General features: G+C 72.1%; 53 protein-coding genes (1 of these 53 only partly in view). 36 read left to right on the forward strand and 17 right to left on the reverse strand.

Going from position 1 to position 56,156, the window contains the following annotated elements; translation table 11 throughout:
* The first annotated feature begins 280 nt into the window (after nt 1–280).
* The 4 genes from ACWCPY_RS12220 to ACWCPY_RS12235 all read left to right on the forward strand — a co-directional run bounded on the left by ACWCPY_RS12220 (nt 281) and on the right by ACWCPY_RS12235 (nt 5,409).
* Nucleotides 281–1,354, forward strand: coding sequence for a quaternary amine ABC transporter ATP-binding protein (locus ACWCPY_RS12220; protein WP_451264224.1), 1,074 nt, complete (start codon nt 281–283; stop codon nt 1,352–1,354).
* The gene (locus tag ACWCPY_RS12225; protein ID WP_451264225.1) at nt 1,347–3,983 is read left to right on the forward strand and encodes an ABC transporter permease/substrate binding protein; all 2,637 of its coding nucleotides are present in this window, start codon (nt 1,347–1,349) and stop codon (nt 3,981–3,983) included. The genes ACWCPY_RS12220 and ACWCPY_RS12225 overlap by 8 nt, the downstream gene beginning before the upstream one ends.
* Before the next feature lie 160 nt (nt 3,984–4,143).
* Nucleotides 4,144–4,689: a helix-turn-helix domain-containing protein gene (locus tag ACWCPY_RS12230; RefSeq protein ID WP_451264226.1), complete on the forward strand. Its 546-nt coding sequence runs from the start codon at nt 4,144–4,146 to the stop codon at nt 4,687–4,689.
* A 12-nt stretch (nt 4,690–4,701) separates the two neighbouring features.
* Complete coding sequence (locus ACWCPY_RS12235) at nt 4,702–5,409, forward strand: helical backbone metal receptor (protein WP_451264227.1); 708 nt, start codon at nt 4,702–4,704, stop codon at nt 5,407–5,409.
* Here the strand turns inward: ACWCPY_RS12235 and ACWCPY_RS12240 are convergent.
* On the reverse strand, nt 5,348–6,499 hold the full coding sequence (locus ACWCPY_RS12240; RefSeq protein ID WP_451264228.1) for a TDT family transporter: 1,152 nt from the start codon (nt 6,497–6,499) through the stop codon (nt 5,348–5,350). The two genes, ACWCPY_RS12235 and ACWCPY_RS12240, sit on opposite strands and share 62 nt — an antisense overlap.
* Nucleotides 6,500–6,569: 70 nt before the next feature.
* Here ACWCPY_RS12240 and ACWCPY_RS12245 point away from each other — a divergent pair, with 70 nt between their 5' ends.
* Nucleotides 6,570–7,505, forward strand: coding sequence for a LysR family transcriptional regulator (locus tag ACWCPY_RS12245; RefSeq protein ID WP_451264229.1), 936 nt, complete (start codon nt 6,570–6,572; stop codon nt 7,503–7,505).
* 62 nt (nt 7,506–7,567) lie between these two features.
* Nucleotides 7,568–8,524, forward strand: coding sequence for an aminoglycoside phosphotransferase family protein (locus ACWCPY_RS12250; RefSeq protein WP_451264230.1), 957 nt, complete (start codon nt 7,568–7,570; stop codon nt 8,522–8,524).
* A 69-nt stretch (nt 8,525–8,593) separates the two neighbouring features.
* On the opposite strand, the gene ACWCPY_RS12255 is transcribed toward ACWCPY_RS12250, so the two are convergent.
* Nucleotides 8,594–9,289, reverse strand: coding sequence for a FadR/GntR family transcriptional regulator (locus ACWCPY_RS12255; protein ID WP_451264359.1), 696 nt, complete (start codon nt 9,287–9,289; stop codon nt 8,594–8,596).
* Between the two features lie 210 nt (nt 9,290–9,499).
* Here ACWCPY_RS12255 and ACWCPY_RS12260 point away from each other — a divergent pair, with 210 nt between their 5' ends.
* Entirely contained in the window at nt 9,500–10,435 is a 936-nt protein-coding gene (locus ACWCPY_RS12260) for a DUF2510 domain-containing protein (RefSeq protein WP_451264231.1), read from the forward strand.
* Nucleotides 10,436–10,470: 35 nt separating this feature from the next.
* On the opposite strand, the gene ACWCPY_RS12265 is transcribed toward ACWCPY_RS12260, so the two are convergent.
* Nucleotides 10,471–11,673 carry an amino acid deaminase/aldolase gene (locus ACWCPY_RS12265; protein ID WP_451264232.1) on the reverse strand — a complete coding sequence of 401 codons (1,203 nt, stop codon included), beginning with the start codon at nt 11,671–11,673 and terminating at the stop codon, nt 10,471–10,473.
* A 457-nt stretch (nt 11,674–12,130) separates the two neighbouring features.
* Here ACWCPY_RS12265 and ACWCPY_RS12270 point away from each other — a divergent pair, with 457 nt between their 5' ends.
* Entirely contained in the window at nt 12,131–13,027 is an 897-nt protein-coding gene (locus tag ACWCPY_RS12270) for a hypothetical protein (protein WP_451264360.1), read from the forward strand.
* Nucleotides 13,024–14,217, forward strand: a complete 1,194-nt coding sequence (mycP, locus tag ACWCPY_RS12275) for a type VII secretion-associated serine protease mycosin (protein ID WP_451264233.1) — start codon at nt 13,024–13,026, stop codon at nt 14,215–14,217. Before ACWCPY_RS12270 ends, mycP begins: the two co-directional genes overlap by 4 nt.
* 12 nt (nt 14,218–14,229) lie before the next feature.
* Here the strand turns inward: mycP and ACWCPY_RS12280 are convergent, their stop codons facing one another.
* Entirely contained in the window at nt 14,230–14,943 is a 714-nt protein-coding gene (locus ACWCPY_RS12280) for a serine hydrolase (RefSeq protein ID WP_451264234.1), read from the reverse strand.
* Nucleotides 14,944–15,055: 112 nt separating this feature from the next.
* Between ACWCPY_RS12280 and ACWCPY_RS12285 the strand changes: the two genes are divergently transcribed.
* Complete coding sequence (locus ACWCPY_RS12285; RefSeq protein ID WP_451264235.1) at nt 15,056–15,820, forward strand: SseB family protein; 765 nt, start codon at nt 15,056–15,058, stop codon at nt 15,818–15,820.
* Between the two features lie 79 nt (nt 15,821–15,899).
* On the opposite strand, the gene ACWCPY_RS12290 is transcribed toward ACWCPY_RS12285, so the two are convergent.
* Entirely contained in the window at nt 15,900–16,262 is a 363-nt protein-coding gene (locus ACWCPY_RS12290) for a DUF1844 domain-containing protein (RefSeq protein WP_072484438.1), read from the reverse strand.
* A gap of 345 nt (nt 16,263–16,607) precedes the next feature.
* Between ACWCPY_RS12290 and infC the strand changes: the two genes are divergently transcribed.
* From infC to ACWCPY_RS12335, 9 genes are all read left to right on the forward strand, one after another.
* Nucleotides 16,608–17,306, forward strand: coding sequence for a translation initiation factor IF-3 (infC, locus tag ACWCPY_RS12295; protein WP_266736011.1), 699 nt, complete (start codon nt 16,608–16,610; stop codon nt 17,304–17,306).
* 121 nt (nt 17,307–17,427) lie between these two features.
* Nucleotides 17,428–17,622 (forward strand): 50S ribosomal protein L35, encoded by a 195-nt coding sequence (rpmI, locus tag ACWCPY_RS12300; protein WP_072484441.1) that lies wholly within the window; start codon nt 17,428–17,430, stop codon nt 17,620–17,622.
* A gap of 105 nt (nt 17,623–17,727) precedes the next feature.
* Nucleotides 17,728–18,111, forward strand: coding sequence for a 50S ribosomal protein L20 (gene rplT / locus ACWCPY_RS12305; RefSeq protein WP_072484442.1), 384 nt, complete (start codon nt 17,728–17,730; stop codon nt 18,109–18,111).
* A gap of 125 nt (nt 18,112–18,236) precedes the next feature.
* Nucleotides 18,237–19,067 carry a TrmH family RNA methyltransferase gene (locus ACWCPY_RS12310; protein ID WP_451264236.1) on the forward strand — a complete coding sequence of 277 codons (831 nt, stop codon included), beginning with the start codon at nt 18,237–18,239 and terminating at the stop codon, nt 19,065–19,067.
* A 103-nt stretch (nt 19,068–19,170) separates the two neighbouring features.
* A complete protein-coding gene (locus ACWCPY_RS12315; RefSeq protein ID WP_451264237.1) occupies nt 19,171–20,334 on the forward strand; it encodes an ATP-binding protein in 1,164 nt (387 codons plus the stop codon).
* 146 nt (nt 20,335–20,480) lie between these two features.
* Nucleotides 20,481–21,608: a phenylalanine--tRNA ligase subunit alpha gene (gene pheS / locus ACWCPY_RS12320; RefSeq protein WP_329817834.1), complete on the forward strand. Its 1,128-nt coding sequence runs from the start codon at nt 20,481–20,483 to the stop codon at nt 21,606–21,608.
* The gene (gene pheT, locus ACWCPY_RS12325) at nt 21,608–24,121 is read left to right on the forward strand and encodes a phenylalanine--tRNA ligase subunit beta (protein WP_451264238.1); all 2,514 of its coding nucleotides are present in this window, start codon (nt 21,608–21,610) and stop codon (nt 24,119–24,121) included. The genes pheS and pheT overlap by 1 nt, the downstream gene beginning before the upstream one ends.
* 421 nt (nt 24,122–24,542) lie before the next feature.
* Nucleotides 24,543–25,892 (forward strand): transcriptional regulator, encoded by a 1,350-nt coding sequence (locus ACWCPY_RS12330; protein ID WP_451264239.1) that lies wholly within the window; start codon nt 24,543–24,545, stop codon nt 25,890–25,892.
* Between the two features lie 120 nt (nt 25,893–26,012).
* Nucleotides 26,013–26,543, forward strand: coding sequence for an NUDIX hydrolase (locus ACWCPY_RS12335; RefSeq protein WP_451264240.1), 531 nt, complete (start codon nt 26,013–26,015; stop codon nt 26,541–26,543).
* A 72-nt stretch (nt 26,544–26,615) separates the two neighbouring features.
* On the opposite strand, the gene ACWCPY_RS12340 is transcribed toward ACWCPY_RS12335, so the two are convergent.
* The gene (locus ACWCPY_RS12340; protein WP_072484448.1) at nt 26,616–27,476 is read right to left on the reverse strand and encodes a 3-hydroxybutyryl-CoA dehydrogenase; all 861 of its coding nucleotides are present in this window, start codon (nt 27,474–27,476) and stop codon (nt 26,616–26,618) included.
* A gap of 189 nt (nt 27,477–27,665) precedes the next feature.
* On the opposite strand from ACWCPY_RS12340, the gene ACWCPY_RS12345 reads away from it, so the two are divergent.
* Nucleotides 27,666–28,958: a glycoside hydrolase family 10 protein gene (locus tag ACWCPY_RS12345; protein ID WP_451264241.1), complete on the forward strand. Its 1,293-nt coding sequence runs from the start codon at nt 27,666–27,668 to the stop codon at nt 28,956–28,958.
* Between the two features lie 99 nt (nt 28,959–29,057).
* Here ACWCPY_RS12345 and ACWCPY_RS12350 read toward each other — a convergent pair whose 3' ends face one another.
* Both ACWCPY_RS12350 and ACWCPY_RS12355 read right to left on the reverse strand, forming a co-directional pair.
* Complete coding sequence (locus tag ACWCPY_RS12350; protein WP_329817829.1) at nt 29,058–29,270, reverse strand: DUF1918 domain-containing protein; 213 nt, start codon at nt 29,268–29,270, stop codon at nt 29,058–29,060.
* An 85-nt stretch (nt 29,271–29,355) separates the two neighbouring features.
* Complete coding sequence (locus tag ACWCPY_RS12355; protein ID WP_451264242.1) at nt 29,356–30,345, reverse strand: DMT family transporter; 990 nt, start codon at nt 30,343–30,345, stop codon at nt 29,356–29,358.
* On the opposite strand from ACWCPY_RS12355, the gene ACWCPY_RS12360 reads away from it, so the two are divergent.
* Together ACWCPY_RS12360 and ACWCPY_RS12365 are read left to right on the forward strand one after the other, a co-directional pair.
* On the forward strand, nt 30,344–31,813 hold the full coding sequence (locus ACWCPY_RS12360; protein WP_451264243.1) for an aminotransferase-like domain-containing protein: 1,470 nt from the start codon (nt 30,344–30,346) through the stop codon (nt 31,811–31,813). The two genes, ACWCPY_RS12355 and ACWCPY_RS12360, sit on opposite strands and share 2 nt — an antisense overlap.
* Before the next feature lie 147 nt (nt 31,814–31,960).
* Complete coding sequence (locus ACWCPY_RS12365) at nt 31,961–32,536, forward strand: histidine phosphatase family protein (protein ID WP_451264244.1); 576 nt, start codon at nt 31,961–31,963, stop codon at nt 32,534–32,536.
* Nucleotides 32,537–32,869: 333 nt separating this feature from the next.
* Here the strand turns inward: ACWCPY_RS12365 and ACWCPY_RS12370 are convergent, their stop codons facing one another.
* From ACWCPY_RS12370 to ACWCPY_RS12385, 4 genes are all read right to left on the reverse strand, one after another.
* On the reverse strand, nt 32,870–33,613 hold the full coding sequence (locus tag ACWCPY_RS12370; RefSeq protein ID WP_451264245.1) for a Clp protease N-terminal domain-containing protein: 744 nt from the start codon (nt 33,611–33,613) through the stop codon (nt 32,870–32,872).
* 78 nt (nt 33,614–33,691) lie between these two features.
* Nucleotides 33,692–34,201 (reverse strand): hypothetical protein, encoded by a 510-nt coding sequence (locus ACWCPY_RS12375; RefSeq protein WP_451264246.1) that lies wholly within the window; start codon nt 34,199–34,201, stop codon nt 33,692–33,694.
* A gap of 108 nt (nt 34,202–34,309) precedes the next feature.
* A complete protein-coding gene (locus tag ACWCPY_RS12380; RefSeq protein ID WP_451264247.1) occupies nt 34,310–34,807 on the reverse strand; it encodes a peptidylprolyl isomerase in 498 nt (165 codons plus the stop codon).
* Nucleotides 34,808–34,952: 145 nt separating this feature from the next.
* On the reverse strand, nt 34,953–36,137 hold the full coding sequence (locus ACWCPY_RS12385; RefSeq protein ID WP_451264248.1) for a serine hydrolase domain-containing protein: 1,185 nt from the start codon (nt 36,135–36,137) through the stop codon (nt 34,953–34,955).
* 329 nt (nt 36,138–36,466) lie between these two features.
* Here ACWCPY_RS12385 and ACWCPY_RS12390 point away from each other — a divergent pair, with 329 nt between their 5' ends.
* The gene (locus ACWCPY_RS12390; protein ID WP_451264249.1) at nt 36,467–37,819 is read left to right on the forward strand and encodes an MFS transporter; all 1,353 of its coding nucleotides are present in this window, start codon (nt 36,467–36,469) and stop codon (nt 37,817–37,819) included.
* Here the strand turns inward: ACWCPY_RS12390 and ACWCPY_RS12395 are convergent.
* Nucleotides 37,797–38,399 (reverse strand): TetR/AcrR family transcriptional regulator, encoded by a 603-nt coding sequence (locus ACWCPY_RS12395; protein ID WP_451264250.1) that lies wholly within the window; start codon nt 38,397–38,399, stop codon nt 37,797–37,799. The genes ACWCPY_RS12390 and ACWCPY_RS12395 overlap by 23 nt on opposite strands.
* Nucleotides 38,400–38,532: 133 nt before the next feature.
* Here ACWCPY_RS12395 and ACWCPY_RS12400 point away from each other — a divergent pair, with 133 nt between their 5' ends.
* The 3 genes from ACWCPY_RS12400 to ACWCPY_RS12410 are packed head-to-tail and all read left to right on the forward strand — an operon-like array spanning nt 38,533 to nt 42,578.
* Nucleotides 38,533–40,146, forward strand: coding sequence for an AMP-binding protein (locus tag ACWCPY_RS12400; protein WP_451264251.1), 1,614 nt, complete (start codon nt 38,533–38,535; stop codon nt 40,144–40,146).
* 35 nt (nt 40,147–40,181) lie between these two features.
* Complete coding sequence (locus tag ACWCPY_RS12405) at nt 40,182–41,378, forward strand: acyl-CoA dehydrogenase family protein (RefSeq protein WP_451264252.1); 1,197 nt, start codon at nt 40,182–40,184, stop codon at nt 41,376–41,378.
* A gap of 51 nt (nt 41,379–41,429) precedes the next feature.
* A complete protein-coding gene (locus ACWCPY_RS12410) occupies nt 41,430–42,578 on the forward strand; it encodes a CaiB/BaiF CoA transferase family protein (RefSeq protein WP_451264253.1) in 1,149 nt (382 codons plus the stop codon).
* Nucleotides 42,579–42,601: 23 nt separating this feature from the next.
* On the opposite strand, the gene ACWCPY_RS12415 is transcribed toward ACWCPY_RS12410, so the two are convergent.
* Nucleotides 42,602–43,399, reverse strand: coding sequence for a hypothetical protein (locus tag ACWCPY_RS12415; RefSeq protein WP_451264254.1), 798 nt, complete (start codon nt 43,397–43,399; stop codon nt 42,602–42,604).
* Nucleotides 43,400–43,620: 221 nt separating this feature from the next.
* Between ACWCPY_RS12415 and argC the strand changes: the two genes are divergently transcribed.
* Genes argC through ACWCPY_RS12440 form a run of 5 tightly spaced genes read left to right on the forward strand, consistent with a single transcriptional unit; the run spans nt 43,621 to nt 48,439 of the window.
* Complete coding sequence (gene argC, locus ACWCPY_RS12420) at nt 43,621–44,649, forward strand: N-acetyl-gamma-glutamyl-phosphate reductase (RefSeq protein ID WP_451264255.1); 1,029 nt, start codon at nt 43,621–43,623, stop codon at nt 44,647–44,649.
* Nucleotides 44,646–45,800 (forward strand): bifunctional glutamate N-acetyltransferase/amino-acid acetyltransferase ArgJ, encoded by a 1,155-nt coding sequence (gene argJ / locus ACWCPY_RS12425; protein ID WP_451264256.1) that lies wholly within the window; start codon nt 44,646–44,648, stop codon nt 45,798–45,800. The genes argC and argJ overlap by 4 nt, the downstream gene beginning before the upstream one ends.
* Nucleotides 45,797–46,699, forward strand: a complete 903-nt coding sequence (gene argB / locus ACWCPY_RS12430) for an acetylglutamate kinase (protein ID WP_451264257.1) — start codon at nt 45,797–45,799, stop codon at nt 46,697–46,699. The genes argJ and argB overlap by 4 nt, the downstream gene beginning before the upstream one ends.
* Complete coding sequence (locus ACWCPY_RS12435; RefSeq protein WP_451264258.1) at nt 46,696–47,892, forward strand: acetylornithine transaminase; 1,197 nt, start codon at nt 46,696–46,698, stop codon at nt 47,890–47,892. The genes argB and ACWCPY_RS12435 overlap by 4 nt, the downstream gene beginning before the upstream one ends.
* Before the next feature lie 10 nt (nt 47,893–47,902).
* Nucleotides 47,903–48,439, forward strand: coding sequence for an arginine repressor (locus tag ACWCPY_RS12440; RefSeq protein WP_072484461.1), 537 nt, complete (start codon nt 47,903–47,905; stop codon nt 48,437–48,439).
* Between the two features lie 24 nt (nt 48,440–48,463).
* Here the strand turns inward: ACWCPY_RS12440 and ACWCPY_RS12445 are convergent, their stop codons facing one another.
* Together ACWCPY_RS12445 and ACWCPY_RS12450 are read right to left on the reverse strand one after the other, a co-directional pair.
* Nucleotides 48,464–49,165, reverse strand: coding sequence for a L,D-transpeptidase family protein (locus ACWCPY_RS12445; RefSeq protein ID WP_451264259.1), 702 nt, complete (start codon nt 49,163–49,165; stop codon nt 48,464–48,466).
* 55 nt (nt 49,166–49,220) lie between these two features.
* Nucleotides 49,221–49,820 carry a pyridoxamine 5'-phosphate oxidase family protein gene (locus tag ACWCPY_RS12450; protein ID WP_451264260.1) on the reverse strand — a complete coding sequence of 200 codons (600 nt, stop codon included), beginning with the start codon at nt 49,818–49,820 and terminating at the stop codon, nt 49,221–49,223.
* 283 nt (nt 49,821–50,103) lie between these two features.
* On the opposite strand from ACWCPY_RS12450, the gene argH reads away from it, so the two are divergent.
* The 3 genes from argH (at nt 50,104) to ACWCPY_RS12465 (ending at nt 53,608) form a co-directional block, all read left to right on the forward strand.
* Nucleotides 50,104–51,537: an argininosuccinate lyase gene (gene argH / locus ACWCPY_RS12455; RefSeq protein WP_451264261.1), complete on the forward strand. Its 1,434-nt coding sequence runs from the start codon at nt 50,104–50,106 to the stop codon at nt 51,535–51,537.
* A 115-nt stretch (nt 51,538–51,652) separates the two neighbouring features.
* Nucleotides 51,653–52,624, forward strand: a complete 972-nt coding sequence (locus ACWCPY_RS12460) for an aldo/keto reductase (RefSeq protein ID WP_451264262.1) — start codon at nt 51,653–51,655, stop codon at nt 52,622–52,624.
* Between the two features lie 84 nt (nt 52,625–52,708).
* A complete protein-coding gene (locus ACWCPY_RS12465; RefSeq protein WP_451264263.1) occupies nt 52,709–53,608 on the forward strand; it encodes a sigma-70 family RNA polymerase sigma factor in 900 nt (299 codons plus the stop codon).
* On the opposite strand, the gene ACWCPY_RS12470 is transcribed toward ACWCPY_RS12465, so the two are convergent.
* Complete coding sequence (locus tag ACWCPY_RS12470; protein WP_451264264.1) at nt 53,598–54,131, reverse strand: hypothetical protein; 534 nt, start codon at nt 54,129–54,131, stop codon at nt 53,598–53,600. The two genes, ACWCPY_RS12465 and ACWCPY_RS12470, sit on opposite strands and share 11 nt — an antisense overlap.
* A gap of 83 nt (nt 54,132–54,214) precedes the next feature.
* Between ACWCPY_RS12470 and ACWCPY_RS12475 the strand changes: the two genes are divergently transcribed.
* Entirely contained in the window at nt 54,215–54,766 is a 552-nt protein-coding gene (locus ACWCPY_RS12475) for a TetR/AcrR family transcriptional regulator (protein WP_451264265.1), read from the forward strand.
* A protein-coding gene (locus tag ACWCPY_RS12480) for an MFS transporter (protein WP_451264266.1) crosses the window boundary here: on the forward strand, nt 54,763–56,156 show its 5' portion. The gene runs 151 nt beyond the window's last position; the window shows 1,394 of its 1,545 coding nt (coding positions 1–1,394); its start codon is at nt 54,763–54,765; its stop codon lies off the right edge, out of view. The genes ACWCPY_RS12475 and ACWCPY_RS12480 overlap by 4 nt, the downstream gene beginning before the upstream one ends.

Here is a 56,156-nt window from a genome sequence, read left to right on the forward strand (position 1 = left end):
GGTGCGTGGGCGAGGCGGGCGGGTGGCTGCAATCATCCGTTCATGTGTGACCTGGATCACTCTTGTGTTTGGGTCGTGTAAGTGGGGGCAGGCGCGCAGCCGGAGCGGATCACGTACCGGTTTCAACCGGTGTGCGTGTCATGCGGACCGAATCCGCGCCGCTCCACGGTCTGCCGGAGGGGGTGGCAGACCGTTTTTCGGTTCAACCCGCGAGGTGTATGTGTCAAGGCTGCAAGCTGAACGCTTGTACAAGGTGTTCGGCAGACGACCCGATCAAGCCGTGCAGAAACTCGAAGGCGGCGCCGACCGCGACGAGCTGCGCGCCGACGGAACGACCGCAGCGGTGATCGACGCCTCGTTCACCGTCGAACCGGGACAGATCTTCGTCGTGATGGGTCTGTCCGGGTCCGGGAAGTCCACGTTGTTGCGCATGCTCAACGGACTTCTGGAGCCCACCGCCGGACGCGTGCTCTTCGACGGCCAGGACCTGACCGCCCTGAGCCCCGCCGAACTGCGCCATGTCCGGTCCTCCAAGATCAGCATGGTCTTCCAGCACTTCGCGCTCTTTCCCCACCGCAGTGTGCTGGAGAACGCCGCGTACGGCCTGGAGGTCCAGGGCGTACCGCGTGCCGAGCGCGAGAAGCGCGCCGCCGAGGCGCTGGAGCTGACCGGCCTCGCCGGCTGGGAGAAGTCCTGGCCCGACGAGCTGTCCGGCGGCATGCAGCAGCGTGTCGGCCTGGCCCGCGCCCTGGCCACCGACGCCGACCTGCTGCTGATGGACGAGTCCTTCAGCGCGCTCGACCCGCTGATCCGCCGGGACATGCAGGACCAGCTGCTCGAACTGCAGAAGCGGCTGAAGAAGACCATCGTCTTCATCACCCACGACCTCAACGAGGCCATGCGCCTCGGCGACCGGATCGCCGTGATGCGCGACGGGAGGATAGTCCAGCTCGGCACCGCCGAGGACATCCTCGTCACCCCGGCCAACGACTACGTCGCCTCCTTCACCCAGGACGTCGACCGGACCCGGGTGCTGACCGCGGGCGCCATCATGGCCGAGCCGCACACCGTGATGGGCAGCAGCACGGACGACGGCGAGGAACTGCGCACCGCGGCCGATGTGCTCGCGGCCGCCCCGGCCACCGTCACCGAGTCCACGCCGATCATCGAGCTCTTCACGCCCTGCTCGCGCAGCGGTGTCGCGGTCGCCGTGACCGACGCCGAGGGCGAGCTCGTCGGTGTCGTACCGCGCGCCCGGCTGCTCGCCGTCCTCGGCGAGCCGATGACCCCCGCCGAGCCCCCGCAGGACGTCAGGCCCGGCACGGCCGGCACGAAGAAGGTGGCCAGTGTTTAGGCTCCCTCTCGGCGACTGGGTCGACTCCGCCGTCGACTGGCTCCAGACCCACCTGGCCTGGCTGTTCGACGCGATCAGCTCGATCGTCAGCACGATGTTCGACGGCATCGCCGCCGTGCTCTCCGCCCCCGCCCCGCTGCTCTTCGCCGGCATCGTCGCGGTCATCGCCTGGTGGCTGCGCGGCCTGCTCGCCGGTGTGCTCGCCTTCGTAGGCTTCGCGGTCATCGACTCCGTCGAGCTGTGGGACGAGGCGATGGACACCCTCACCCTGGTGCTCGTCGCGACCATCATCGCGCTGGTGCTGGCCGTACCGCTGGGCATCTGGGCGTCCCGCTCCAAGACCGTCAGCGCCGTGACCCGGCCGGTCCTGGACTTCATGCAGACCATGCCCGCCATGGTCTATCTGATCCCCGGCGTCATCTTCTTCGGCGTCGGCGTGGTCCCCGGGATCATCGCCACCATCATCTTCTCGCTGCCTCCGGGTGTCCGGATGACCGAACTCGGCATCCGCCAGGTCGACGGCGAGCTGGTCGAGGCCGCCGAGGCCTTCGGCACCACCAAGCGCAACACCCTGCTGCGGGTCCAGCTGCCGCTGGCCCTGCCCACGATCATGGCGGGCATCAACCAGGTCATCATGCTGGGCCTCTCCATGGTGGTCATCGCCGGCATGGTCGGCGGCGGCGGCCTCGGCGGCGCCGTCTACCGCGCCATCGGCAACGTGGACGTCGGTCTCGGCTTCGAGGCGGGCATCTCCATCGTCATCGTGGCGATGTACCTGGACCGGATGACCGGCGCGCTCGGCCGCGAGGTCTCCCCGCTGGCCCGCCGCGCGCTCGCCAGGGCGCAGGCGATGGCCGGCGGACTCAAGATCTGGAACCACCGCCCGCAGCCCGTCGTCGCGGTCTCCGGCGTCGTGATCCTCGCGCTCGTCGCGGGCGCCCTGGGCGTCTTCGGCTCCTCCGGCCCGGACAAGGGCGAGAACGCCGCCGACGGCTCGGCCATCGGCGCGGGCAAGAAGATCAGCATGGGTTACATCCCGTGGGACGAGGGCATCGCCTCCACCTTCCTCTGGAAGGAGATGCTGGAGCGGCGAGGCTTCGAGGTCGACGTCAAGCAGTACGAGGCCGGCGCGCTCTACACCGGCATGGCCAACGGCCAGATCGACTTCGAGACCGACTCCTGGCTCCCGGTCACCCACGCCAGCTACTGGAAGAAGTACCAGGACCGCCTGGAGGACATGGGCTCCTGGTACGGCCCCACCTCGCTGGAGCTGGCCGTCCCCTCGTACATGAAGGACGTGCAGTCGCTGGACGACCTCAAGGGCAAGGGCTCGCAGTTCAAGGGCCGGATCGTCGGCATCGAGCCGAGCGCCGGCGAGAGCGGCCTGCTCAAGGACAAGATCCTGCCGGGCTACGGCCTGGACAAGGAGTACAAGGTCGTCGACGGCTCCACGCCGTCGATGCTGGCCGAACTGAAGCGCGCGTACGCCAAGAAGGAACCGATCGTCGTTCCGCTCTGGTCGCCGCACTGGGCCTACAACCAGTTCGAGCTCACCAAGCTCAAGGACCCCAAGAACCTCTGGGGCAAGGGCGACGGCATCCACACCCTGGCCCGCAAGGGCTTCTCCGCCGACAACCCCGAGGTCGGCAGCTGGCTCAAGAACTTCAAGATGAGCGAGGACCAGCTCACCAGTCTTGAGGCGCAGATCCAGAAGTCCGGCTCCGGCAAGGAGCAGGAGGCGGTCCGCACCTGGCTGAAGGCCAACCCGGGCGTCGCCGACAAGTGGACCCCGGTCGCCAAGGGCGGCACGGCCAAGGGCGCCGGCGGCAAGGACGAGCGCGACCGCGCCGTCGAGATGGCCTGGTTCCCCTGGGAGGAGGACATCGCCGCCACGTACCTGTGGAAGGCGGTCCTGGAGGAGCGCGGTTACAGGATCAACCTCAAGCAGTTCGAGGTCGGCCCGATGTACACCGCGATGTCGCGCGGCCAGATCGACGTGCAGTTCGACGGCTGGCTGCCGTACACCCAGAAGAACTACTGGGAGAAGTACGGCTCGCAGCTGAGCGACCTCGGTTCGTGGTACGGCCCGACCTCCATCGAGATCGCGGTGCCCTCCTACGTGAAGGACGTCAAGTCCCTCGCCGACCTCAAGGGCAAGGCCTCGCAGTTCAAGGGCCGGATCGTCGGTATCGAGCCGGGCACGGCCACGATGGAGAACCTGAAGAAGAACGTCCTGCCGGCCTACGGCCTGGACAAGGAGTACAAGGTCGTCGACTCCTCGACGCCCGGCATGCTGGCCGAGCTGAAGCGCGCGTACGCCAAGAAGGAGCCCATCGCGGTGCTGCTCTGGACCCCGCACTGGGCGTACAGCGAGTACGGCATGACCAAGCTGAAGGACCCCGAGAAGGCCTTCGGCGACGGCGACCGGCTGCACACCATCGCGTCCAAGGACTTCCCGAAGAACTACCCGCAGCTGACGAAGTGGTTCAAGGACTTCAAGCTGAGCGAGGACCAGCTCGCCGGCCTGGAGAACCAGATCCAGAAGCGCGGCGCGGGCCACGAGGAAGAGGCCGTGAAAGCCTGGATGGAGAAGAACCCGGGCATCGTGGACAAGATGGCCCCGCAGTAGGGCCTCCCGCAGGACCCGTGGCACCGGAAAGGGTGGGCACCGCCGACGGCGGGCCCGCCCTTTCCGGGTTTCCGGACGTTCACCATCCGGCCGACCTTGCGCAACCGTATGCGTAATGTGCTGGCAGCCGGAAGGATGACGAGTCGGGAGGGAGCCGGACATGGACGAGAAGGAAGCACTCCGCGTGGGCGCCGCGGTCCGCCGAAGGCGCAGAACCCTGGGACTCACGCTGGCCGCGGTCGCCGGCCGCAGTGGTCTGTCCGTACCGTTCCTCAGCCAGATCGAGAACGAGCGGGCCAGGCCCAGCGCCCGGTCCCTGGACCGGGTCGCCGAAGCCCTGGAGACCACCACGGCACGGCTGCGCGCCGCCGCGGACTCGGCGCGCGCCGTCGACGTGGTGCGCGCGGGCGAGGGCGACGGGGTACGCAGGGTGGTGCGCGGACGACATCAGCTCAGCGCCCTGGAGTTCACCGGGGAGCTCGACCTCCGGCAAGAGTTCCAGCACCGCAACGACGAGGTGATGTACGTGGCGCAGGGCGCCGCCGAAGTGGAGGCCGAGGGGCAGGCGTACCGGCTGGAACAGGGCGACACCCTCTTCCTGTCCGGCGGGGTGCGACACCGCTGGCGGGCCACGGTGCCCGGCACGCGGCTGCTGGTCGTCGCGGTCGCCGAGCACATCGACGCCACCTACGACCCGCGCCGCTGAGCGGGGGCCGCCGTGCGAGTCGTCTCCCTGGTCCCCTCGCTCACCGAGGCCGTCGCGGTGACCGCGCCCGGACTGCTGGTCGGGGTCACCGACTGGTGCACCCACCCGGCCGGCCTGACCGCCGCCCGGATCGGCGGGACCAAGAATCCCGACGTGGCCGCAGTGCTCGCGCTCCGGCCGGATCTCGTCGTCGCCAACGAGGAGGAGAACCGCGAGAGCGACCTCGCGGCGCTCCGGGCCGCCGGGACCGAGGTGCTCGTCACGGAGATCCGCACCCTGGACCAGGCCTTCGAGGAGCTGGACAGGGTCCTGGTCACCGTCTGCGGGCGGGCCAGGCCGCGCTGGCTGGACGAGGCCGAGGCGGCCTGGGCCGCGCTGCCGCCGCCCCGTGCGCCCCGCCGTGCGATCGTGCCGGTCTGGCGCAGGCCCTGGATGGTGCTGGGCCGTGACACCTTCGCCGGGGACCTGCTGGCCAGGCTCGGCGTCGAGAACGTCTACGCGGACCACGACGAGCGCTACCCCCGTATCCCGCTCGACGCGCTCAACGCGGCGGGCGCCGACCTGGTGGTGCTGCCCGACGAGCCCTACCGCTTCACCGCGGACGACGGGCCCGAGGCCTTCCCCGCACTGCCCGCCGCGCTCGTCGACGGGCGGTACCTCACGTGGTACGGGCCGTCACTGGTGCGGGCGCCTTCGGTGCTGCGAGCAGCGCTCCGCTGAACAGCCCGCGCAGCGTCCGTACCCCGACCACCGCCCAGGCCGCCACCAGCAGCACGTACAGCGCGACGGCCAGCCAGGTGTACGCGGTGAGCCCGGTGTGCCGGGCCAGACCGGCGGCGCCCGTGACACAGGTACCGACGGGGAAGGTGAAGCCCCACCACGTCATGGCGAAGGTCATCCCGTTGCGCGCGGCCCGCACCACCAGCGCGGCGGCCAGCGCCAGCCACAGCAGCGCGAACCCCATCACCGGCACCCCGTACAGCACGGCGAACACCCCGAGCCCCGAGGCGTACGGTGCCCCGATCGCACCCTCCGCCACATCGGCGAGCTGATTGACCGCGGTCGTCGACTGGCCCAGCGGGCCGAGGACCAGGAACAGCGTGGGCGTCAGCGCGAGCGGCAGTGGCCCCTGGTGGACGAGCCGGGCGAAGATCAGCGGCAGCATCACCAGCGTGGCCAGCAGACTCAGACCGAACATCGCGTAGCAGACCAGCAGCATCGCCTCCCGCCACTGACCGGCCGGCAGCTCCGGCACCAGCAGCGGACCGAGAGCCGCGGAGACCATCGGCGCCACCACCGGCAGCAGCCACACCGGCGACGCGGTGCCGGGCTCGATCCGGTGGCGTACGACCATCAGATACGGGATCGCGACCGCGGCGGCCAGCCCGATCAGCGTGCCCGCCGTGTACAGCACCACGTCCAGGGCGAGAGCGGCCCGGTGTCCGACGACATCCTGGCCGACCACCATCGTCGAGCCGCCGACGGCCAGCAGGGCCATCGACAGACAGCCGTAGAACGGGGCCACGGCCGGGTCGAGCAGATGGCTGCGGGCCTGGTCGCGGTGGGCGACCCAGTGCCCGGTGCGGGCCGCCAGCACCACGACGAGCGCCACCGCGGCCAGCGCCCACACCACCGTGCAGGCCGCCCGCAGCCCAGGGACGTGCACGGGCAGCGCGACACCCGCGCTCGCGACGATCGAGGTGCCCATGACGGCGGCGTACCAGTTGGGGCCGAGGTACCGCAGGGAAGGCAGCCGCTCGGCGGCGGGTGGAGGGACGGGGGACTGCTGGGTCTGCGGAAAGATGGCCATGCCACGATTTTCTCGGCGGGGGCCTGGCCCCACCAGGGAGTCCGCATCTATGAGGTCATAAGGTGGCTTTATGACCGGCGAAGCGCATGTCCCCCTCTCCCATCGGGTCCCCGACCTCGGAGCGCTGGAACTCCTGCTCGCCGTCGCCCGGCACGGCAGCCTGGGACGCGCGGCCCGGGAGACCGGCGTCACCCAGCCCGCCGCCAGCAGCCGCATCCGATCCATCGAACGGCAGCTCGGCGTGGCCCTGCTGGACCGCTCACCGCGCGGCTCCCGGCTCACCGACGCGGGCGCGCTGGTCACCGACTGGGCGCGCAGGATCGTCGAGGCCGCCGAGGCGTTCGACGCGGGCGCTCAGGCGCTGCGGGACCGGCGCGACTCCAGGCTGCGGGTCGCCGCCTCCATGACCATCGCCGAGTACCTGCTGCCCGGCTGGCTGATAGCGCTGCGCTCCGAACGGCCGGACACGGCGGTCTCGCTGCTCGCCGGGAACTCGGCGGCGGTCGCCGGCCGGCTGCTGGCCGGCGAGGCCGACCTCGGGTTCGTGGAGGGCCTGTCCGTGCCGGAGGGGCTCGACGGCACGGTCATCGCCCATGACCGCCTCGTCGTCGTGGTCGCTCCGTCCCACGCCTGGGCCCACCGCCTCACCCCCCTCTCCCCGCAGGAACTGGCCGCGGCCCCGTTGATCCTGCGCGAGTACGGCTCCGGCACCCGCCAGGTCCTGGACGCCGCCCTCGCCGTGCACGGCGGCCTCGCCCAGCCGCTGCTCGAACTCTCCTCCACGACCGCGGTGAAGGGAGCGGCGGAGAGCGGCGCCGGGCCGTGTGTCCTGAGCGAACTGGCGCTCGGCGAGGAGCTGTCCTCGCGGCGCCTGATCAAGGTCCCGGTCGCCGGAGTGCGCCTGCGACGCCAGCTGCGCGCGGTCTGGCCCGCCGGCCACCGCCCGACCGGACCGGCCCGCGACCTGCTGTCACTGACCGCGCGGGACGGCCGGGCGCGCCCTTGAAGTCCCTTGCACCCGCGTAAAATCCCTGGTGGGAGCCCGGGCTCGTGGTGAAGGATGCGCGGATGGATGTGATCGCTCCACCCGCCACCGGCGTCCGCCACCACTGGGCCGATCTCCCCGCCGCGGCCCGGAGCGCCGTCGAGGACATCCTCGGCGCCCGTGTCGTCGAGGCGCGCAGCCAGAGCGGCGGGTTCTCGCCGGGCGTGGCCGCCCGCGTCCGGCTCGCGGACGGGCGGCGCGCCTTCGTCAAGGCGGTGAGCGCGGGGACGAACGCCGACAGCCCGGACCTGCACCGCGCCGAGGCCCGGAACACCGCGGCGCTCCCGCCCGGCGCCCCCGTGCCCCGGCTGCTCGGTTCGTACGACGACGGCACCCTGGTCGCCCTCGTGCTCCAGGACATCGACGGCCGCCAGCCCCGCGTCCCCTGGGAACCCGCCGAGCTGGACCGGGTCCTGGCGGCGGTCGGTGAGCTGGGCGCCGCCCTGACCCCGGCACCGTTCGACGCACCCGCCGTGGCCGTCCGCAAGGCCAGGATGTTCACCGGCTGGCGGACCCTGTCGGCCGAGGGGGACCCGGGCCGGCTCGACCCGTGGGCGGCCCGCAATCTCGGCCTGCTCGCGGAGCTGGAGTCGGGCTGGGAGGAACCGGCCGCCGGGGAATGCCTCGCCCACAGCGACCTGCGGGCCGACAACATCCTGCTCACGGACGACCGGGTGGTCTTCGTCGACTGGCCCCACGCCCTGAGGGCCGCGCCCTGGTTCGACCTGCTGATGATGCTGCCGTGCGTCGCGGCACAGGGCGGCCCCGATCCGGAGACCGTCTTCTCCACCCACCCGCTGGGCCGGGACGCCGACCCGGCGGGAGTCACGGCCGTACTCGCCGCGCTGACCGGCTACTTCGTAGCGGGTTCGCTGAAGCCGGCCCCGCCCGGCCTGCCGACGCTCCGTGCCTTCCAGCACGCCCAGGGCGCGGCGGCGCTCCGCTGGCTGCGGGGAAGAGTCGGTCACGGCGCTCCTTGAGGCCGCCCCGCGGACACAAGGCGCCAATGGTGACGGAGCAGACCTTTGAGCCTCGCGTGTGTCCCGGGCTCAGGTCAGGAAACCGCGCAGCAGCGCGGCCGTACCGGCGCAGTGCTCGCGCATCACCGCGCGCGCGGCCTCCCCGTCCCCGTCGAGGACCGCCTCGACGAGGCTGGTGTGCTGGTGCTGCGAATGCTCCAGGTTCCGTACGAGCAGGGGTATGCAGTCGAGCAGGTCGTTCAGGGTGGCCCGGACGGCCGCGTACTGCGTGGTGAGCGAGGCGGACCCGGAGAGTTCGGCCAGGGTCAGATGGAACAGGGTGTCGCGCCTGCGGTAGTCCTGGAGCGGCGCCTCGTGCGTCGCCGTCAGGGCGGCGCGCAGCCGCTCCGCGCCCTCGCCGCCGAGCCCCCGCGCGGCGCACAGCTCGGCCGCCCCGGCCTCCAGTACCTCGCGGAAGCGCAGCACGTCCTCGATGTCGACGGACGCCACCCTCCGGCGCAGCTCGTCCTCGCCGGGGCTGTCGGTGCGCAGAGTCACGAACGTGCCGCCGTACCGGCCGCGCCTGCTTTCCACCAGCCCCTGGTCCTGCAGGACCTTCAGCACCTCGCGCAGGGTGACCCGGCTGATCCCCAGCAGCTCGGAGAGGTCGCGCTCGGCAGGCAGCCGCCCGCCGCCCGGCACCAGCCCGAGCCTGATCACCTGGAGGATCTGCTCCAGCGCCTCCTCGAAGCCGTTCCCCGCCCGGACCGGTCGGAGCACGGGCATCAGGCGGTCGATGAACTCGCTCTCCCCGGCCACGCCCGTTCCCCTTCCCCGGTCACCGGTCGGCCGGCAATGGTCGACACCCACACCTTAGGGCCTCTGGCCGGCCCGGTACGGAGCGTCCCCCGGCGGACCGGGCACCGCTGTGCGGACGATCCGGACAGACCGCCGATCGCCGGGTCCGGGCCGCTGACCGAACCCTAGAGTGGGGGAATGAGCGACGCGACACCGCCCGGCTGGTACCCGGACGCCGCGGCACCGGGCACCGAACGCTGGTGGGACGGCACGGCGTGGACCGCGCACATCCGCCCGGCCGCCCCGGCACCCCAGGGCTTGGGCCCGCCCGCGCCGGTCGCCACCGCATCCCGCAACGGCGCCACCGCCGACGGGAGCGGCACCAGGGTCGTCGCGCTCGCCCTGGCCGGACTGATCGTCGTCGGCGCCGCCGTCACCGGAGCCGTCCTGCTGGGCAGGGACGACAGCGGTACGCGGCCCGAGGCCGGCCCGAGCGGCTCCGCACCCCCGGCCACCACCACCGCGACGGTCACCCCCTCGCCCGGCGACTCGACGGCCGAGGACGACCCGAAGGTCCTCGTGGACCAGCTCAACGGCATCACACTGCCGATCCCCGACGGCTGGGAGAAGCCCGGCAGGACCGTCGAACAGGTCCTCACCATGCGCACCGTCGACTCCTACGACTGCCCCGGCAGCTCCTCCGACTTCTGCTACCACGCCACGGTCACCAGCCGCACCGCGAGCGCCACCGACGCCACCTCCCCCGAGGAGCTCGCCGAGCAGGACATCGCCACCGCCGCCGACAACGCCTACGAGAAGAACATCGTCGGTGACCGGATCCACGGCGGCATCACGTCCCACGAGCAGCTCGACTCCGGGTCCGTGAGCGTCGCCGGACGCGCCGGTTACCAGGTGCGCTGGCGCGTCGGCACGGCCAAGGGGCCCGGCGGTTACGTGCAGTCGCTCGTCTTCCCGTCCACGATCGGCAGCGAAGCGCTGATCATCGTGCGCTACGCCTTCGACGCGGGCCCCGACGGACCGCCGCTCTCGCTCATGGACACCATCACCAAGGGGATCCGGCCGATCGGCGACAGCGCGACGAACGGTGGCGCGGGCAGCTCGATCGCGCCCTGACCCGGGCCGCCCCGCCCGGAGCCCGTCGGGTGACCTCAGAGGAACGTACGGCCCTCGCCCCGGTACGTCGACACGGTCGCCGTCACCCGGTCGCCCTCGATCAGCTGCAACTCGTCGAAGCGCTCGCACAGTTCACCGGCCTTCGCGTGCCGGAACCACACCTTGTCACCGATCAGCAGATCATCGGCCGGGGCACCGAGCAGCGGGGTCTGCACCTCGCCCGGCCCCTCCTGCGGGTCGTAGCGCAGTCCCTCCGGCAGATACGGGACGGGCAGCCGGTCGGCGCCCGCGGGGCCGGACGCCGGATAGCCGCCGCCGAGGACCGTCACCACCCCCACACCCGGCCGGCGCACCACGGGATGGGCGAACAGCGCCGCCGGACGGGCCGAGAACGACGTGTAGTTGTCGAACAGCCTCGGTACGTAGAGCCCCGACCCGGCCGCGATCTCGGTCACCGCGCGCTCGGCGGCGGTGTGCTGCACGCTGCCCGTGCCACCGCCGTTCACGAACTCCAGGTCCGGTGCCACCGCCCGTACCGCGCGCACCACCTCGGCGCGTCGCACCGCCAGTTCCCGCCGCGCCGCGGACTGCATCAGCCGGACCGCCCGGGAGCGCAGCGGCCGGCCCGCGATCGCGTCCCCGACCCCGGCGACATGACCCTCGTACGCCATCAGGCCCACCAGCCGGAAACCCGGCCGCCGCGCCACCGAGCGTGCCAGCTCCGCCAGTTGGGCGGGGGAGCGCAGCGGGGAGCGCAGGGCGCCGACCCGGACCCGGCCGCCGAGCAGCTGGAACGAGGTGTCCAGCTCCAGGCAGACCCGGATCTCCTCGCTGCCACCCGCCCGCGCCGCGTCGATCAGCTCCAGCTGGGCGTGGTCGTCGACCATCACGGTCACCGCGGCGGCCAGTTTCGGATCGGCGGCCAGCTCCGCGAGGGCGGCCCGGTCGGCCGTCGGATAGGCCAGCAGTACGTCCTCGAACCCGGCCCGCGCCAGCCACAGCGACTCCGCCAGTGTGAACGACATGATCCCGGCGAAGCCGGGCCGCGCGAGCACCCGTTCCAGCAGCGCCCGGCACCGCACCGACTTGCTCGCCACCCGTATCGGCTTTCCGGCCGCACGGCGGACGAGATCGTCGGCATTGGCGTCGAACGCGTCGAGATCGACGATGGCGATCGGGGCGTCCAGATGGGCGGTGGCCCGGTTGTAACGGGTCCGGTCAGCGGCACGGGCAGTCATGGCCGCAGCTTGCCAGACGTCCGTACCGCTGGGTAGGGGGACGATCCGCGCAGATCGTCCAGGGCGGGGGTGGCTGGCTCCCGCCGGGGGCGTCCCACCCCGTAGAGTGACGGGACGCGGCAACCAACGGGCCTGCCTGTGACGTCGATCCGCGCACGGTACGGAATGGGACCAGGGGGGGCGGATGAGTACCGAGGCGCAGCGCTCTCCCGTCCCGCCCCGCCCCACGACCCCGCCAACCCCGCCCCCGGCACGGGACTTGGCGCCGGACTCCGCGAGTGAACCCGTTCCCGGGCGCCCGGACACACCGCCGCCCGCGGCCCCCGACCCGCCCGTGGAGACCACGGCCCGGCTCCGCCCCGTGCCCCCGGCCCCCGCGCCCGCCGTCACCCCGCCTCCCGCCCCGGCGCGCCCCGAGCAGCCACCCGCGGCGACCCGTCGGCGGCCCGTCGGCGCCGTGGACCTCACCCCGCGCCCGGGAGCCGCCCCGCCACCGGCCGGGCAGGCCCACGTCCCCTACCGGCACCCGCAGCAGTACCGCGCGCCCCATCCCGAAACACCCGCCGAGACCACCACCCGGCTGCGCCCGATCCGTACCCGTCACCCCGCAAGGACCGCGACCGCGGCGGTCTGTGTGGTGCTCGGGCTCGGGCTGATCGGCGGCGCGGCCACCGGCGCCTGGCTCACCAGCGACTCCTCGGCCGACGCCGCCGCCCACAGCGCCTACACGGTGGGCCGCTCCGCCTGGCACAGCGTCCCCGTGGACACCCTCTTCCCCCGCACGCTGAACGGCGACGGAGCGGGCCCCGGCGGCGCCGACCGGATCTGGACCCGGATCGCCGTCGCCCCGGACGGCGGCTGCCGGACGGCCCTGGACCCGCTGCTGCTCAGGACACTCGGCCCGGTCGGCTGCAAGCGCCTGCTCCGCGCCACCTACACCGACGCCACCACGAGCAGCGTCACCACGGTCGGGGTGATCTTCACCGAGGGCGACGCCGCGGCGATGAAGGCGCTCAGCACCCGCTTCACCGGCCAGCACCTCGGCCGGCGCACCGACCTGATGCCCCGTACCTACCCCGTCAAGGGCACGGCCGCCGCCGGATTCGGCGACCGGCAGCGCGCCAGCTGGACGGTCCACGTGCTGACCGAGGTGCCCGTCGTCGTGTTCGCCGTGTCCGGCTTCGCCGACGGGCGCACCGTCGCCGACCCGCAGCCCGCCGACCGGGCCATGGCCGCGAACGCCACGACGGCCGCCGCCCAGGCCGGGCTCGGCCACGAGGCCAAGGGCATCGCCGACCGGATCGAGCGCGGCCTGCGCCGGTCCGTCACCGACCTCACGGAGAAGCCGGAATGAGCCGCCGCAGCCACCACCGCGCCCTGGGCGCGGTCTGCGCCGCCACCGCGTTCGCGCTCCTGCCCGCGGCACCGGCCGGGGCCGACGCCATCCGGGACCAGCAGTGGGGCCTCCAGGCGCTCCACACCGCCAAGGCGTGGCAGACCACCAAGGGCCGCGGGATCACCGTCGCCGTCGTCGACACCGGGGTCGACGGCAGCCTCCCCGACCTGGCCGGCCAGGTGCTGCCCGGCAAGGACATGATCGGCTTCGGCGCCGGCCGCGGCGACCGTTCCTGGGCCCGGCACGGCACCGCCATGGCGGGCATCATCGCCGGTCACGGCCATGGAGCGGGGCGCGACGACGGAGTGCTCGGCATCGCGCCCGAAGCGAAGATCCTCCCGGTCCGGGTCATCCTCGAAGCCTCCGACCCCGCCCGCGCCAAGGCCCGGGAGTCACGTGGCACGGCCCTCGCCGACGGCATCCGCTGGGCCGCCGACCACGGCGCCGACGTCATCAACCTCTCCCTCGGCGACGACAGCAAGTCCGCCCACCCCGAACCGGGCGAGGACGCCGCCATCCAGTACGCGCTGAAGAAGGGCGCCGTCGTCGTCGCCTCCGCCGGCAACGGCGGCGAGAAGGGCGACCACATCTCGTACCCCGCCGCCTACCCCGGTGTGATCGCGGTCGCCGCCGTCGACCGGTACGGCACCCACGCCGCGTTCTCCACCCGCCGCTGGTACGCCACCGTCAGCGCCCCCGGGGTCGACATCGTCGTCGCCGCGCCCGACCACCAGTACTACGTGGAGTGGGGCACCTCCGCCGCCTCCGCGTTCGTCTCGGGCGCGGTCGCGCTGGTCCGCGCCGCGCACCCGGGACTGACCCCCGCCCAGATCAAGAAGCTCCTCATGGACACCGCCCGCAGCGCCCCGGCGTCCGGCCGCGACGACGCCCGGGGGTACGGGATCGTCGACCCCGCGGCGGCGATCGAGGCCGGAGCAGCCGTCCGCCCCGCCGGTCTGCGCGCCGAATCCGCCGAGACCGGTTACCGGAAGCGCTACTTCGGTACCGGCCCCACCCCCGAGCGCCACGAAAGCAGTCCCGCGGGCTGGCTCGCCGCCGGCGCGGGCGGCCTCGGAGCGGTGCTGCTGGCCCTGGCCGTGGTGCTCTGGCGCGGCAGGGGCCGCGGCCCGGCCACCGCACGGGGCTGACCGCCGCACCCGCTACCGCGCGGCGCCGAGCACTCCCACCGCGGCCCTCGCCACCGCTTCGACCAGTGCGATCCCCGACTCCTTCGTCCGGTGCCCGTCCGAGAGCACCGCCAGCAGACAGGTGCGCGCGCCGGCCCGGACCCGCCCGATGCTGTTGATGTCCCAGAGCCCGGTCGTCGTCCGCGGCATCCAGCCGTTCTTCAGGGCGCAGTCGCGGCCCGCCGCCGACACACCCCACCGCTGTCCGGCCCCGACCCGCTCCATCAACCCGCCCAGATACGCGCGGGAGTCCTCGCTCAGCTCAGAGTCCATGCCGAACACGGAGCGCAGCAGGGCCAGTTGGTCCTCCGCCGTGGTCCGGGTCAGCCCCCACGCGTGCGCCGTCCTCGTCCCGGTCAGGCCCAGGCGCGCATGGGCCGCGTCGAGCGCCTCCGGGCCGCCGACGGCGCGCAGCAGCGCGGTGGCGGAGGCGTTGTCGCTCCGCTCGATCACGGCGGTGGCACGGTCGTGCTCGACGGCGGTGAGCGCGCGCCGCTCGTCCTGGGCGATCAGCAGCAGCGCCGCGACCATGTCCACCTTGACGATGCTGGCGGTGTCGAACCAGCCGCCCCCGCAGGCCGCCCGCGCCCCGTTCCCGGTGTCCAGCGCGGCGGCCGACACCCTCGCCCCACTCCTGTCGGCCAGCAGCGGCTCCACCGCCGAGGCCAGCGCCGCGTCGAGATCCACCGGCCGCTCCTCACTCCTCGTCGCGGGGACCGACGATACGGACCCGGCCCGCGGGGGCCGGCGATGCCGACCTGTCGGCGGGGCGGGAAAGCCCAGGCACTACGCTCGCCCTGTGGCGCAGAAGAACATTCCGGACCCCGGATACTCCGACGACGACGGCACGGCCGACCCGGCACTGACCGAGGCGCTGGCCGCCTGGGCCGAGGACCGCGCGGCCGTCGGCCCGGTACTCGAAGCCCTCAGGGGCACCCGGCTGCTGGTCCCGGTCGTCGCGGTACTGGGGGAGGTGGAGGAGGGCGACGAGGGGAGCCGCGGACCGTCCGGCAAGGGTGGGGCGGGCGGGCTGCGTCGCGAGAAGGCCAGCGACATGGCCGTCCCCACCCTCCAGGCGGGGGACCGCCGGGCCCTGCCCGCCTTCACCTCGACGGCCTCGCTGGCTCTCTGGGACCCGCAGGCACGCCCCGTCGCCGTACCTCTGCACCAGGCGCTGCAGGCCGCCGCGCACGAGAAGGCGGACACGGTCGTCCTCGATCTCGCCGGCCCGGTCGCCTTCGAGCTGACCGGTCCCGCGCTGCTCGCCCTCGCCGAGGGCCGCACCAGCGCCGACCCGCTGGACGACCCGGCCGTCACCTCGGCGGTGCGCAACGCGGTCGCCGCCGAGCCCGCGGTGCTCCGGGCCCACCTCGGCCCCGGCCGCGCCGACGGCACCCTCGCCCTCGTCCTCGCCCCCGGCGCGGACCCCGCCGGAGCGGCCCGCCGGGTCGCGGAGCTGCTCGCGGCCGACGAGGTCCTGCGGGCCCGCCTGGTGCGCGGACTGGACCTGGCACTGCTGCCGGCCGACGCCGCCGCGCCGGGCGAGCCCCTGTTCACCCGCTGAGCACGAGAGAGAGCCCCCCGCCCGGATGGGCGGGAGGCTCTCGGTGTTCGCGGAGACAGGAGGGAGCGGCGGGGCGGGCTCAGCCGAAGACCGGGCCGGTGTACTTCTCGCCGGGGCCCTGGCCGGGCTCGTCCGGCACCAGCGACGCCTCGCGGAACGCGAGCTGCAGCGACTTCAGGCCGTCCCGCAGCGGGGCCGCGTGGAAGGAGCTGATCTCGGTGGTGCTGGCGTCCAGCAGACCGGCCAGCGCGTGCACCAGCTTGCGGGCCTCGTCGAGGTCCTTGTGGTCCTCGCCGTCCTCGGTCAGCCCGAGCTTCACGGCGGCGGCGCTCATCAGGTTGACCGCGACCGTCACGATCACCTCGACCGCGGGCACCTCCGCGATGTCGCGGGCCATGTCGTCGAAGCCGGGGGAATCACTGGTGGGGGTCGCGTCACTCATGCGCCATACGATAGGCCCACGCCCATGCGGCCCCGCTCGCGGGAGCGGATTGGGTGGGCAGCCGGTTAGCGTACGCCCGGGGGAGCTGCTAACCTTGTGTAACGACCGGCTGGGCAGCTATGTGCCCGGCCCACAAGTGGAGGCTCCGATCTCCCACCTGGCCGTCCTTCAGGGCGGCGGGTCATCCGGTCAGGCGGTGGCCATCGTTCCGTACGGACGATGGGACCGCCCGATGCGCCCCGCGGTTGACCGCGGTGGTTCCGGTTGTTCCAGGAGCCCCGCCTGTGTCCCGTCCGGGGCATTTTTATTGCACTGGTGCGGTTGGTCTCACGAAACAGACGTTACGTGGCTGTCCGCCAGGCGGCCGCGTGGTGCTACCGAGGAGGATCCATCAGCGCCGAGCCCCGCATCAACGACCGGATTCGCGTTCCCGAGGTGCGACTTGTCGGTCCCAGCGGCGAGCAGGTCGGGATTGTTCCGCTTGCCAAGGCCCTGGAACTCGCACAGGAGTACGACCTCGACCTGGTCGAGGTGGCGGCGACCGCCCGTCCGCCCGTGTGCAAGCTCATGGACTACGGGAAGTTCAAGTACGAGTCGGCCATGAAGGCCCGTGAGGCGCGCAAGAACCAGGCGCACACGGTCATCAAGGAGATGAAGCTCCGGCCGAAGATCGACCCGCACGACTATGACACCAAGAAGGGTCATGTCGTCCGGTTCCTCAAGCAGGGCGACAAGGTCAAGATCACGATCATGTTCCGTGGTCGTGAGCAGTCCCGCCCTGAGCTGGGCTTCCGACTGCTCCAGCGTCTGGCTTCGGACGTGGAGGAACTCGGCTTCATCGAGTCCAACCCGAAGCAGGACGGCCGGAACATGATCATGGTTCTGGGCCCGCACAAGAAGAAGACCGAAGCCATGGCCGAGGCCCGCGAGGCCCAGGCCGCCCGCAAGGCGGGGCGTCAGGGTTCCACCCCCGACGCCGAGGCCGCGGGCGAGGCTGCCGAAGCGCAGCCCGAGGCTCCGGCCGAGACACCTTCCGAGGCCTGACCTCAGGGGGCCGCCATCCAGGCGGCCCCGGGTCTCCCCGGAATTCCCACCAAGATCTGACGCCCCTGCTGCCCGGTGCCCGCACCGCGAGGGGCGCCACTGACGAGGAGAGAACGGCGCGATGCCGAAGAACAAGACGCACAGCGGTGCCAGCAAGCGCTTCAAGATCACCGGCTCCGGCAAGGTGCTCCGTGAGCGCGCAGGCAAGCGCCACCTTCTTGAGCACAAGTCGTCCAAGAAGACCCGCTCGCTGACCGGCACGGTCGTAGTGGCTCCGTCCGACGCCAAGAAGATCAAGAAGCTTCTCGGCAAGTGAGTCCGCGGCCCGCGGTGAATCCGCGGGCGGCGAATTCGAGACCGGGACCAATTCGTTTCCGGGCCGTGTGAGTCCAACCACGGCCCCGCTACAAGGAGTTAAAAAGTGGCACGCGTCAAGCGGGCAGTAAACGCTCACAAGAAGCGCCGGGCAATCCTCGAGCAGGCCAGCGGTTACCGGGGCCAGCGCTCCCGCCTGTACCGCAAGGCGAAGGAGCAGGTCACCCACTCCCTCGTCTACAACTACAACGACCGCAAGAAGCGCAAGGGCGACTTCCGTCAGCTGTGGATCCAGCGCATCAACGCCGCTGCCCGCCAGAACGGCATGACGTACAACCGCCTCATCCAGGGTCTGAAGGCCGCCAACATCGAGGTGGACCGCAAGATCCTGGCCGAGCTCGCGGTCAACGACAGCAACGCGTTCGCCGCCCTCGTCGAGGTTGCCCAGAAGGCCCTCCCGAGCGACGTCAACGCCCCGAAGGCCGCCTGATCCAGGTCGCACTTCCTGTCTTCTGAGCCGGACCCGCAGGCGCTCGCCGTCTGCGGGTCCGGTGCGTTGCACGACACATTCCGCACCTCCGTCACCTCCGTACGCAGAGAGGCTCGCCGCCGACCATGGGCACCCCCGAACTGATCTCCCCGCGATCGCCGCGTGTCACCGCCGCCCGGCGGCTGGCCAAGCGCAACTTCCGCGGCAAGGAGCGCAGGTTCATCGCCGAGGGGCCGCAGGCCGTGCGCGAGGCCGCCGAACACCGCGGCAGCGACGGCGAGCCGACACTGATCGAGCTGTTCGCCACCGTCGAGGCGGCCGAGCGGTACGCCGACATCGTCGCCGCCGCCCACACGGCCGGCGCCCGGGTCCACCTCGCCGACAGCGATGTGCTCGCCGATGTGTCGCAGACCGTCACCCCCCAGGGGCTGATCGGCGTCTGCCGCTTCCTCGACTCACCGTTCGACGCGATCCTCGCCGCGAGGCCGAAACTCGTCGCCGTCCTCGCCCACGTGCGCGACCCGGGGAACGCCGGTACGGTGCTGCGCTGCGCCGACGCCGCGGGCGCCGACGCCGTCGTGCTCACCGATGCCTCGGTGGACCTCTACAACCCCAAGTCCGTGCGGGCCTCGGTCGGTTCGCTCTTCCACCTGCCGGTCGCCGTCGGCGTCCCGGTCGAGCAGGCCGTGCAGGGGCTGCGGGCGGCGGGCGTGCGGATCCTCGCCGCCGACGGCGCGGGCGACGACGACCTCGACGACGAGCTCGACGCGGGCACCATGGGCGGTCCGACCGCCTGGGTCTTCGGCAACGAGGCCTGGGGCCTGCCGGAGGAGACCCGGGCCCTGGCCGACGCCGTGGTACGGGTGCCCATCCACGGCAAGGCGGAGAGCCTCAACCTCGCGACGGCGGCCGCGGTCTGCCTGTACGCCTCCGCGAGGGCCCAGCGCCCGAGGTGATCGCGCCTCCGCGCCACCGCAGGGTGTCGCTCCGTCACCGACGACTAGTAGGGTGGCGAACTCGGGGGCCCACTGCACCGGTTCGAGAGGTGGGGTACGGGATATGGCTGTCGGCATGAGCAGGCCGCGCGAGACACATGCGGCCGTCGTGCGCGCCTGTGAACCCCCTGGCACGGCCGGTGAACCGGACGGGAGCCGGGAGCTCGGAGCCGTGGACGTGGGTGTCGATCCCGACGACCTGCCCGACGGCCTGGTCGTCGCCGACGAGACCGGCCGGGTCATCTGCTTCAACTCCGCCGCCGTCCGGATCACCGCGGTGCCCCGGGCCGCCGCCCTCGGCCGCTCCCTGGAGCACGCACTGCCGCTGGAGGACCTCAAGGGCCGTCGCTGGTGGACCCTGACCGATCCCTACGGCGGCCTCACCACCCGCGTCGGCCAGCCCGAACGCAATCTGCTGCTGCCCGGCGGCCGGGAGGTCCTGGTCTCCGCCCGCTACGTGCGCGAGCACCCCACCGGCCCGGTGCGCCGGGTGGTGATCTCACTGCGCGGCACCGAGGCCCGCCGCCGCAACGAGCGCAGCCATGCCGAGCTGATCGCGACGGTCGCCCATGAGCTGCGCTCCCCACTCACCTCCGTCAAGGGCTTCACCGCGACCCTCCTCGCCAAATGGGAGCGGTTCACCGACGACCAGAAGCGCCTGATGCTGGAGACGGTCGACGCCGACGCGGGCCGCGTCACCCGGCTCATCGCCGAGCTGCTCGACATCTCCCGGATCGACTCCGGGCGCCTGGAGCTGCGGCGCCAGCCGGTGGACCTCTCCCTCGCCGTCGAACGCCACGTCCAGGCCCTCACCGCGACCGGCCAGAACCCCGACCGCTTCCTCGTCCGCACCTGCCAGCCGCTGCCCGCGGTCTGGGCCGACCCGGACAAGGTCGACCAGGTGCTCGGCAACCTGCTGGAAAACGCGGTGCGCCACGGCGAGGGAACCGTCACCATTGACGTCGCACCCGCACCCGCGAAGAGCGACGAGAAGGGAACGGCCGTCACCGTGAGCGACGAAGGCCCCGGCATCCCCGAGGAGTCGATGGGCCGTGTCTTCACCCGCTTCTGGCGGGGGAGCAAGCGCGGTGGCACCGGCCTGGGCCTCTACATCGTCAAGGGCATCGTCGAGGCGCACGGCGGCACGATCACGGTCGGCCGCGGCCCCGGCGGCGGCGCGGAATTCCGATTTATTCTGCCCGTGAGCACGCCGGCCTACCTGGTCTGAGCGGCCCACGGGCCTCCCACACATCCTGTGGCCCTTAGACTCGACCTTTGGCACCTTTGCGTCCTCCAGTCGTCGATCGGGGCCATGGGGGTCCGGGGCATCCCCCCGGTAAGCGCAGTATCAGCCAATCGGAAGCACGGGAAGAGATGTCGGCACCGAACAAGTCGTACGACCCAGTCGAGGTCGAGGCACTGAAACCGGAAGAGATCGAGCGCATGCGGGACGAGGCGTTCGCCGCCTTCGCCGCCGCCGGTGACCTCGACGCGCTCGCCCAGGCGAAGACCGCGCACACCGGGGGCACCTCGCCGCTGTCGCTCGCCAACCGCGAGATCGGCGCACTGCCGCCGCAGGCCAAGGCCGAGGCCGGCAAGCGCGTGGGCCAGGCCCGCGGCGCCGTCTCCAAGGCCCTCGCCGCCCGCCAGGCGGAGCTGGAGGCCGAGCGGGACGCCCGCGTGCTGGTCGAGGAGGCAGTGGACGTCACGCTGCCCTACGACCGCACTCCGGCCGGTGCCCGCCACCCGCTGACGACCATCATGGAGCGTGTCGCGGACGTCTTCGTGGCCATGGGCTACGAGGTCGCCGAGGGCCCCGAGGTCGAGGCGGAGTGGTTCAACTTCGACGCCCTGAACTTCGTGCCCGACCACCCGGCCCGGCAGATGCAGGACACCTTCTTCGTCCAGGGCGCCGACGGCGCAAGGAACGACGAGTCCGGTGTCGTGCTGCGTACCCACACCTCGCCGGTCCAGGCCCGCTCCCTGCTCGACCGGGAGCCGCCCGTCTACGTCGTCTGCCCCGGCCGCGTCTACCGCACCGACGAGCTCGACGCGACGCACACCCCGGTCTTCCACCAGATCGAGCTGCTGGCCGTCGACGAGGGCCTCACCATGGCCGACCTCAAGGGCACCCTCGACCACATGGTCCAGGCACTCTTCGGGCCGGACATGAAGACCCGGCTGCGGCCGAACTTCTTCCCGTTCACCGAGCCGTCCGCCGAGATGGACATGGTCTGCTACGTCTGCCGCGGCGCGTCCGTCGGCAACCCGGACCGCCCCTGCCGCACCTGCGGCAGCGAGGGCTGGATCGAGCTCGGCGGCTGCGGCATGGTCAACCCCAAGGTGCTCATCGCCTGCGGTGTCGACCCCCAGAAATACAGCGGATTCGCCTTCGGGTTCGGCATCGAACGGATGCTGATGTTCCGCCACAACGTCGAAGACATGCGAGACATGGTCGAGGGTGACGTCCGGTTCACCCGGCCGTTCGGGATGGAGATCTGATGCGCGTCCCGCTTTCCTGGCTGCGGGAGTACGTCGACCTGCCGGCGACGGAGACCGGCCGTGACGTACAGGCCAAGCTCGTCGCCGTGGGTCTGGAGGTCGAGACCGTCGAGCAGATCGGCGCCGGCCTCAAGGGCCCGCTGGTCGTCGGACAGGTACTGACCATCGAGGAACTGGAGGGCTTCAAGAAGCCCATCCGCTTCTGCACGGTCGACGTCGGCGACGCCAACGGCACCGGCGAGCCGCAGGAGATCGTCTGCGGCGCCCGCAACTTCGCCGTCGGCGACAAGGTCGTCGTGGTCCTCCCGGGCGCCGTGCTGCCCGGCGACTTCGCGATCGCCGCACGCAAGACGTACGGCAAGACCTCGCACGGCATGATCTGCTCCACCGACGAGCTCGGCATGGGCGACGACGGCACGCACGGCATCATCGTGCTGCCGCCGGAGCACGAGGCCGGCACCGACGCGATCGAGCTGCTCCAGCTCGTCGACGAGGTCCTCGACATCGCCGTCACGCCCGACCGCGGCTACTGCCTCTCCCTGCGCGGCGTCGCCCGCGAGACCGCCATCGCGTACGGGCTGCCGCTGCGCGACCCGGCGCTCCTGGACGTGCCCGCGCCGAACGCGTACGGCTACCCGGTCAAGATCGCCGACCCGACCGGCTGCGACCGCTTCACCGCGCGCACCGTCGTCGGCCTGGACCCCGAGGCCCGCTCCCCGATCTGGATGCAGCGACGGCTGCAGAAGGCCGGGATGCGCCCGATCTCGCTCACCGTCGACATCACCAACTACGTGATGCTGGAGCTCGGCCAGCCGCTGCACGCCTACGACCGCACCCGGATCGACGGGCCGATCGGCGTGCGCCGCGCCCAGCAGGGCGAGAAGCTCACCACCCTCGACGGCACGGTCCGTGTCCTGGACGCCGAGGACCTGGTCATCACGGACAACCGAGGGCCGATCGGTCTCGCGGGCGTTATGGGTGGTGCCGACACCGAGATCGCGGACGTCCAGGACGGCGAGCACCGCACCACCGAGGTCGTCGTCGAGGCCGCGCACTTCGACGCGATCTCGATTGCCCGGACCGCGCGCCGCCACAAGCTGTCCTCCGAGGCGTCCAAGCGCTTCGAGCGCGGCGCCGACCCGCAGGCCGCGGCAGCCGCCGCGCAGCGCACCGTGGACCTCCTGGTGCTGCTCGCCGGCGGCACCGCCGAGGCCGGCGTCACCGAGGTCAGCGTCCCGGCCGTGCCGCGCACCATCGCGATGCCCGCCGATCACCCCGACCGGGTGGCCGGTGTCGCATACGGCCGCGAGACCGTCGTACGCCGCCTCCAGGAGGTCGGCTGCGACGTCTACGGGCAGGACGAGCTGATCGTCACCGTGCCGTCCTGGCGCCCCGACCTCGGCGAGCCGAACGACCTCGCAGAAGAGGTCATCCGCCTGGAGGGTTACGAGAACCTTCCGTCCACCCTCCCGACCCCGCCGTCCGGTCGCGGCCTCACCGAGCGCCAGCGGCTGTACCGCAGGGTCGGCCGGGCGCTCGCCGGGGCCGGCTACGTCGAGGCGCTGAACTACCCGTTCATCGGCGACGCCGTCCTCGACCAGCTCGGGCTCGACTCCGACGACGCCCGCCGCCGCACCGTCAAGCTCGTCAACCCGCTCTCCGACGAGGAGCCGGCGCTGCGCACCACGCTGCTGCCGGGCCTGCTCGGCGCACTGCGGCGCAACGACGGCCGCGGCAGCCACGACCTCGCGCTCTTCGAGACCGGTCTGGTCTTCAGGCCGACCGGCACCGAGACCAAGGCCGTCCGGCTGCCCGTTGACCGCCGTCCCACCGACGAGGAGATCGCCGGGCTCGACGCCTCGCTGCCGCGTCAGCCGCGCCACGCCGCGGTCGTCCTCGCGGGCGCCCGCGAGCAGGCCGGCTGGTGGGGCAAGGGCACTCCGGCGACCTGGGCGGACGCCGTCGAGGCCGCGCGGAGCATCGCCCGGGAGGCCGGCGTCGAGGTGACCGTCCGCGCCGACCAGCACGCCCCGTGGCACCCGGGCCGCTGCGCCGCGCTGTACATCACCGTGAACGGCGAGGAGACGCTCTTCGGGCACGCGGGCGAACTCCACCCGCGGGTCGTCAAGGCGCTCCACCTGCCCGAGCGGACCTGCGCCGCAGAGGTCGAGCTCGACGTCCTGGAGCAGGCCGTCGACGGCGCGCTCCAGGCACCCCGGATCTCCGCCTTCCCGGTGGCGACCCAGGATGTCGCGCTGATCGTCGCGGAGAACGTCCCGGCCGCCGACGTGGAGCAGGCGCTGCGCGAGGGCGCGGGCGAACTGCTCGAATCGGTGCGGCTGTTCGACGTCTTCACCGGTGAGCAGATCGGTGCGGGCCGCAAGTCGCTGGCGTACGCGCTGCGCTTCCGCGCGGCGGACCGCACACTGACCGTCGACGAGGCGACGGCCGCGCGCGACGCGGCAGTGGCCCTGGCCGCCGAGCGGACGGGCGCGGTGCTGCGGGGCGCGTAGCGTCCGGCGCCGACATGGCGAGGAGGGGCGCATCCGGTGACCGGGTGCGCCCCTCCCGCATGCTCGCCGAGTGGCGAGGACCGCACCCGGGCCCCGGCGCGGCCCGGGGGAACCCGGCTCCGGGCCGACCCCGCAGCCACCCTCCGATCCGTGGGCAGTGGGTCGTGCGGTCCGGCACCGTCCGCGCTGCCGCGGCGTGTCGGGCAGGTCGGCAGAGCGGACGGTGCGGGTGCGGGTCGTCGGCTGTACGAGGGGGAGCAGACGACCCGTCCGCCTCTCGCGAGACGACTGATTCAACCGATCCGCGCACCGGCGCAACAGGGTGCGCAGCGGGACGGTTCGGGCATTGCGTTCACACCCCGTGTGAATCGTGCTCCACTGGTGCGACACGCCTCGGCGTGCCGAACCACCGGAGGGGCACATGGGGGCTACGGAGCCCAACATTCTGCTGGCTGCCCTGATCGAGGAGGCGGGCGTCTCCCGGGCGGGTCTCGCCGCGCACATCAACCGGGCCGGCCGCTCCCGGGGGTTGCGCCTGCGGTACGAACACACGGCGGTGGCCCGCTGGCTGAAGGGGCAGCGCCCGCGCGGCCAGGTGCCCGACCTGATCTGCGAGGTGCTCGGCAACCGGCTGACCAGGCCCGTTTCGCTGGACGACATCGGTATGGCGACCCCGGGAACCGGCGCGGCCACACCCGCCTCCTCGCTCACCGGCTTCGTCGACCGGGCCACCGCGCTGTGGCGCTCCGACGAGGCGCAGCGCCCGCACGGCCTCGCCCCGGCCGCCGTCACCGGTACCTCGGCGGTGATGCCGGTCTGGGAGTGGGAGAACCCGCCGGAGGACGCCGATGTCTCGCGCGGCGGGCCGAACCGGGTCTCCATGGCCGACATAGTGACGCTGCGCGCGGCCCGTGCCCACTACGAACTGATGTACCGCCGGGCAGGCGGAATCGCGACCCGGTCCCGCGTCGTCGGCTTCCTCAACGCCGAGACCGCCCCGCTGCTGCGCGGCGGCTGCACCGACGCGATGGGCCGCAGGCTGCACCGGGCGGCGGGGGGTCTGGTGGCGGTCGCGGGGATCTGCGCCTACGACTCCGACGCGCACGGGCTCGCCCAGCGCTACTTCCACCAGGCGCTGCGGCTGGCCAAGTCCAGCGGGGACAAGGGGTTCGGCGGCTATGTGGTCGCCCTGCTGGTCAACCAGTCGCTCCACCTCGCCGACTACCGGCAGTCCGTGGCCTTCGCCCAGGCGGCGCTGCGGGGCGCCGGGGACCACATCAGTCCCGCGCTCGCCGCCGACCTGTACGCGATGCAGGCCAAGGCCTATGCCTGTCTCGGCGACGCGAGCGGCGCCCGGGAGTGCATCCGGCGCGCCGAGTCGGAGGCCGAGCGGATCAGACCGGGCCGTGAACCGGACGAGACGGGGTACGTCCAGCCGGGCCTGGTCGACGTGCAGGTGGCCGAGGCGCTGCTCGGCATCGGTGATCTGCCGGGGGCCAGGGAACACGCGGCGAAGGCCGTGCGGATCCCGGCGCACGACCGGGGCCGGGTGCACCGGCTGGCGATGCTGACCCATGTCGAGCTGCGCCAGGGCGAGGCGGACCGGGCGGCGTCCACGGCCGCGGAGATGGCGGAGCGTGCCAGGGGCATGGAGTCGCGGCGGCTGCGCGACCGGCTGCGTGCCGTGCGCGAGGATCTGGTCGCGAGCGGCTGCGCCGACGCGGGGCGGTCGGCCGAACTGATCGAGGGGGCGCTGCGCGTACCGCTGTGAGCGCGTACCCGCCGCGCGCCCGGCGGACGTCCCGCTCCCAGCCATGAGGACCGGTACGTTCCGTTCCGGCGCTGCTCCTGCTGCGATGTTGCCACCTACTTGTCGAAAGGTGGCAGAAACGTGCAATGGGTGAACCTGAGCGAACAAACCGTGTATGAGAATCGCTGGTTCCGGGTCAATCTGGCGGATGTGGTCATCCCTGGTGGCGGCCGTCTCGACCACTACCTGATCCGGCTCCGCCCCGTCGCGGCGGCCACCGCCGTCAACGAGGCCAATGAGGTGCTCCTGCTCCGGCGGCACCGGTTCATCACGGACAGCTGGGGCTGGGAGCTCGCCGCGGGCGTCGTCGAGGACGGCGAGGACATCGCGGCCGCCGCCGCCCGGGAGATGGAGGAGGAGACCGGCTGGCGCCCCGGGCCGCTGCGCCCGCTGCTGACCGTGGAGCCGTCGAACGGCCTCACCGACGCCCGGCACCACCTCTACTGGTCCGAGGAGGCCTGCTGGACCGGCCCGCCCAGCGACGCCTTCGAGTCCTCGCGCCGCGAGTGGATACCGCTCGAGCTGGTCCCCGACATGATCGCCCGCGGCGAGGTCCCGGCCGCGGGCATGGCGGCCGGGCTGATGATGCTCCATCACTTACGGCTGGGCTGATCCACCGCGGACCGCGAACGGGGCCGGACCGGGGATCGCCCGGACCGGCCCCGTACGGGCACGAAGGACGGATCAGGAGTACGGGTAGAAGCCCGAGCCGGTCTTCCGGCCGAGCCTGCCCGCGTCCACCATGCGCTGGAGCAGCGGGGGAGCGGCGTACAGCGGCTCCTTGAACTCCGCGTACATCGAGTCGGCGACCGAGGCCACCGTGTCGAGACCGATCAGGTCGGAGAGCTTGAGCGGGCCCATGGGGTGGGCGCAGCCGAGCTCCATGCCGTTGTCGATGTCCTCGCGGCTGGCGATCCCCGACTCGAACATCCGGATCGCGGAGAGCAGATACGGGATCAGCAGCGCGTTGACGACGAAGCCCGAGCGGTCCTGGGCGCGGATCGGGTGCTTGCCGAGCACGTCCTGGACCAGGGCCTCGGAGCGCTTCACCGTCTCGTCGGACGTCGTCAGCGCGGGGATCAGCTCGACGAGCTTCTGCACCGGGGCCGGGTTGAAGAAGTGGATGCCGATGACCTGGTCCGGGCGGGAGGTCGCCACGGCCAGCTTCACCAGCGGGATGGAGGAGGTGTTCGAGGCGAGGATCGCGTCCTGCCGGGTCACCACCTGGTCGAGCACCTGGAAGATCTCGGTCTTGACCTGCTCGTTCTCCACGACGGCCTCGATGACGAGATCGCGGTCGGCGAACTCGCCCAGATCCGTGGTGAAGCTCAGCCGGGCGAGTGTCTCGTCGCGCTCCTCGGCAGTGATCTTGCCGCGCTCGGCGGCCTTCGAGAGGGAGTTGTGCAGCCGGGTGCGGCCGATCTCCAACGCCTCTCCGGTGGTCTCGGCCACCATGACCTCGAGACCGCTGCGCGCGCACACCTCCGCGATACCCGCGCCCATCTGGCCACAGCCCACCACTCCGACGCGTGCAATGTCGGCCATAGAGTCCGTCACCTCGTGCCTTTCGCTGTTCTGCGTGTCGCAGGTTCCCGTCTGATTCCGGTGCCCGCCCCGACCCCCCGACGTTACTCCGCGCCCCAGGGGTCATCGCGGGCCGGGGCGGGCATGCTCTGCGTTACGCCCTGATACCCGGGTGACGGATGCGAACAGAGAGACGGCAGGTGCAGCGAAATGCGGCGATTGGGCCGAAGAGGCTTTGTGGCGGGTGCGGCCGGGGTGGCCGCGGGAGTGGTGAGCGGCGTCACCGCGGCGGGTGAGGCAGCCGCGGTCCCGCTCCGGCGGGCCGACGCCGAGCGGACCGGGGCTCCGGCCGGTACGGGCGCCCACCATGTCGCACGGCGCGAGCTGCGCGGCATGTGGGTGGCCACCGTCGCCAATCTCGACTGGCCCTCGAAGCCCGGCCTGACACCGGCCGCGCAGCGCGCCGAGCTGATCGCGTATCTCGACGAGGCCGTGGCACGGCGGCTGAACACCGTCATCCTCCAGGTCCGGCCGACCGCCGACGCGCTGTGGCCCTCGCCCTACGAGCCGTGGGCCCAGTACCTCACCGGCGTCCAGGGCAAGGACCCCGGCTGGGATCCGCTGGGCACCGCGGTCACCGAGGCGCACCGCCGCGGCCTGGAACTGCACGCCTGGTTCAATCCGTACCGGGTCGCCAACCACACCGACCCGTCCCGGCTGTCCGCCACCCACCCGGCCAGACTGCATCCCGACTGGATCCTGCCGTACGGCGGGAAGCTCTACTACAACCCCGGGATCCCCGAGGTCCGCCGCTTCGTCCAGGACGCGATGCTCGACGCGGTCCGCCGCTACGACATCGACGCCGTGCACTGGGACGACTACTTCTACCCGTACCCGGTGGCCGGACAGGTCTTCGACGACGACGCCACGTACGCCAAGTACGGCGCGGGCTTCCCGGACAAGGCGGCCTGGCGGCGCGACAACACCGACAAGCTGGTGCGCGAGACCGCCGAGCGGATCAAGAAGATCAAGAAGAACGTCCAGTTCGGGGTCAGCCCGTTCGGGGTGTGGCGCAACGCCGCCACCGACCCGCTCGGCTCCGACACCAAGGCGGGGGTGCAGACCTACGACGACCTGTACGCCGACACCCGCGGCTGGGTCAGGAAGGGCTGGATCGACTACATCTGCCCGCAGATCTACTGGAACATCGGCTTCGCCGCCGCCGACTACGCCAAGCTGCTGTCCTGGTGGAACGAGGCCGTGCGCGGCACGGGCGTCGACCTCTTCGTGGGGGAGGCGCTCTACAAGGCGGGCGACCCCGCCCAGCCCGTCGCCTGGCAGGACCCTGCCGAACTCTCCCGGCACCTCGACCTCGCCGCCGGGTACGACCAGGTGCGCGGTCACGTCTACTTCTCCGGGAAGGACGTGGTCACGGACCGGATCGGGGCCATGGACCGGGTGGTCGGCGACCACTACCGCAACCGGGTGCGCCCGCCCCGCTGACAGCAGCGGGACGGACGCGATGTCGGGGGCGGGCCGCCGGGACCCGGCCGGCCCGCCCGCGGCCCGGGGGCGAAGAGCAGTGCCGCCCGCCGGAGGCCGCTACGGAGTCTCCGGAGCCTGCTTCCGGACGTGGGTGTGCTGTACGACGCTGTCGGGACCGGGTGAAATCAGGTGTTCGTGTCCGTCCTCGAAGCGGACGCGGTACGGGGGAGTGCCCCCGGCCCCGAGCACTTCGACGATCTCTGCGACCTTGTCGTGCTGCCCCACGGTCCTGCCGTGTGTCAGCAGCCGGTCGCCCGTGTGTGCCTCCATCGGGACTGACCTCCTCACGGGTGGCGGTCCATGTCGACAAGTCTATGACCGAAAGCCGACTTCGCCCGGTGGAGCGGTCCCGGCCTCATCGAGGACGTCCCGCGCGCTGGGTGGCCGCGATGCAGACGAGCACCGCGAGGGCCGCGACCGGCGCCGCCGCCGGGACCGTCTCGCCGAGCAGGAAGAACGACCAGACCAGGGTCAGCAGCGGCTGTGCGAGCTGGAGCTGACTGGCCCGGGGCACTCCGATCTCCGCCATCCCGCGGTACCAGACGTACAGGCCGAGGAAGGTCGAAACGGCCGCCACCCAGACCAGGCCGATCACCCCGTGCGCGGTCGGCCGCACCGGCTCGGCAGGCAGTGCGATCGCCGCCCCCGCCACCGCGAGCGGCAGACAGAGCACCAGGGCCCAGCCGGCCACCTGCCAGCCCGGCATGACCCGGGCCAGCCTGCCCCCCTCCGTGTACCCCGCCGCGCACACCAGCAGCGCGCCGAACAGATACAGATCGCTGCCGGACACCTCGCCCCCGCTCTGCTGCACGGTGAACGCGATCACCACGGCCGCGCCGGACAGCGCCGCGGCCCAGAAGGCGCGGGGCGGTCGCGCCCCCGTCCGCAGCGAGGAGAACACCGCGGTGGTCAGCGGCAGCAGCCCCACGACCACGGCCGCGTGCGAGGTCGTCGAGGTCTGCAGCGCCAGCGTGGTCAGCAGCGGGAAACCGATCACCACTCCCGCGGCGACGACGACGAGCCCGGCGCGGTGCGGGCGGTCCGGCACCGCGACGCGTCCCAGCAGCAGCGCACCGCCCGCGATCACCCCGGCGATCAGGGTGCGCAGCGCCACCAGCGACCAGGGGCCGAAGCTCTCCAGCCCCCAGGCCGTGGAGGGGAAGGTCAGCGAGAAGGCGAGGACGCCGAGTCCGGCGAGAAGGACGCCGCCGCGGTGCGTGTCGGGAGCCGTGGCGCGGCCGGTCCCGCTGCCGGCCCGAGTGGCGGCCCCGTGGGCGGTACCGGCGCCGGGCGGCGAACCGATCGCTATCGTGCTCCTGCTAGTAGCGCTATCCTTGGCTCTCATGCAAGAGCGTAGCAGTGTCGCCGAACTGGTCGAATCCCTCCGTGGCGAGCTGAAGCGCTATCCATACGGTGGAAAGCTGCCGTCCAGTCGGGCCCTCGTGGAACGCTTCCGGGTCAGCCCGGTCACCGTCTCCCGGGCCGTCGCCCAGCTCGCCGCCGAAGGGCTCGTCGTCACCAGACCCGGTTCGGGCGCCTTCCGGGCGCAGCCCCGTACCGAGGTGCCCGAGCCGGGCGACACCTCCTGGCAGGAGATCTCCCTCAGCGGCGACGGCGGCCCCGAGGCGGTGCCGCGCACCGTCGACGCCTCCGGTGTCCTGGTCACGCTCGCCGCACCGCCGCCCGGCGTCATCGAGCTGAACGGCGGCTACCTCCATTCCTCGCTCCAGCCCGAGCGGGCGCTCGCCGCCGCCCTCGCCCGGGCCGGCCGCCGCCCCGGCGCCTGGGGCCGGCCGCCCACCGACGGCCTCACCGAACTGCGGTCCTGGTTCGCCCGGGAGATCGGCCCCGCGCTCACCGCCGCCGACGTGCTGATCACCGCGGGCGGACAGAGCGCCCTGGCCACCGCGCTGCGCGCGCTCGCCCCGCCCGGCGCCCCGCTGCTGGTCGAGTCACCCACGTACCCCGGCATGCTGGCGGTCGCCCGCGCCGCCGGGCTGCGGCCCGTTCCGGTGCCGGTGGACGCCGACGGCGTACGGCCGGAGCTGCTCGACGCCGCGTTCCGGGCCACCGGCGCCCGTGTCTTCGTCTGCCAGCCGCTCTTCCAGAACCCGACCGGCGCGGTCCTCGCCCCCGAGCGGCGTGCCGAGGTCGTCCGGATCGCCCGCGCGGCGGGCGCCTTCGTCGTCGAGGACGACTTCGCGCGCCGGCTGGCCCACGAGGACGCCGGGCCGCTGCCCGCGCCACTGGCCGCCGACGACCCGGACGGGGTGGTCGTCCATGTCCGCTCCCTCACCAAGATCGCCTCGCCGAGCCTGCGGGTGGGGGCACTCGCCGCCCGCGGGCCGGTGCTGGGACGGCTGCGGGCCATCCAGGTCGTCGACAGCTTCTTCGTCCCCCGGCCGCTCCAGGAGGCCGCGCTCGAACTCGTCGGGTCCCCGGCCTGGGGCCACCATCTGCGTTCCGTGGCGACCGGGCTGAAGGACCGCCGCACCGCCATGACGACGGCCCTGGGCCGGGAACTGCCCGCCCTCGCACTCCCGCACATCCCCGCCGGGGGCGGCAGCCTGTGGCTGCGCCTGCCCGAAGCGGAAGGCGGTACGGACGAGTCCGCGGTGGTCTCGGCGGCCCTGCGGGCGGGGGTCGCCATCGCGCCCGGCCGCCCGTACTTCTGCGCGGAACCCCCGTCCCCGCAGATCCGGCTCAGCTTCGCCGCGGTCGCCGGGGCGGCCGAGATCGCCGAGGGGATCCGGCGGCTGCGCACCGCCTGCGACGAAGTCCTGACCGCTTCCGCGGGCGGCTTCCGGTCCTGACCGGAGTGGCCCGCACGGTTCCTGAGAAGGCCGCTTCAAGCCATATGGAGGACCGGCGCCGCCGGATCCCCCGCGGTCCGGTCCGGGCCGGAAGGACTCATGAAGGCCCTCTTGACCGGAAGGGTGTTCGGATCCACGATCGCCGCCATGACTTCCAGAGTCTCGTTGGTCGCCGCGGCGCGCAGCTCCGCCGTGCTCACCGAGCGCTTCGACGACGACCGGCCGCTCGACCACACCGGTCTGTACGAGATACGGCTCGCCGCGCCCGCTCTCATGCCGCTGGGCGCCGCCGAGCTGCGCTACTGCTCGCCGACTCCGCGCAGCCGTGCGACCGGCGACGCGCTCGGCTTCGCCCCGCTCGTCCAGCCGGCCCTGCGCGACTGCGACATGGGCCGCTGGCGAGGCTGGACCCTCGCCGACGTCACAGCATGCGAGCCCGCGGCGGTCGACGCCTGGCTGGCGGACCCGCGCTCGGCGCCGCACGGCGGTGAACCGCTGCTCGCGTTCATCTCGCGGATAGGGGGCTGGCTGGACACCCGCCCCGCGTGCGACGGCGCCATCGTCGCCGTCGCCGAACCGGCGGTCGTCCGGGCCGCGCTCGTCTACGCGCTCAAGGCGCCGCCGTCGACGTTCTGGAGCGTGGACGTCGGGCCGCTCTCCACGGTCACGCTCACGGGTGTGCCGGGCCGCTGGAGTCTTCGGCTCGAAGCCGGAGTCCGCTGAAATTTTCCGGAGAATTTCCCGGCGGACATCCGGGAGCGCGGGGAGCGGGGTGCCGTGTCAGCCGTAAGTGCCGGCGGGCCCGCGGTCCGTCTCCGGGGCGGCCGGCCGGAAGGTGTCCGCGTCCGGCTCCGGAACGGGCGGCCCTGGTCAGCGTCCGGTGAGCGGACAGGGGCGACCGCTCGGTGCGCCCCGGCCCTCGCCGGCCGAGGGTCTCGCGGGCCTCGTCGCCCCGATAGCCGTGCACTGGCCGGAATTCGCTGTGGCGGGGCCGCCGCCCGCGTACGGCGACCGGCGCCGGGTCCGCCGGGGTGCGCGGCGGACCCGGCGCCTCGTTCAGTCCTCCTCCTGGGAGCCGGTGAGGAGGGTGAGGGCCTCGGCGATGCCCGTCTCGGCGGTCGCCTTGTCGATGCCGAGACCCGTCAGCACACCCGCGCCGTCCTCCTGCTCCAGCAGCGCGAGCAGGATGTGCTCGGTTCCGATGTAGTTGTGGCCCATCCGCAGGGCCTCCCGGAACGTCAGCTCCAGCGCCTTGCGGGCCCCGGCGTCGTACGGGACGATCTCCGGCAGCTCGCCGGTCGCGGCCGGCGGCAGCGCCTCGGTCGCGGCCCGGCGGACGTCCTCCAGCGTGATGCCCTGGGCCTTGACGAACGCCGCGGCCAGCCCTTCCGGCTCGCTGAGCAGCCCCAGCACCAGGTGCGTGGTGCCCACCTCGTCGTTGCGGGCCGTGCGGGCCTCGTTCTGCGCGGCCATGACGACGTTCTTGGCCCGCGGGGTGAAGCGGCTGAACCCCTGGCTGGGGTCGAGGTCCGACACCTCGCCGGGATCCTTGGCCACGAACCGCTTCTGGGCGGCCTGCCTGGTCACGCCCATGCTCTTGCCGATCTCGGTCCAGGAGGCGCCCGAGCGCCGTGCCTGGTCCACGAAGTGGCCGATCAGATGGTCGGCGATGTCACCGAGGTGGTCCGCGGCGATCACCGCGTCCGAGAGTTGGTCGAGGGCGTCGGTGTGCACCTTCTTGATGGCCTCGATCAGGTCGTCGAGGCGTACGGGATGCGTCGGGCGTACGGGATTCACCATGTGTCAACCTTAGGTTGACAGTCCCGAGGTGTCAACCGATGGTTGACAGTGGGGTCGGTGAGGCGATGCGTCACGGAATCAGCAGGGTGGCGCGGACGCGTTGCAGAAGACGCAGGCGTCCCAGTTCGCCGGCGCGCACAGCACGCGGTGCCGTACGCACGAGGCCATGGCGGCCTCCTCCGGGCCGGGAAAGGGGGACATGGCGTTCTGCGGCTCGGCGCAGGCGGGGTCGAACGCTTCGACCATCTCCCGGTACTGCCGCAGGAATCCCTCGGCGAAGGGCGGTTCGTAATCCAGCTCGTCCCACCGGTGCCTGCGCAGGGCCAGATCGAGTACCCGCAGGACGAAGTTCTTCGCCGCGGCCTGCTCGCCGGGGGAGCTGCCCCAGTCGATGTCCTCCAGGTCGAATCCGACCACCCCGCGTCCCACGGCGCTCTGGTCCTGCAGGGTCAGCAGGGTGGCGAAGCGGTACTCCCAGACGCTCTCCGCGAGGTCGGACACGGCCAGCACGAGTACGTCGACGAAGACGTCCGTGCTCCCGTTGGACATGGACAGGCTGCGGCCCCCGCCGTGGAATGTGTTCCCCATCCCGACACCGTAGCGAGCGGGGCGGCGACGCCGGGCCGCCGGTACGACGGAGCGCGCCGCCCGGTGGGATGCCGGGCGGCGCGCTCGTTCAGCGGGTGCGGGTGCGGGTCAGACGGTGCCGCTGTCCGCGATGGTGATCTTCGCCTGGGTGCGGCCGCTCTGCGAGCCGAGGGACTCGATCTTCTTGACCAGCTTCATGCTGTCCTCGTCGTCGACCTCGCCGAAGACCACGTGCTTGCCGTCCAGCCACGACGTCACGATCGTCGTGATGAAGAACTGCGAGCCGTTGGAGTTGGGGCCGCTGTTGGCCATGGACAGCTGGCCCGGCTTGGTGTGCGACAGCTTGAAGTTCTCGTCCGGGAACTTGGCGCCGTAGATGCTCTGGCCGCCGGTGCCGTCGCCCCGGGTGAAGTCGCCGCCCTGCAGCATGAAGTCGGGGATGACGCGGTGGAAGGAGGAGCCCTTGTAGCCGAAGCCCTTCTCGCCGGTCGCCAGCTGGCGGAAGTTCTCCGCGGTCTTGGGGACGATGTCGTCGAACAGCTTGAACGTGATCCGCCCGGCGGGCTCGTCGTTGATGGTGATGTCGAAGTAAACCTTGCTCGTCATGGAACCATCCTGACATCGACTCGTCCGGCGCGTACGGGCGGGCACGGGTGACGCGCCCGTACGGGCGGTGTCCGCCCGCCGGTGGCGCTCCCGGGGGTGGCCCGGCCCCTGTGGGCCCGGCCCGGTCCGGACGAGGGGCCCCGGGTCAGCGGGTGTCCCGCAGGTGGGTGCCTATCTGCAGGAACGCCTGGACGAGCGGGGCCGCGGGGGCGACCGGGGACATCACCTGGGACCCGTAGTGGACGATGACGGTCTCCAGCTCCGGTGAGACGAAGAGGCGCTGGCCGTGAATGCCGCTGGCCATGAAGGAGCCGTGGGGATCGTTCAGGATCCACCAGAAGTCGTGGTACGAGAGGGTGGCGGGGGCGCTGGGGGGTGCGGCGGGGAAGCGGACGCGCCGGGCGTAGCCCGCCGGGGCGTCGGGGATGGCGGCGATCACGGCGTCCGGAATGATCTGCCGGTCCCCGACGGCTCCGCCGCAGCGGATCAGCTCGCCGAGCCGGGCCACGTCGCGGGCGGTGGCGCTGAATCCGCCGCAGGCGGCCTCGGTGCCCTCGCCGTCGAGGACGTAGTAGGCGTCCTCGTCGGCCCCGAGGCGTGACCAGATCATGTCGCTCAGCAGCTCCGAGGTGGTGGTGCCGGTGACGCGGCGGAGGATTTCGGCGAGCGCCTCCACGTTGCCGTTCTCGTAGCGGAACGCGGTGCCCGGCGCGGCCGTCGCGCGCGCGGTGGCGAGGTGTTCGCGAATGCTGGTGGGGCCGCTGTAGCCGTAGGGGCGCAGGGGCGGTGCGACGACCGCGAAGTAGCGCTGGGCCTCGATCGGCTTGTCGAAGGGGCGCCCGGCGTAGGAGACGTGGGTTCCCATGTGCAGCAGGTGGTCGACGGTGCTGTCCCCGAAGGCGGTGCCGGCGAGTTCGGGGACGTACGTGGCGGCTCTCGCGTCGCGGTCGAGGATTCCCCGGTGGGCCAGGGTGGCCGCCAGCAGGCCCACGTACGACTTGGCCGCCGAGGCGTTGAAGTGGGCCTCGTGGGGCCTCAGTCCGTGCGGGTAGCTCTCGTGGACGAGGGTGCCGCGGTGCATCACCAGGAGGGCGTCGGTCTGGGCGGTCGCGAAGAGGTCCTGGAGGGTCAGGATGCGGCCGTCGGGCGCGGTGATGGTGAGCCGGTCGATTCCGGCGGTGCCGGCCGGCAGGTCCCGGGCGGGGCCCGGTCCGCGCCACACCCGACGGCTGGGCAGCAGCTCCCGGCCCGCCGTGGTGTAGCGGCGCACCCACGCCGGGTCGGTGTAGCCGCGGGACCAGTGGAGATCCGCCAGCGGTGCGTCGGTCATGCGCGCTCCTCAAAATGAGTGACGTTTCGATCGCTACCATACATAGCGTCTGGTTCTATGAACCCTCTGAGTTCCGATCAATCGCTCTGGACTGTTGAGTTGCGATGTGGTGGCTCGCTTGCCATAGAAGCATTGACCGGAAGTGGCCAGCGCGTTACGTTGCCGAATCAACAGCCCGTTACTGGACGCTTCGTTCAATTGATTTGCCGTAGCGCCCCGACAGGGCGTGCCCGGACGGGAGCGGCGCCGTCACCCGCGTACGTCCGATGCCGAAGCTCCCGTCACCGGAGCGTCCACCCCTGCTTCCCCCGAACCGCAGGAGTCTTCCCATGCCCTCGCAGCCATCACCGCCGCCGGCTCCCGGCGCACCCGGCGAACTCGGGGCGCCCGTGTTCGACCGGCGCCGCGCCTGGCTCGTCACCGCACTGATCGTCGCATTCATGATCGTCAACTTCGCGGACAAGTCGGTGCTCGGGCTGGCGGCCGACCCGATCATGGACGAACTGGGTATCAGCCACAGCACCTACGGCCTGATCTCCAGCTCGTACTCGATCCTGTTCAGCCTCTCCGGGCTGGTCGTCGGCTTCTTCTCCTCGCGCATCTCCAGCCGTGTGCTGCTGTTCGTGATGTGTCTGGTGTGGGGGCTGGCCCAGTTGCCCGTCCTGCTCGTGGCTGCCGTTCCGGCGCTGGTCGCCGGCCGGGTGCTGCTCGGCGCGGCCGAGGGGCCGGCCACGCCCATGTCGATGCACGCCCTCTACAAGTGGTTTCCGGTGGGCCGCCGCGGCCTGCCCTCGGCCCTGCAGATCAGTGGCGCGGCGCTCGGCACCCTCATGGCGGCCCCCGTGGTGACCTGGCTGATCACCGGGTTCGGGTGGCGTTCGGCGTTCGCCGCGCTGGCCGTGACGAGCCTGGTGTGGAGTGCGGTGTGGTGGTTCGTCGGGCGTGACGGTCCCCATGACCAGCCGCCCGCGCGGATGCCGGCCGCGGCCGATGGGTCCGCGCGCGTCCCCTACCGCCGCCTGCTGCTCTGCGGCACCGTGATCGGGAGCGTGACCAGCGCCTTCGGGGCGTCATGGGCGATGTCCCTCAGTCAGGCCTGGCTGCCTTCGTACCTCAGGAACGAGCTCGCCATGAGCCCGGGAACGGCGGCGGCGGTGCTCAGCGCCGTGTCCGCGGTGAGCTTCGTGCTGCTGCTGGCGCTGTCGCCCGTGATCGACCGGCTGACCCGGCGCGGCGTGTCGCTGCGCCTGTCCAGCGGTGTGCCGCAGGGCCTCGCGGTGGCGTGTGCGGGGACGGCGATGGCGGTCTTCCCCTTCGTCGGCCCGCTCCCGCTGCGGCTCGCCCTGATCGCGGTCGCCTTCGCGGTGCACTCCATCGCCTTCCCGCTGCACTACATGACGGCCGCGGCGGTCGTGCCCGCCTCCCAGCGCGGCGCGCTCTTCGGGATCGTGGCCGCGACGGGCACGCTTCCGGGGCTGCTGGCCCCGTCCCTGACCGGCCGTCTGCTGGACACGGCGCCCTCGGCGAGTGCGGGCTACACGCAGTCGTTCGTCCTGGCGGCGGCCGTCATGATCACCTGCGGGGCGGTGGCCGTCCGCTGCATACGCCCGGCCCGGGACGCCGTGCGGCTCGGCGTGCTCCAGGGCCGGCCGGAGCCGGTCAGCCCTGATCCGGTGCGGTGAATCCGCTGGCCCAGTACCGGCCGTGCAGGGCCAGGTCCAGAAGCATGCGCACGGCCTCCTCCGCGGGCATCGGCGGGGTGTCCTGCTCGGCCCACCAGCGCAGTACGGCGATCTGCTCGCCGACCCAGACGCGGGCCAGCAGGTCGGCGTCGATCCGCGGCTGGACGCTGTTGCGTTCGGCGCGGGCCTTGAACTCCTGCGCCGTCGCGGCGGCGCAGGAGTCCACGAACATCTGCAACGGCCTGCCGTCCCCCTCGCCGCGCAGCACGGCCCGGTAGACGTCCCGTTCGTCGTCGACGTGCCGCAACATCTCCAGCAGCGGTTTGCCGGTGAACCCGACGGCGCTGCCGGAGACCACCGGCTCCAGTCGCTGGGCGAGCTGCTCCAGCAGATCGGAGGTCACCCGTGCGAACAGGTCGTCCTTGCCCTTGAAGTGCGCGTAGAACGTGGCGCGCGCGACATCGGCCCGCTCGGTGATGTCTTCGACGGTGAGCGCGCCGAAGCCGCGCTCCAGCACCAGCTCCACCAGTGCGGTGCCCAGCGCCCTGCGGGTGCGCCTGGTGCGCCTGTCCTCGGCCATGCGGCCCCCTTCGCCCTGTCGTGGTTCGCGCACAGTCTAGATGGCTCTTGACAGTCCACAAGATACAAAACATTGTGTCTGTAAACGTTCTTGCTGTATTCAATTGGTCAGACTGCAAGACTGGAGATCGTTGATGAACCTCGGCACCTACCTCACCCGCAGCGCCCGCTACTGGCCCGACGCGACCGCCCTGGTCTGCGGCGAGCGTTCCTGGACGTACGCGGAGCTGGACACCGCGACCGACCGGCTCGCCTCCGCGCTGCTGGCCCGCGGGCTGCGACCCGGCGACGCGGTCGCCTCCCTGGCCTGGAACCGAGGGGAACTGGTCGAGGTCGAATTCGCCCTCTACAAGGCCGGACTGGTGCGCGCGCCGATCAATGCCCGTCTGGGCCGCGGCGAGATCGAGCACATCCTGCGCTACGCGCCGGTGCGCGCCCTGCTGTTCGACGCGGCGCACCGCGAGGACGCGCTGGCCGCCGTCGCGGCCTCGGACACCGGCTGTCTCCCCGTACTCCTCGACGACGAACTGCCCTCCCCGACACCGGCCGCCACCACGGTCCTCGGCTACCGGACCCTGCTCGGCGAGGCGGGAGCGGGAGCGGAGGAGGAGGATGCGGCGGTGGCCGGGGCCGGCCCGGTCGCCATCGACGTGGACGAGGACGCCCCCTGTGTCCTCAACTTCACCTCCGGCTCCACCGGAGCGCTCAAGGCCGCCGTCCAGACCTTCGGCAACCGCCTCGCGAACATGCGCAAACTGCTGATGAGCGACGAGTCCCGGCCCCGGCCGGGCACCCGCTACCTCGCCTGCGGCCCCATCACCCACGCCACCGGCATGACCCTGCTGGCCAATGTGTTCGCCGGAGCGACCACCCATGTGCTGCCCGCCTGGAGCGCCGGGGCGTTCCTGGACGCGGTGGAGGAGGAACGCATCACCGCGACCTTCCTCGTCCCCGCCATGGTCAACATGGTGCTGGCCCACCCGGACGCGAGCGCGCGGGACCTGTCCAGCCTGACCGGCGTACGCGTCGGAGGCGCGCCCATATCGCCCCGACGCCTGCGGGACGCCGTGCAGTTGTTCGGCCCGGTCGTGGCGCAGGGCTACGGCCTCGGCGAGACCACCAGCGTGGTGGCGGGACTGAGCAGCCAGGAGATCGCCCGGGCCGTCGCGGACGACCCCGAACTCCTGCAGTCCTGCGGACGGGCGATGTACGACACCGAGATCCGGATCGCCGACGAGTCCGGCCGCCCGCTGCCGCCCCGCGAGGTCGGCGAACTCATCGTCCGCGGCCCCGACTGCGTACGCGAGTACTGGCAGGAGCCCGAACTGTCGGCGCAGACCTTCCGCGACGGCTGGGTCCACACCGGCGATCTCGCCTGGATGCGCGAGGACGGCTATCTGTTCCTCGTCGACCGCAAGAAGGACATGATCATCTCCGGCGGGTTCAACATCTACTGCACCGAGGTCGAGGCCGCCCTCTACGAGCACCCCGGCGTCCAGGAAGTCTGCGTCGTCGGTGTGCCCGACGAGACCTGGGGCGAAGCGGTCAAGGCCGTCGTCGTGCCCCGCCCCGGCCACGAGCTGAGCGCCGACGCGATCACCGCGTTCTGCGCCGAGCGGCTCGACCGCTTCAAGAAGCCCCGGAGCGTCGACTTCGTCGGAGAGCTGCCCCACAACCGCAACGGAAAGCTCGACCGCAAGGCCGTGCGCGAACCGTTCTGGGCCGGCACCGACCGCCGCGTGAACTGACCCCGCCCCTCCGGACCGGCAAGGACCCCCACGACATGACCTTCTCGCTGCGCCCCGACCACGACGACCCCCGGATCTCCGGCCTCGTCGACCGGCTCCGCACCTACCTCGACGGCGAACTCGCCGACTACGAACGCGAGCGCGGCATCACCCACGAGAGCCGCCTCAGCCGCTCCGACCTCGAACCCGTCTGGCGGCGCAGCCGCGAACTGGGCTTCTACGGCATCCACCTGCCCGAGCAGTACGGCGGCCAGAACCTCTCCTACACCGCACTGGCCGCACTCAAGGAGGAGGTCGGGGCCTGCGGACGCGTGGTGGGTCACAGCGTGCTCGGCGACATGGGCGGCCCGCTCCGGGCCGGTGACATCCTCGCCCACGCCACCGAGTACCAGCTCGACACGTACCTGCTGCCCCTGGTCCGCGGTGAGCGCGCCTGCTGCTTCTCGCTGACCGAGACCGACGCCGGCTCCGACGTACGGTCCATGCGCACCACCGCCGTCCGCGACGGCGACGGCTACCGCCTGAGCGGCCACAAGGTCTTCAGCTCCGCGGGTCCGTTCGCCGACTTCGCCATCGTCGTGGCCCGGATGGCGGGGACCGGCGAACAGGAGGGTGAGAAGCCGTCCTTCTCCGCCTTCCTCGTCGACCTCGACAGCCCCGGCTGCCGGGTGGAGGACGGCGCCACGCCCATGTCCGGCGAGCACATCGAGAGCGACATCGTCCTGGACGACTGCCACGTGCCCGCCCGGAACCTCCTCGGCGAGGAGGGCAAGGGGATGCGGATCGCGCTCGGCCGTGTCACCACCAACCGGCTCCTGCACTGCCCGACCGTCATCGGCGCCACCCGCCGCGCCCTCGACCTCACCCTGCGACGCACCCGCACCCGCAAGGTCGCCGGCGGCCGGCCCCTGCTGACCCTCCAGTCCATCCAGCACAAGGTCGCCGACATGGCCACCGAGCTGTACGCCGCCCGCTCCATGACCTACGCCGCGCTCGCCGCCCTCGACCAGGGCAAGGACGTACGCACCGAGGCGTTCATGAGCAAGCTGTTCGTCGCCGAGTCGGCCTTCCGCATCCTCGACCAGGCCGTCCAGATCCACGGCAAGGAAGGTCTCACCCAGGGCAACGAGATCGAGTTCCTGTTCCGCAAGATCCGCATGTTCCGTGTCCTGACCGGCACCTCCGAGATCCAGCGCAACGGCATCGCGCACGGCCTCGCCTTCATGGACTGACTGCCTCTCCCGCCGCACGTGGCCCCTCACACCGCAAGACAGGTGCACCCGATGACAAGCCCCGCTCGCTCCGCAGCCCCCGCCTGGTCGTCACTGACGGGCAGACGGATCCTCGACCTCTCCCGGCTGCTGCCCGGCCCGTACGCCACATCCCTGCTCGCCGACCTCGGCGCCGACGTCGTCAAGGTCGAGTCCCCGGACACCGGCGACCCCCTGCGGATCGCCCCCGATCTGTTCGACGCGCTCAACCGCAACAAGCGGTCGGTCACCCTGGACCTGCGCGACGAGGGCGGCCGGAACACCTTCCTGGACCTGGTCCGCACCGCCGACGCCGTCGTGGAGAGCTTCCGCCCCGGCGTCCTCGACGGGATGGGCCTGGGCTACGAGACGCTCCACGAGGCCAATCCGCGCCTGGTGCTGTGCTCGCTCAGCGGCTACGGGCAGAGCGGACCGTACGCACCGAAGCCCGGCCACGAGCTCAACTTCCTCGGCCTGTCCGGCTTCTTCGCCGTCCCCGGACGGCTCGACGGCCACATCACCCGCCCCGGCGTCCGGATCGGCGACATGGCCGGAGCCATGCACGCGGCCCTCGCCCTGACCGCCGCCCTCGGCGCCGGGACCGATACCGAGGGCCAGCACATCGACGTATCCCTCAGCGAGTCCGTCACCGCCTGGTGCTCCCTCTTTGCACTGCCGCTTCGCGACATCCCCGACCCCCTCGACGCGGGACTGGTCCAGGGCGACAACGACATCTTCACCACCGCCGACGGAAAGCGCCTCTCCCTCGCCACGTTCGAGGACAAGTTCTGGCACCGCTTCCGCACCGGGCTGGCGGGCGACTTCCCGGCGCTGAACACCCCCGCCTACGACCGGCGGGCCGCCCGCACCGCCGCCCGGCAGGCCGTGAGCGACCTGCTGCACGGGGTCTTCCGGGCCCGCGACCACGCCTGGTGGCAGCAGCGCCTGGACGGCCTCGACGCTCCCTGGGCGCCCGTCCACACCACTCCCGGCGACCTCCTGGCCGACCCCCACGCAACGGCCCGGCAGCTGTTCCACGCCCCCGCCGATCCCGCCGCCTGCCCGCAGGCCCGCTTCCCCGTGACCTTCGGAGCGGGCCTCGACACCTTCCGCGGCCCGGCCCCCGCCCTGGGGGAGCACACCCGGGAACTGCTGGGCACGGAGCGGCCGTCGCACACCTGACCCGGTGCGGGGTGCCGGGCGGTTCAGCGGTGGGCCCGGCCCCGTACATGGAGGACGCCGAGGGTGATCGCGGCGACGGCGCACACCAGCATGCCCCCGGTCAGGAAGGCGTAGCCCGTCGAGCTGATGCCCGGTTCGACGCTCTGCACCATGGTCATGCCCTCGCCCGCGGCGACCCGGTGCTCCTTGTCCGGGTGGTCCACGATGTAGACGATCATCGCGGCGATCGCCGCCACGCAGACCACCGCCCCGGCGAGCAGCGATCCGCCCACCCGGCCGTACCAGGGGACCCGCGGGACCAGGGCGACGTGCGGGCACTGGACGAGCAGGGTGCGCCCCAGGTCGGCGGCGCGCCGGGTGAGCCCGTCCGCCCGCAGCCGGGTGCCGTCGTCGAAACGGATCTCGCAGCGGAAACCGTTGCCGAGCCGGGTCGCGACGGCGTTCACCGCGTCACCGTCGACGTGGAGCGAGGTGACGCGGTCCCAGGACCAGCCCGCGACCCCGCGCCGGGACCCGTGGACGAGGCCGTCCCGGCGCACCTCGAAGTACTCCCCGGGCTCGCCGCGCACGGCCCGCACGACCTGGTTCACCGCGACGCCCGCGGCGCCCAGCGCGAGACCGATCAGAAGGCCGATCGCCTTGTTGCTGCCCGCCGACCCCTCGCCGGTCGCGGACAGGCCCCAGACGCCGAGCCAGCCGGACGGGACGGCGACGAGCAGGGCGCAGGCCGCGTTCACCCACCGCTTCCGGTGATCCACCACGTGCCGCCGGACCAGCGGGCCGAGGCCGTCGAACGCATTCTCTTCTTCTCTTCCGGTCACCGGGAAAGTCAAGCACCAGGACCGGCGGCTCCTCAAGATCGGGCGGGGGGCCGGTAGTTGGCCCACGCGCGGCCCCAGGCAGGATTTCCACCGCGGATGAGGGCAGGAACCGTCGCGGGCGCGGGCGGCGCACACCCTCGGCGAACGGCGAACCACCCCTCGAAAGCTTTGCATAAAAGTGCATAGCTGCGTATAGTCATGCCATCGACGAGGAGGTTCCGATGGTGGTACGCGCAGCAGTGGCAGGGGCGAGTGGATACGCCGGCGGGGAGCTGCTCCGCCTCCTGCTGGTTCACCCCCAGGTCGAGATCGGGGCGCTCACGGCCAACTCCAACGCCGGGCAGAAGCTCGGCGCGCTCCAGCCGCACCTGCGGCCGCTCGCCGACCGGGTGCTCCAGCCGACCACCCCCGAGGTCCTCGCCGGGCACGATGTCGTCTTCCTCGCCCTCCCGCACGGACAGTCCGCCGCCGTGGCCGAGCAGCTCGGTGACGAGGTGCTGGTCGTCGACATGGGTGCCGACTTCCGGCTCAAGGACGCGGCGGACTGGGAGAAGTTCTACGGCTCCCCGCACGCCGGTACCTGGCCCTACGGCCTGCCCGAACTGCCCGGCGGGCGTTCGGCGCTCGCCGGTACCAAGCGTATCGCCGTGCCCGGCTGCTACCCGACCGCCGTCTCGCTCGCGCTCTTCCCGGCGTACGCGGCCCAGCTGGCCGAGCCCGAGGCCGTGGTCGTCGCCGCGTCCGGCACCTCCGGGGCCGGCAAGGCGGCCAAGCCGCATCTGCTCGGCTCCGAGGTGATGGGCAACATGTCCCCGTACGGCGTGGGCGGAGCCCACCGGCACACCCCGGAGATGATCCAGAACCTCAGCGCGGCGGCCGGGGAGCCGGTCACGGTCTCCTTCACGCCGACCCTGGCGCCGATGCCCCGCGGCATCCTCGCCACCTGCAGCGCGAAGGCCAGGCCCGGTGTGAGTGCCGAGTCCCTCCGTGACGTGTACGAGAAGGCGTTCGCCGACGAGCCCTTCGTCGAGCTGCTCCCCGAGGGGCAGTGGCCCGCCACGGCGTCCGTCCACGGTTCCAACGCCGTACAGATCCAGGTCGCCCACGACGAGGCGGCGGGCCGGATCATCGCGATCAGCGCCATCGACAACCTCGCCAAGGGCACCGCCGGCGGTGCCCTGCAGAGCATGAACATCGCCCTCGGACTTCCCGAGGACACAGGTCTTTCCACGATCGGAGTCGCACCGTGAGTGTCACGGCAGCACAGGGGTTCTCCGCGGCGGGCATCGCCGCGGGAATCAAGGAGAGCGGTAACCCGGACCTGGCCCTCGTGGTCAACCACGGTCCGCGTCGCGCCGCCGCGGGCGTCTTCACCTCCAACCGCGTCAAGGCCGCCCCCGTTCTCTGGTCGGAGCAGGTGCTCAGGGGCGGCGAGGTCACCGCCGTCGTGCTCAACTCCGGCGGTGCCAACGCCTGCACCGGCCCGAAGGGCTTCCAGGACACCCACGCCACCGCCGAGAAGGCCGCCGAGGTCCTCACCGGCCACAACGCGGGCGAGATCGCGGTCGCCTCGACCGGGCTGATCGGCACCCTGCTCCCGATGGACAAGCTGCTGCCCGGCATCGAGCAGGCCGCCGCCGCCCTCAGCGAGCACGGCGGTGAGAAGGCCGCCATCGCGATCAAGACCACCGACACCGTCCACAAGACCGCCGTCGCGGGCGGCGAGGGCTGGACCGTCGGCGGCATGGCCAAGGGTGCGGGCATGCTGGCCCCGGGCCTCGCCACCATGCTGGTCGTCCTCACCACCGACGCCGACGTGGACGCCGCCGGACTCGACTCCGCGCTGCGCGCCGCCACCCGCACCACCTTCGACCGGGTCGACTCCGACGGCTGCATGTCGACCAACGACACGGTGCTGCTGCTGGCCTCCGGGGCGAGCGGAATCACTCCGGACCAGGCGGAGTTCGCCGAGGCCGTACGGGCCGTCTGCGCCGACCTCGCACGCCAGCTCATCGGTGACGCGGAGGGTGCCTCCAAGGACATCCGGATCGAGGTCGTGGGCGCCGCGACCGAGGACGACGCCGTCGAGGTGGGCCGCTCCATCGCCCGAAACAACCTCCTCAAGTGCGCCATCCACGGCGAGGACCCCAACTGGGGCCGGGTCCTCTCCGCGATCGGCACCACGAAGGCCGCCTTCGAGCCCGACCAGCTGAACGTCGCCATCAACGGCGTCTGGGTCTGCAAGAACGGCGGCGTCGGCGAGGACCGCGACCTGGTCGACATGCGCTACCGGGAGGTCGAGATCACCGCCGACCTCGCCGCCGGCACCGAGTCCGCCGTCATCTGGGCCAACGACCTGACCGCGGACTACGTCCACGAGAACAGCGCGTACAGCTCATGAGCGCGGCGCGGAAACACACCGCACTCCCGAAGGCGCAGACCCTCATCGAGGCGCTGCCCTGGCTGACCCGGCACAACGGCAAGACCGTCGTCATCAAGTTCGGCGGCAACGCCATGATCGACGACGAGCTGAAGGCCGCCTTCGCCCAGGACGTGGTCTTCCTGCGCCAGGCCGGCCTCAAGCCCGTCGTCGTGCACGGCGGCGGCCCGCAGATCAGTGCCCAGCTCGACAAGCAGGGCCTGGTCAGCGAGTTCAAGGCGGGCCTGCGCGTCACCACGCCCGAGGCGATGGACGTCGTACGGATGGTGCTCGCAGGACAGGTCCAGCGCGAACTCGTCGGCCTGCTCAATCAGCACGGCCCGCTCGCCGTCGGCATGACCGGCGAGGACGCCCACACCATCACCGCCGTCCAGCACCGGCCGAACATCGACGGCGAACTCGTCGACATCGGCCGGGTCGGCGAGATCACCGCCATCGACACCGGCGCGATCCAGGCACTGCTGGACGACGGCCGGATCCCGGTCATCTCCTCCATCGCCCGCTCCGCCGACGACAACCACGTCTACAACGTCAACGCCGACACCGCGGCCGCGGCGCTCGCCGCCGCACTGAACGCCGAGACGCTGATGGTCCTCACCGATGTCGAGGGCCTCTACGAGGACTGGCCCAACAGCGACGACGTGATCAGCCGGCTCACCGCGGCCGAGCTGGAGAAGCTGCTGCCGGAACTCTCCAGCGGCATGGTGCCGAAGATGCAGGGCTGCCTGCACGCCGTGCGCAACGGCGTCGAGACCGCCCGCGTGATCGACGGCCGGGTCCAGCACTCGATCCTGCTGGAGATCTTCACCGACGAAGGAATCGGCACGATGGTCGTGCCCGACGCGCAGGGGGAGTCATGAGCAACCAGGAGCTCGCACAGCGCTGGAGCCATGCGCTGATGGACAACTACGGGACCCCGAAGCTGTCCCTGGTCCGCGGCGAGGGCGCCCGGGTGTGGGACGCCGACGGCACCGAGTACCTCGACTTCGTCGGCGGGATCGCGGTGAACGCCCTGGGCCACGCCCACCCCGCCGTCGTCGAGGCCGTCTCCACCCAGATCGCCTCCCTCGGCCACGTCTCCAACCTCTTCATCGCCGAACCGCCCGTCGCCCTCGCCGAACGGCTGCTCCAGCTCTTCGGCCGGGGCGGCCGCGTCTACTTCTCCAACTCGGGCGCCGAGGCCAACGAGGCCGCGTTCAAGATCGGCCGGCTGACCGGGCGGACCCACATGGTCGCCACCGACGGCGGCTTCCACGGCCGGACCATGGGCGCGCTCGCGCTGACCGGCCAGCCCGGGAAGCGCGACCCGTTCCTCCCGCTGCCCGGTGACGTCACGCACGTCCCGTACGGCGACGCGGACGCCCTGCGGGCCGCCGTCACCACCGACACCGCGCTGGTGATCATCGAGCCGGTCCAGGGCGAGAACGGCGTGGTCGTGCCGCCCGCCGGATATCTGGAGGCGGCCCGGGAGATCACCCGGGCCACCGGCACCCTGCTCGTCCTCGACGAGGTGCAGACCGGCATCGGCCGCTGCGGCCAGTGGTTCGAGCACCAGGCCCACCAGGGCGTCGAGCCCGATGTCGTCACCCTCGCCAAGGGCCTCGGCGGCGGACTGCCGATCGGCGCGACCGTGGCCTTCGGCCCGGCGGCCGAGCTGCTGAAGCCGGGCCAGCACGGCACGACCTTCGGCGGCAATCCGATCGCCTGCGCCGCCGGACTCGCCGTCCTGGACACCCTGGCCGCCGACGGCGTCCTGGACCGGGTCAAGCGGCTCGGCGAGAGGATCAGGGACGGCGTGGAGGGTCTCGGTCACCCGCTGGTATCCCATGTCCGCGGCTCCGGACTGCTGCTGGGTATCGTGCTCACCGAGCCCCTCGCGCCCCAGGCGCAACAGGCGGCTCAGAGCGCCGGAATCCTGGTGAACGCACCCGCCCCCGATGTCCTGCGGCTCATGCCGCCGCTGATCATCGGCGACGCGGAAGTGGACGCGTTGATCCGGGCACTGCCCGGCGCTCTCGACGCGGCACAAGGGGACGGACGATCCGGAGAATGAGGCGACGACGATGACCGAGGCGCAGGAGACCGAGTACGGCGGGCCGTCCGTGCCGCAGACCCGCACCGCACGCCACCGCCGGATCGTGGACATCCTGAACCGGCAGCCGGTGCGTTCGCAGAGCCAGCTGGCCAAGCTCCTCGCCGACGACGGGCTGAGCGTCACCCAGGCGACGCTCTCCCGCGATCTGGACGAGCTGGGCGCGGTGAAGATCCGCAACACCGGTGGCGAGCTGATCTACGCGGTGCCCAGCGAGGGCGGATTCCGTACCCCGCAGGCACCGTTGGGCGGGTCGGCGAAGGAGGAGCGGATGCGGCGGCTCTCCGCCGAACTGCTCATCTCCGCGGAGGCATCGGCCAACCTCGTGGTGCTGCGCACCCCTCCGGGCGCGGCCCAGTTCCTCGCCTCGGCCATCGACCAGGCCGAACTGCACGACATCCTCGGCACCATCGCGGGCGACGACACCCTGATGCTGATCAGCCGTGATCCGGCGGGCGGTCAGGCGCTCGCCGACCATCTGCTGCGACTGGCACAGAACGAGCGCTGAACGGACCGGCGTCGCCGGCGTCCGTCAGTAGCGCGTGATCGCGGTCGGGCCCGAGCGGGTCCCGATCGCGATGTGCGGACGGCGGACCGGGTCCACCCAGTCGAGGATCCGGTCCATCGCGGCCGCCGGGACGGAGACGCAACCGGCGGTCGCACCACGCCCGTTGACGTGGAGGAAGATCCCGGCGCCGCGACCCCGCACCGGCCGTTCGTAGTTGAAGCCGATGACGAGTGCGCGGGCGTACTGCGTCGGATACGCGATCAGATGCTCCGCCTCGCCCGCCCGGCAGTCCCCGGGACGCGGCTCCACCCAGCGGTTGTAGGCCCGCGCCGCGTTGTCCTGGCACCACCACGACCGCTCGTTGACCCGGCGGTAGGGATGGACGGTGCCGGCCGGTGCGGGCTTGATCCCGAAGGCGTACGGCAGGTCGTACAGGCCGGTGGGTGTGGTGTTCGTGCCCTGCTTGCGCGACGCCCCCTCGGCCAGGCCCTTCGCACCGAACCTGGCGGGCGTGGACCCGCCCTTCACCCAGACCCCCCGGCGCAGATTCCACCAGGTGACGGTGCCCGTGGTGGAGCCCTCGGCCGGGGCCTCGGCCGTGATCAGCTGACTGCCGCCGCCGGTGTCGGCCATCCGGGCCGGGAGCGGCGGGGCGGCGGCGGGGCGGGCCGCGACGGAGCCCGCCAGCGCGAGCAGTACCGAGAGGGTCACCAGGGATCTGCGCATGCCCGGACGGTAGACCCTCCGCCCGGCCGCCACCCGCGGTTCTGCTCCGTACGGCTCAATCGCGTCCCGCCCGCGGCATCGGCGGCAGCGGGAGCGGCAGCCCCGGCAGCCCGTCGATGCTCGTCGCGATGTGCTCCTTCTTCTCGAAGTAGGCACTGAGCGAGGCGTCGTCCTCGCGGGCGAAGCGCCGGGCGTGCAGCGGCCGGTCCTCGTCGTACGACATGAACGGCACCCCGTAGCCGCAGGTGTCCCGGATCAGCTCGGCCCGCACCACGACGACGGCGCGCAGCCCGTGGAGGTCGGGGTCCACGTCCGGGAAGTGGGCGAGCAGCGCGCCGAACCGCGGATCGTCACGGAAGACCGGCTCGCCGCGGCCGTGCACCCGCACGATGTTCGGCGGCCCCTGGAAGGCGCACCACATCAGTGTGATCCGGCCGTTCTCACGGAGGTGGGCGACGGTCTCGGCATTGCTGCCCGCGAAGTCCAGATAGGCCACGGTCAGCTCGTCGATCACGGCGAACGAACCGCTGACTCCCTTGGGGGAGAGGTTGACCGTGCCCTCGCCGTCCAGGGGCGCCGTCGCGGTGAAGAAGATGTGCTGCTCTTCGATGAAGGTCCTGATCCGCCCGTCGATGCGTTCATGTGTTTTCCCCATGGTGGCCATTGTCGGCGCCGACTCCGGTGGTGGCGAGGTGATTCCACCTGGTGGGACCTCCGTTGCGGGGCGCGGGGAGGCAGTCGCACCTTTGACAAAACATGCATTGCTCTGCATAGTTATGCCTATCGTGATCGCGCCGTGCGGAGAGACCGGTGACCGGGCGCAAGCCCGGGAAGCGTGACCTCGCCCGACCCCCAGCAGTTACGTCTCCGCCTCCCCGGCCCTCCGCACGGGGAGGCGGCCGCACACCCACCACCCTGTTCTTCCCGAGGAGCACGCAGTGAGCAACGGCAACGGCAACAGCGACGTACGCCTCTGGGGCGCCCGCTTCGCCGACGGTCCGGCCGAGGCGCTGGCGAAGCTGTCCGCCTCCGTCCACTTCGACTGGCGGCTCGCGCCGTACGACATCGCCGGTTCCCGCGCCCACGCGCGCGTGCTGAACAAGGCGGGCCTGCTCACCGAGGACGAGCTGATCCGCATGATCGCCGGTCTCGACCAGCTCGAAGCCGATGTCGCCGACGGCTCCTTCACCGGCACCATCGCCGACGAGGACGTCCACACGGCGCTGGAGCGCGGGCTGCTGGAGCGCCTCGGCCCCGACCTCGGCGGCAAGCTGCGGGCGGGCCGGTCCCGCAACGACCAGATCGCGACCCTCTTCCGGATGTACCTGCGCGACCACGCCCGGATCATCGGCGGCCTGATCGCCGAACTGCAGGGCGCGCTGGTCGGCCTCGCCGAGGCGCACCCGGACGTGGCGATGCCCGGCCGTACGCATCTGCAGCACGCCCAGCCGGTGCTCTTCGCCCACCACGTCCTGGCGCATGCGCAGTCCCTGTCCAGGGACGCCGAGCGGCTGCGCCAGTGGGACGAGCGGACCGCCGTCTCGCCGTACGGCTCCGGCGCCCTGGCCGGGTCGTCCCTCGGCCTCGACCCGGAGGCGGTCGCCGCCGACCTCGGCTTCGAGCACGGGTCCGTCGGCAACTCCATCGACGGAACGGCCTCCCGCGACTTCGTCGCCGAGTTCGCCTTCATCACCGCGATGATCGGTGTGAACCTCTCCCGGATCGCGGAGGAGGTCATCATCTGGAACACGAAGGAGTTCTCCTTCGTCACCCTGCACGACGCCTTCTCCACCGGCTCCTCGATCATGCCGCAGAAGAAGAACCCGGACATCGCCGAGCTGGCCCGCGGCAAGTCCGGCCGCCTGATCGGCAACCTGACGGGCCTGATGGCCACGCTGAAGGCGCTCCCGCTCGCGTACAACCGCGACCTCCAGGAGGACAAGGAGCCGGTCTTCGACTCCTGCGACCAGCTGGAGGTCCTGCTGCCCGCCTTCACCGGCATGATGGCCACCCTCACCGTCAACCGCGCGCGCATGGAAGAACTGGCCCCGGCCGGCTTCTCGCTCGCCACCGACATCGCCGAGTGGCTGGTCAAGCAGGGCGTGCCCTTCCGCGTCGCCCACGAGGTCGCCGGTGAGTGCGTCAAGGAGTGCGAGCAGCAGGGCATCGAGCTCGACGAGCTGACCGACGAGCAGTTCGCCAAGATCTCCGAACACCTCACCCCCGAGGTCCGCACGGTCCTCAATGTGGCCGGTGCGCTCGCCTCCCGCAGCGGCCGCGGCGGTACGGCCCCGTCGGCCGTGGCCGTCCAGCTCGCCGAGGTGAAGGCCGACCTCGCCACCCAGCAGGCCTGGGCCACCGCGAAGAACTGATCACGACAGGGACGGCACCGGGGCGGGGAGCGGACCGTACGCTCCCCGCCTTCCGGTTTCCGTGAGCTGGGTTACGTTGACGGGGGAGCACACCCGATCGACGAGGAGCCCAACGATGCCTTTCGCCCGGCTGGCCACAGCGACCACACCGACCGCCCACATCGGGCTCGGCCTGGCGGCGGTCGGCAGGCCCGGCTACATCAACCTCCACCGCGACCGCGATCTGCCCGCCGACCGCAGCGTCGGGGCGATGCGCGAACGCACCCACGAGCTGCTCGACGCCGCCTACGCACAGGGCGTCCGCTACTTCGACGCGGCCCGCTCCTACGGCCGCGCGGAGGAGTTCCTGGCCGACTGGCTGACCGCGCGGCCCGAGGCCGACGACGTCGTCATCGGCAGCAAATGGGGCTACACCTACACCGCCGCGTGGAGCGTCGAGGCCGAGGCGCACGAGGTCAAGGACCACAGCCTCGCCACGTTCCTGCGCCAGCGGGCCGAGACCGACGAGCTGCTCGGCGACCGCCTCGACCTCTACCAGATCCACTCGGTCACCGCCGAAAGCCCGGCCCTCACCGACAAGGAGCTGCACACCCGGCTGGCCGCGCTCGCCGCGGAGGGCGTCAGCATCGGCCTTTCGACGAGCGGCCCCGCCCAGGCCGACGCGATCCGGGCCGCCCTCGCCGTCACCGTCGACGGCGAGCCGCTCTTCCGTACGGTCCAGGCCACCTACAACGCCCTGGAGACCTCGGCCGGGGCGGCGCTCGCCGAGGCCCATGCCGCCGGACTCACGGTGATCGTCAAGGAGGCCATGGCCAACGGGCGGCTCGCCGGTACGGAGGCCCCGGCCGTGGTCCGGGAGATCGCCTCCGACGCCGGCCTCGGCAGCGACGCGGTGGCCCTGGCGTTCGTGCTGCGCCAGCCCTGGGCCGGGGTCGTGCTCTCCGGCGCGGCGACCGTCGACCAGCTCGCCGGAAACCTGCACGCGCCGCTCGTCGACCTCGACGAGGAGCGGCGCGCCCGGCTCGACGCGCTGGTGGAGGAGCCCGAGGCGTACTGGCGTCACCGCGCCGGGCTGAGCTGGAGCTGACCGGAGAGCGCCGGGGGCCGTCCGTCACATCGGCGGAGTTCCGTACGTCAGTGCTGTGACGGAACACGACGGAGGAATGTGACTGTGGACGGACATGAGTTCCTGGCGGAGCACTTCGAGGAGAACCGGAGCCGGCTCAAGGCCGTGGCCTACCGGATGCTCGGCTCGACGAGCGAGGCGGAGGACGCCGTCCAGGAGGCCTGGATCCGGCTCGGCCGCTCCGACGACCGGGCGATCGAGAACCTGGGCGGCTGGCTGACGACGGTGGTCGGAAGGGTGTGCCTGGACATGCTCCGCTCCCGCCGCTCCCGCCGCGAGGAGCCCCTGGACACCGGGGTGCCCGAGGAGTACGCCGGTGGCCCGGACCTCGGCGGCCGGCCGGGCGCCGACCCCGAGCAGCAGGCGCTGATGGCCGACTCGGTCGGGATCGCGATGCTCGTCGTCCTCGAAACGCTCGACCCCGCCGAGCGGCTCGCCTTCGTGCTGCACGACATGTTCGCCGTGCCCTTCGACGAGATCGCCGGGGTCGTGGACCGCACCCCGGCCGCGGCCCGGCAGCTCGCCAGCCGGGCGCGGCGCCGGGTGCAGGGCGCGGAGCCGGTCCCGGACGGCTCTCTCGCCCGCAGGCGCGAGGTCGTCGCCGCCTTCCTGGCCGCCGCCCGCGACGGCGACTTCGAGGCCCTGGTGGCCGTGCTCGACCCGGACGTGGTGGTGCGGTCCGACACCGGCGTCGGCGGGGCCGGTGCCCCGGCCCTGGTGCGGGGCGCCGAGACCGTGGCCCGCCGGGCGATGATGTTCGCGCAGTTCGCGCGGTCGTCGCAGCGGGCACTGGTCGACGGGGAGCCGGCCGTCATCGCGGCGAGCGAGGGCCGGCGCTTCGCGGTCATGGTCTTCACGGTCGTCGGGGGGAAGGTCGCCGAGATGTCCGTGATCAACGACCCGGCCCGCCTCCCCGGCCTCGACCTGACGGTCCTCAACGACTGAGAGGCCCGCCCGGGCTGCTGCCGTCCGCCCACGCCGCGAGCACCGCGAAGTCGGACGGCAGCAGCCCGGTCCAGGGGTCGACCCGGCGCAGCAGCGCCTCGGTGACCCCCTGGCCCAGCACCCACCGCCGGTCCTGCTCGGCGATCTCGTCGTCGACCCAGGCGAACGGCCGGCCGGCCGCGTACTCCACGACGTACTGCGTCTTCCAGTACGTGCCGTCCGGCGCGCTGCCGTGCATCGAGGGCCAGTCGATGTACGGCAGCGGGGGCAGTCCGAGCCGCGGCCCGATCCAGACATTCGCCTCGTCCTTCCAGGTCGTCGCCCAGACCAGCTCGTACCGGCCGGTCAGGGCCAGCAGCGACCTGCCGTGCTCCGGGTTGAGGAGGACGGGGAGCGGCGGACCGCAGTCCCACCCCGTCGGCCGCGTCAGATGCTTCGCATAACCATCCGGTGGCCGCGGGTGCGCGAGCGCCGCGTAGGGATTGAGCGGCCCGTCGATGTCGATCAGCAGCAGCGGCTTCATGGCGCCATGGTCCTCCCTCCCCGCCGGGGTGGGCCCGTCTTTTCATTGAGACATTGGTGTCTCATATGGTCTATGCTTGTCTCATGAGTCTCGACCGTGAGCAGGTGCTGCGCAGCGCCGCAGCTCTGCTGACCCGTAAATCGACCGCCACCATGGACGAGGTCGCCAGAGCCGCAGGCATCGGGCGCGCCACCCTGCACCGGCACTTCGCCGGACGGGACGCCCTGGTCAGAGCGCTGGAGAACCTGGGCATCCAGGAGGTCGAGGCGGCCCTGGACGCCGCCGCGCTCGACGAGGGCCCCGCGCAGGACGCGCTGCGCCGCTTCGTCGCGGCCGTCGAGCCGAGCGCCGGACTGCTCTCCTTCCTCGTCACCGAGAACCAGCTCTTCGAGGGCGAAGGGCAGAACGAGGGCTGGAACCGTCTCGACGCCCGGGTCTCCGCCTTCTTCAGGCGCGGCCAGGAGCGCGGCGAATTCCGGATCGACCTCACCCCCGCCTGGCTGACCGAGGCCCTCTACGGGCTCATCTCGTCCGCCGCCTGGGCCGTCCAGGACGGCCGGGTCGCAAGCCAGGACTTCCAGTACATGATCGTCGAGTTGCTGCTCGGCGGTGCACGCCGGAGCGTGGAGCAATGAGCCGTATCGCACAGCAGGTGGAAACCCCGAACGAGCTGCACCGTCCCGGGCGGTGGCTCGCCCTGGCCGTGCTCGTGCTCGCCGTGCTGCTCGTGGCGATCGACGCCACCGTCCTCGGCCTCGCGACCCCCTTCCTCACCGAGGACCTCGAACCCACCGGCACCCAGCTCCTGTGGATCGGCGACGTCTACTCCTTCGTCATCGCCGGACTCCTGGTCTCGATGGGCAGCCTCGGCGACCGCATCGGCCGCAAGAAGCTGCTGCTGCTCGGAGCGACGGCGTTCGGAGCGGTCTCGGTGCTCAACGCCTACGCGCACACCCCCGAGATGATGATCCTCGCGCGGGCGCTGCTCGGTGTCGCGGGCGCCACTCTCATGCCGTCCACGCTCGCCCTGATCCGCAATCTCTTCCACGACCCGCGCGAGCGCAGCCTGGCCATCGGCATCTGGGGAGCGATGGCCTCGGCGGGCGCGGCCGTCGGCCCCGTGGTCGGCGGACTGCTGCTGGAGCACTTCTGGTGGGGCTCGGTCTTCCTGATCAACCTGCCGGTGATGGCGGTCCTCGTGGTCGTCGGCGCCAAGATGATCCCCGAGTCCAGGAACCCCGCCCCGGGCCCCTGGGACCTGGTCAGCGTGGCGCTCTCCTTCATCGGCATGATCGGCGTCGTGTACGCCATCAAGGAGCTGGCGGCGCACGGCCCGAGCCTCGGGACCATCGCCGCGGGCCTCGGCGGCGCGGCCGCACTCTGCTGGTTCGTACGCAGGCAACTCACGCTGCCCGCACCCCTGCTGGACATGCGGCTCTTCCATCACCGGGGCTTCTCGGGCGCGGTCCTCGCCGACCTGCTGACCATCCTCGGCCTGTCCGGGCTGGTCTTCTTCCTCTCCCAGTTCCTCCAACTGGTGCAGGGGCGGGGCCCGCTGGAGGCCGGCCTCGCCGAACTGCCCGCGGCGGTCGGAGCGGTCGTCGCGGGTCTGATCGCCGGCCGGGCGGCCCGGCGCTTCTCGGTGCGCTCGGTGGTGACCGGCGGCCTCGGAGCGATCGGCCTGGCGCTCGCCGCGGTCACCCTGATCCACAAGGAGACCGCCTACCCGCTGATCGGCGCGGTGCTGCTCATCGTCGGAGTGGGCGCGGGCTTCGCCTTCACCGTCACCTCCGACGTGATCCTCTCCAGCGTCCCGAAGGAGCAGGCCGGCTCCGCCGGCGCGGTCTCCGAGACGGCGTACGAACTCGGCGCGGCCCTCGGCATCGCCCTGCTCGGCTCCATCGTCACCGGCGCCTACCAGACCTTCCAGTCGCCCGCGGGCACCCCGCCGGCCAACGCCGCCGCGGCGCACGAATCGCTGGGCGGCGCGGTCGAGGCGACCCACGGTCTGCCGGCCCAGCAGGC

The organism is Streptomyces sp. NPDC002403, assembly GCF_053593015.1.

Coding starts and splice junctions, on each gene's coding strand:
- ACWCPY_RS12230 (WP_451264226.1), top strand. CDS start 4,144: ATGGACGAGAAGGAAGCACTCCGCGTGGGCGCCGCGGTCCGCCGAAGG.
- ACWCPY_RS12240 (WP_451264228.1), bottom strand. CDS start 6,499: ATGGCCATCTTTCCGCAGACCCAGCAGTCCCCCGTCCCTCCACCCGCC.
- ACWCPY_RS12245 (WP_451264229.1), top strand. CDS start 6,570: ATGACCGGCGAAGCGCATGTCCCCCTCTCCCATCGGGTCCCCGACCTC.
- ACWCPY_RS12250 (WP_451264230.1), top strand. CDS start 7,568: ATGGATGTGATCGCTCCACCCGCCACCGGCGTCCGCCACCACTGGGCC.
- ACWCPY_RS12255 (WP_451264359.1), bottom strand. CDS start 9,289: ATGCCCGTGCTCCGACCGGTCCGGGCGGGGAACGGCTTCGAGGAGGCG.
- ACWCPY_RS12260 (WP_451264231.1), top strand. CDS start 9,500: ATGAGCGACGCGACACCGCCCGGCTGGTACCCGGACGCCGCGGCACCG.
- ACWCPY_RS12265 (WP_451264232.1), bottom strand. CDS start 11,673: ATGACTGCCCGTGCCGCTGACCGGACCCGTTACAACCGGGCCACCGCC.
- mycP (WP_451264233.1), top strand. CDS start 13,024: ATGAGCCGCCGCAGCCACCACCGCGCCCTGGGCGCGGTCTGCGCCGCC.
- ACWCPY_RS12290 (WP_072484438.1), bottom strand. CDS start 16,262: ATGAGTGACGCGACCCCCACCAGTGATTCCCCCGGCTTCGACGACATG.
- rpmI (WP_072484441.1), top strand. CDS start 17,428: ATGCCGAAGAACAAGACGCACAGCGGTGCCAGCAAGCGCTTCAAGATC.
- ACWCPY_RS12310 (WP_451264236.1), top strand. CDS start 18,237: ATGGGCACCCCCGAACTGATCTCCCCGCGATCGCCGCGTGTCACCGCC.
- ACWCPY_RS12315 (WP_451264237.1), top strand. CDS start 19,171: ATGGCTGTCGGCATGAGCAGGCCGCGCGAGACACATGCGGCCGTCGTG.
- pheS (WP_329817834.1), top strand. CDS start 20,481: ATGTCGGCACCGAACAAGTCGTACGACCCAGTCGAGGTCGAGGCACTG.
- pheT (WP_451264238.1), top strand. CDS start 21,608: ATGCGCGTCCCGCTTTCCTGGCTGCGGGAGTACGTCGACCTGCCGGCG.
- ACWCPY_RS12330 (WP_451264239.1), top strand. CDS start 24,543: ATGGGGGCTACGGAGCCCAACATTCTGCTGGCTGCCCTGATCGAGGAG.
- ACWCPY_RS12340 (WP_072484448.1), bottom strand. CDS start 27,476: ATGGCCGACATTGCACGCGTCGGAGTGGTGGGCTGTGGCCAGATGGGC.
- ACWCPY_RS12345 (WP_451264241.1), top strand. CDS start 27,666: ATGCGGCGATTGGGCCGAAGAGGCTTTGTGGCGGGTGCGGCCGGGGTG.
- ACWCPY_RS12350 (WP_329817829.1), bottom strand. CDS start 29,270: ATGGAGGCACACACGGGCGACCGGCTGCTGACACACGGCAGGACCGTG.
- ACWCPY_RS12360 (WP_451264243.1), top strand. CDS start 30,344: ATGCAAGAGCGTAGCAGTGTCGCCGAACTGGTCGAATCCCTCCGTGGC.
- ACWCPY_RS12355 (WP_451264242.1), bottom strand. CDS start 30,345: ATGAGAGCCAAGGATAGCGCTACTAGCAGGAGCACGATAGCGATCGGT.
- ACWCPY_RS12365 (WP_451264244.1), top strand. CDS start 31,961: ATGACTTCCAGAGTCTCGTTGGTCGCCGCGGCGCGCAGCTCCGCCGTG.
- ACWCPY_RS12370 (WP_451264245.1), bottom strand. CDS start 33,613: ATGGTGAATCCCGTACGCCCGACGCATCCCGTACGCCTCGACGACCTG.
- ACWCPY_RS12375 (WP_451264246.1), bottom strand. CDS start 34,201: ATGGGGAACACATTCCACGGCGGGGGCCGCAGCCTGTCCATGTCCAAC.
- ACWCPY_RS12380 (WP_451264247.1), bottom strand. CDS start 34,807: ATGACGAGCAAGGTTTACTTCGACATCACCATCAACGACGAGCCCGCC.
- ACWCPY_RS12385 (WP_451264248.1), bottom strand. CDS start 36,137: ATGACCGACGCACCGCTGGCGGATCTCCACTGGTCCCGCGGCTACACC.
- ACWCPY_RS12390 (WP_451264249.1), top strand. CDS start 36,467: ATGCCCTCGCAGCCATCACCGCCGCCGGCTCCCGGCGCACCCGGCGAA.
- ACWCPY_RS12395 (WP_451264250.1), bottom strand. CDS start 38,399: ATGGCCGAGGACAGGCGCACCAGGCGCACCCGCAGGGCGCTGGGCACC.
- ACWCPY_RS12400 (WP_451264251.1), top strand. CDS start 38,533: ATGAACCTCGGCACCTACCTCACCCGCAGCGCCCGCTACTGGCCCGAC.
- ACWCPY_RS12405 (WP_451264252.1), top strand. CDS start 40,182: ATGACCTTCTCGCTGCGCCCCGACCACGACGACCCCCGGATCTCCGGC.
- ACWCPY_RS12410 (WP_451264253.1), top strand. CDS start 41,430: ATGACAAGCCCCGCTCGCTCCGCAGCCCCCGCCTGGTCGTCACTGACG.
- argC (WP_451264255.1), top strand. CDS start 43,621: ATGGTGGTACGCGCAGCAGTGGCAGGGGCGAGTGGATACGCCGGCGGG.
- argB (WP_451264257.1), top strand. CDS start 45,797: ATGAGCGCGGCGCGGAAACACACCGCACTCCCGAAGGCGCAGACCCTC.
- ACWCPY_RS12435 (WP_451264258.1), top strand. CDS start 46,696: ATGAGCAACCAGGAGCTCGCACAGCGCTGGAGCCATGCGCTGATGGAC.
- ACWCPY_RS12440 (WP_072484461.1), top strand. CDS start 47,903: ATGACCGAGGCGCAGGAGACCGAGTACGGCGGGCCGTCCGTGCCGCAG.
- ACWCPY_RS12445 (WP_451264259.1), bottom strand. CDS start 49,165: ATGCGCAGATCCCTGGTGACCCTCTCGGTACTGCTCGCGCTGGCGGGC.
- ACWCPY_RS12450 (WP_451264260.1), bottom strand. CDS start 49,820: ATGGGGAAAACACATGAACGCATCGACGGGCGGATCAGGACCTTCATC.
- ACWCPY_RS12460 (WP_451264262.1), top strand. CDS start 51,653: ATGCCTTTCGCCCGGCTGGCCACAGCGACCACACCGACCGCCCACATC.
- ACWCPY_RS12470 (WP_451264264.1), bottom strand. CDS start 54,131: ATGAAGCCGCTGCTGCTGATCGACATCGACGGGCCGCTCAATCCCTAC.
- ACWCPY_RS12475 (WP_451264265.1), top strand. CDS start 54,215: ATGAGTCTCGACCGTGAGCAGGTGCTGCGCAGCGCCGCAGCTCTGCTG.